At 62.8% G+C, this 46,553-nt stretch carries 53 protein-coding genes and 1 pseudogene; 8 read left to right on the forward strand and 46 right to left on the reverse strand.

The genetic code is table 11. The annotated features are described in order from the left end of the window. Window positions 1-41: 41 nt before the first annotated feature. Window positions 42-1,598: an ISL3 family transposase gene (locus A9D60_RS13835; protein ID WP_065268148.1), complete on the reverse strand. Its 1,557-nt coding sequence runs from the start codon at window positions 1,596-1,598 to the stop codon at window positions 42-44. A gap of 124 nt (window positions 1,599-1,722) precedes the next feature. Here A9D60_RS13835 and A9D60_RS13840 point away from each other — a divergent pair, with 124 nt between their 5' ends. From A9D60_RS13840 to A9D60_RS13850, 3 genes are all read left to right on the forward strand, one after another. After that, complete coding sequence (locus tag A9D60_RS13840; protein ID WP_065268149.1) at window positions 1,723-2,424, forward strand: ferredoxin; 702 nt, start codon at window positions 1,723-1,725, stop codon at window positions 2,422-2,424. Beyond that, the gene (locus tag A9D60_RS13845; protein WP_065268150.1) at window positions 2,421-2,918 is read left to right on the forward strand and encodes a SixA phosphatase family protein; all 498 of its coding nucleotides are present in this window, start codon (window positions 2,421-2,423) and stop codon (window positions 2,916-2,918) included. Before A9D60_RS13840 ends, A9D60_RS13845 begins: the two co-directional genes overlap by 4 nt. A 104-nt stretch (window positions 2,919-3,022) precedes the next feature. Further along, window positions 3,023-3,475, forward strand: coding sequence for a DUF411 domain-containing protein (locus A9D60_RS13850; RefSeq protein ID WP_065268151.1), 453 nt, complete (start codon window positions 3,023-3,025; stop codon window positions 3,473-3,475). Between the two features lie 66 nt (window positions 3,476-3,541). Here the strand turns inward: A9D60_RS13850 and A9D60_RS13855 are convergent, their stop codons facing one another. From A9D60_RS13855 to A9D60_RS14030, 36 genes are all read right to left on the reverse strand, one after another. Further along, on the reverse strand, window positions 3,542-4,333 hold the full coding sequence (locus tag A9D60_RS13855) for an amino acid ABC transporter ATP-binding protein (RefSeq protein WP_039173494.1): 792 nt from the start codon (window positions 4,331-4,333) through the stop codon (window positions 3,542-3,544). A 12-nt stretch (window positions 4,334-4,345) separates the two neighbouring features. Beyond that, on the reverse strand, window positions 4,346-5,644 hold the full coding sequence (locus A9D60_RS13860; RefSeq protein WP_065268152.1) for an amino acid ABC transporter permease: 1,299 nt from the start codon (window positions 5,642-5,644) through the stop codon (window positions 4,346-4,348). A 3-nt stretch (window positions 5,645-5,647) separates the two neighbouring features. Continuing rightward, a complete protein-coding gene (locus A9D60_RS13865) occupies window positions 5,648-6,880 on the reverse strand; it encodes an amino acid ABC transporter permease (RefSeq protein WP_065268153.1) in 1,233 nt (410 codons plus the stop codon). A gap of 127 nt (window positions 6,881-7,007) precedes the next feature. Further along, complete coding sequence (locus A9D60_RS13870) at window positions 7,008-8,024, reverse strand: amino acid ABC transporter substrate-binding protein (protein WP_065268180.1); 1,017 nt, start codon at window positions 8,022-8,024, stop codon at window positions 7,008-7,010. Window positions 8,025-8,255: 231 nt separating this feature from the next. After that, the gene (locus tag A9D60_RS13875; RefSeq protein WP_065268154.1) at window positions 8,256-8,960 is read right to left on the reverse strand and encodes an ATP12 family chaperone protein; all 705 of its coding nucleotides are present in this window, start codon (window positions 8,958-8,960) and stop codon (window positions 8,256-8,258) included. Window positions 8,961-8,963: 3 nt separating this feature from the next. Next, complete coding sequence (locus A9D60_RS13880; RefSeq protein ID WP_065268155.1) at window positions 8,964-9,632, reverse strand: HAD family hydrolase; 669 nt, start codon at window positions 9,630-9,632, stop codon at window positions 8,964-8,966. Beyond that, window positions 9,629-10,675, reverse strand: coding sequence for an RluA family pseudouridine synthase (locus A9D60_RS13885; RefSeq protein ID WP_065268156.1), 1,047 nt, complete (start codon window positions 10,673-10,675; stop codon window positions 9,629-9,631). Before A9D60_RS13885 ends, A9D60_RS13880 begins: the two co-directional genes overlap by 4 nt. Then, on the reverse strand, window positions 10,672-11,052 hold the full coding sequence (gene crcB, locus A9D60_RS13890; RefSeq protein ID WP_065268157.1) for a fluoride efflux transporter CrcB: 381 nt from the start codon (window positions 11,050-11,052) through the stop codon (window positions 10,672-10,674). The genes A9D60_RS13885 and crcB overlap by 4 nt, the downstream gene beginning before the upstream one ends. 144 nt (window positions 11,053-11,196) lie before the next feature. Continuing rightward, the gene (locus tag A9D60_RS13895) at window positions 11,197-12,519 is read right to left on the reverse strand and encodes a replication-associated recombination protein A (protein WP_065268158.1); all 1,323 of its coding nucleotides are present in this window, start codon (window positions 12,517-12,519) and stop codon (window positions 11,197-11,199) included. Further along, window positions 12,519-13,925, reverse strand: coding sequence for a trypsin-like peptidase domain-containing protein (locus tag A9D60_RS13900; protein ID WP_065268159.1), 1,407 nt, complete (start codon window positions 13,923-13,925; stop codon window positions 12,519-12,521). Before A9D60_RS13900 ends, A9D60_RS13895 begins: the two co-directional genes overlap by 1 nt. A 198-nt stretch (window positions 13,926-14,123) precedes the next feature. Beyond that, on the reverse strand, window positions 14,124-15,203 hold the full coding sequence (locus tag A9D60_RS13905) for a 3-deoxy-7-phosphoheptulonate synthase (protein ID WP_065268160.1): 1,080 nt from the start codon (window positions 15,201-15,203) through the stop codon (window positions 14,124-14,126). Between the two features lie 296 nt (window positions 15,204-15,499). Beyond that, window positions 15,500-17,923, reverse strand: coding sequence for a CHASE3 domain-containing protein (locus tag A9D60_RS13910; protein ID WP_065268161.1), 2,424 nt, complete (start codon window positions 17,921-17,923; stop codon window positions 15,500-15,502). Window positions 17,924-18,095: 172 nt separating this feature from the next. After that, on the reverse strand, window positions 18,096-18,524 hold the full coding sequence (rplQ, locus tag A9D60_RS13915) for a 50S ribosomal protein L17 (RefSeq protein ID WP_065268162.1): 429 nt from the start codon (window positions 18,522-18,524) through the stop codon (window positions 18,096-18,098). 136 nt (window positions 18,525-18,660) lie between these two features. Continuing rightward, on the reverse strand, window positions 18,661-19,677 hold the full coding sequence (locus A9D60_RS13920) for a DNA-directed RNA polymerase subunit alpha (protein WP_019298014.1): 1,017 nt from the start codon (window positions 19,675-19,677) through the stop codon (window positions 18,661-18,663). A gap of 113 nt (window positions 19,678-19,790) precedes the next feature. Beyond that, window positions 19,791-20,180, reverse strand: a complete 390-nt coding sequence (gene rpsK / locus A9D60_RS13925; RefSeq protein ID WP_065268163.1) for a 30S ribosomal protein S11 — start codon at window positions 20,178-20,180, stop codon at window positions 19,791-19,793. A 14-nt stretch (window positions 20,181-20,194) separates the two neighbouring features. After that, on the reverse strand, window positions 20,195-20,563 hold the full coding sequence (gene rpsM, locus A9D60_RS13930; RefSeq protein ID WP_019298012.1) for a 30S ribosomal protein S13: 369 nt from the start codon (window positions 20,561-20,563) through the stop codon (window positions 20,195-20,197). Between the two features lie 270 nt (window positions 20,564-20,833). Then, entirely contained in the window at window positions 20,834-21,481 is a 648-nt protein-coding gene (locus A9D60_RS13935) for an adenylate kinase (RefSeq protein WP_039151040.1), read from the reverse strand. Continuing rightward, window positions 21,478-22,842 (reverse strand): preprotein translocase subunit SecY, encoded by a 1,365-nt coding sequence (gene secY / locus A9D60_RS13940; protein WP_065268164.1) that lies wholly within the window; start codon window positions 22,840-22,842, stop codon window positions 21,478-21,480. The genes A9D60_RS13935 and secY overlap by 4 nt, the downstream gene beginning before the upstream one ends. Before the next feature lie 111 nt (window positions 22,843-22,953). Further along, window positions 22,954-23,424: a 50S ribosomal protein L15 gene (gene rplO, locus A9D60_RS13945; protein ID WP_065268165.1), complete on the reverse strand. Its 471-nt coding sequence runs from the start codon at window positions 23,422-23,424 to the stop codon at window positions 22,954-22,956. A 679-nt stretch (window positions 23,425-24,103) separates the two neighbouring features. Continuing rightward, window positions 24,104-24,319, reverse strand: a complete 216-nt coding sequence (locus tag A9D60_RS13950) for a DUF1127 domain-containing protein (RefSeq protein ID WP_039152139.1) — start codon at window positions 24,317-24,319, stop codon at window positions 24,104-24,106. 265 nt (window positions 24,320-24,584) lie between these two features. After that, window positions 24,585-24,797 (reverse strand): DUF1127 domain-containing protein, encoded by a 213-nt coding sequence (locus A9D60_RS13955; RefSeq protein WP_039183850.1) that lies wholly within the window; start codon window positions 24,795-24,797, stop codon window positions 24,585-24,587. A gap of 248 nt (window positions 24,798-25,045) precedes the next feature. After that, window positions 25,046-25,234, reverse strand: a complete 189-nt coding sequence (gene rpmD / locus A9D60_RS13960) for a 50S ribosomal protein L30 (RefSeq protein ID WP_008554849.1) — start codon at window positions 25,232-25,234, stop codon at window positions 25,046-25,048. A 13-nt stretch (window positions 25,235-25,247) separates the two neighbouring features. Continuing rightward, a complete protein-coding gene (rpsE, locus tag A9D60_RS13965; RefSeq protein ID WP_065268166.1) occupies window positions 25,248-25,817 on the reverse strand; it encodes a 30S ribosomal protein S5 in 570 nt (189 codons plus the stop codon). 116 nt (window positions 25,818-25,933) lie between these two features. Next, complete coding sequence (gene rplR / locus A9D60_RS13970; protein WP_019298000.1) at window positions 25,934-26,293, reverse strand: 50S ribosomal protein L18; 360 nt, start codon at window positions 26,291-26,293, stop codon at window positions 25,934-25,936. Window positions 26,294-26,304: 11 nt separating this feature from the next. Further along, window positions 26,305-26,838: a 50S ribosomal protein L6 gene (rplF, locus tag A9D60_RS13975; protein ID WP_039191295.1), complete on the reverse strand. Its 534-nt coding sequence runs from the start codon at window positions 26,836-26,838 to the stop codon at window positions 26,305-26,307. 12 nt (window positions 26,839-26,850) lie between these two features. After that, window positions 26,851-27,243 carry a 30S ribosomal protein S8 gene (gene rpsH / locus A9D60_RS13980; protein WP_008554600.1) on the reverse strand — a complete coding sequence of 131 codons (393 nt, stop codon included), beginning with the start codon at window positions 27,241-27,243 and terminating at the stop codon, window positions 26,851-26,853. 13 nt (window positions 27,244-27,256) lie between these two features. After that, window positions 27,257-27,562: a 30S ribosomal protein S14 gene (gene rpsN, locus A9D60_RS13985; RefSeq protein WP_019297997.1), complete on the reverse strand. Its 306-nt coding sequence runs from the start codon at window positions 27,560-27,562 to the stop codon at window positions 27,257-27,259. 20 nt (window positions 27,563-27,582) lie between these two features. Further along, window positions 27,583-28,146: a 50S ribosomal protein L5 gene (gene rplE / locus A9D60_RS13990; protein ID WP_065268167.1), complete on the reverse strand. Its 564-nt coding sequence runs from the start codon at window positions 28,144-28,146 to the stop codon at window positions 27,583-27,585. Beyond that, entirely contained in the window at window positions 28,146-28,451 is a 306-nt protein-coding gene (gene rplX, locus A9D60_RS13995) for a 50S ribosomal protein L24 (protein WP_019297995.1), read from the reverse strand. The genes rplE and rplX overlap by 1 nt, the downstream gene beginning before the upstream one ends. 2 nt (window positions 28,452-28,453) lie before the next feature. After that, a complete protein-coding gene (gene rplN / locus A9D60_RS14000; protein ID WP_005621870.1) occupies window positions 28,454-28,822 on the reverse strand; it encodes a 50S ribosomal protein L14 in 369 nt (122 codons plus the stop codon). Between the two features lie 100 nt (window positions 28,823-28,922). Continuing rightward, window positions 28,923-29,153, reverse strand: a complete 231-nt coding sequence (gene rpsQ, locus A9D60_RS14005; protein WP_005621877.1) for a 30S ribosomal protein S17 — start codon at window positions 29,151-29,153, stop codon at window positions 28,923-28,925. Window positions 29,154-29,164: 11 nt separating this feature from the next. After that, on the reverse strand, window positions 29,165-29,365 hold the full coding sequence (rpmC, locus tag A9D60_RS14010) for a 50S ribosomal protein L29 (protein WP_019297994.1): 201 nt from the start codon (window positions 29,363-29,365) through the stop codon (window positions 29,165-29,167). Window positions 29,366-29,577: 212 nt separating this feature from the next. Continuing rightward, on the reverse strand, window positions 29,578-30,621 hold the full coding sequence (locus A9D60_RS14015) for a succinylglutamate desuccinylase/aspartoacylase family protein (RefSeq protein WP_065268168.1): 1,044 nt from the start codon (window positions 30,619-30,621) through the stop codon (window positions 29,578-29,580). 130 nt (window positions 30,622-30,751) lie between these two features. Further along, window positions 30,752-31,072 carry a hypothetical protein gene (locus A9D60_RS14020; RefSeq protein ID WP_065268169.1) on the reverse strand — a complete coding sequence of 107 codons (321 nt, stop codon included), beginning with the start codon at window positions 31,070-31,072 and terminating at the stop codon, window positions 30,752-30,754. A gap of 59 nt (window positions 31,073-31,131) precedes the next feature. After that, entirely contained in the window at window positions 31,132-31,752 is a 621-nt protein-coding gene (locus tag A9D60_RS14025) for a 2OG-Fe(II) oxygenase family protein (RefSeq protein ID WP_065268170.1), read from the reverse strand. A 91-nt stretch (window positions 31,753-31,843) separates the two neighbouring features. Continuing rightward, entirely contained in the window at window positions 31,844-32,173 is a 330-nt protein-coding gene (locus A9D60_RS14030) for a hypothetical protein (protein ID WP_141117923.1), read from the reverse strand. A gap of 357 nt (window positions 32,174-32,530) precedes the next feature. Here A9D60_RS14030 and A9D60_RS14035 point away from each other — a divergent pair, with 357 nt between their 5' ends. From A9D60_RS14035 to A9D60_RS14045, 3 genes are all read left to right on the forward strand, one after another. After that, window positions 32,531-33,304 carry a hypothetical protein gene (locus A9D60_RS14035; protein WP_065268172.1) on the forward strand — a complete coding sequence of 258 codons (774 nt, stop codon included), beginning with the start codon at window positions 32,531-32,533 and terminating at the stop codon, window positions 33,302-33,304. 115 nt (window positions 33,305-33,419) lie between these two features. Then, window positions 33,420-33,719: a hypothetical protein gene (locus tag A9D60_RS14040; RefSeq protein WP_141117924.1), complete on the forward strand. Its 300-nt coding sequence runs from the start codon at window positions 33,420-33,422 to the stop codon at window positions 33,717-33,719. Beyond that, window positions 33,716-34,516: a DUF2145 domain-containing protein gene (locus A9D60_RS14045; protein WP_065268174.1), complete on the forward strand. Its 801-nt coding sequence runs from the start codon at window positions 33,716-33,718 to the stop codon at window positions 34,514-34,516. The genes A9D60_RS14040 and A9D60_RS14045 overlap by 4 nt, the downstream gene beginning before the upstream one ends. Window positions 34,517-34,595: 79 nt before the next feature. On the opposite strand, the gene rplP is transcribed toward A9D60_RS14045, so the two are convergent. The 7 genes from rplP to A9D60_RS14080 all read right to left on the reverse strand — a co-directional run bounded on the left by rplP (window position 34,596) and on the right by A9D60_RS14080 (window position 41,479). Further along, window positions 34,596-35,009: a 50S ribosomal protein L16 gene (gene rplP / locus A9D60_RS14050; RefSeq protein WP_019297988.1), complete on the reverse strand. Its 414-nt coding sequence runs from the start codon at window positions 35,007-35,009 to the stop codon at window positions 34,596-34,598. A gap of 12 nt (window positions 35,010-35,021) precedes the next feature. Beyond that, window positions 35,022-35,732, reverse strand: a complete 711-nt coding sequence (rpsC, locus tag A9D60_RS14055) for a 30S ribosomal protein S3 (protein ID WP_019297987.1) — start codon at window positions 35,730-35,732, stop codon at window positions 35,022-35,024. Next, on the reverse strand, window positions 35,732-36,112 hold the full coding sequence (gene rplV, locus A9D60_RS14060; protein WP_008557868.1) for a 50S ribosomal protein L22: 381 nt from the start codon (window positions 36,110-36,112) through the stop codon (window positions 35,732-35,734). The genes rpsC and rplV overlap by 1 nt, the downstream gene beginning before the upstream one ends. A 3-nt stretch (window positions 36,113-36,115) precedes the next feature. Continuing rightward, on the reverse strand, window positions 36,116-36,394 hold the full coding sequence (gene rpsS, locus A9D60_RS14065; RefSeq protein WP_008554066.1) for a 30S ribosomal protein S19: 279 nt from the start codon (window positions 36,392-36,394) through the stop codon (window positions 36,116-36,118). Between the two features lie 3 nt (window positions 36,395-36,397). Further along, complete coding sequence (gene rplB / locus A9D60_RS14070; protein ID WP_019297986.1) at window positions 36,398-37,240, reverse strand: 50S ribosomal protein L2; 843 nt, start codon at window positions 37,238-37,240, stop codon at window positions 36,398-36,400. A gap of 357 nt (window positions 37,241-37,597) precedes the next feature. Continuing rightward, on the reverse strand, window positions 37,598-40,312 hold the full coding sequence (locus A9D60_RS14075) for an EAL domain-containing protein (RefSeq protein WP_065268175.1): 2,715 nt from the start codon (window positions 40,310-40,312) through the stop codon (window positions 37,598-37,600). Between the two features lie 276 nt (window positions 40,313-40,588). Next, window positions 40,589-41,479, reverse strand: coding sequence for a LysR family transcriptional regulator (locus A9D60_RS14080; RefSeq protein WP_065268176.1), 891 nt, complete (start codon window positions 41,477-41,479; stop codon window positions 40,589-40,591). Between the two features lie 111 nt (window positions 41,480-41,590). Here A9D60_RS14080 and A9D60_RS14085 point away from each other — a divergent pair, with 111 nt between their 5' ends. Together A9D60_RS14085 and A9D60_RS14090 are read left to right on the forward strand one after the other, a co-directional pair. Continuing rightward, window positions 41,591-43,141: a proton-conducting transporter transmembrane domain-containing protein gene (locus A9D60_RS14085; RefSeq protein WP_065268177.1), complete on the forward strand. Its 1,551-nt coding sequence runs from the start codon at window positions 41,591-41,593 to the stop codon at window positions 43,139-43,141. 14 nt (window positions 43,142-43,155) lie between these two features. Then, the gene (locus A9D60_RS14090; protein WP_065268178.1) at window positions 43,156-45,564 is read left to right on the forward strand and encodes a YbcC family protein; all 2,409 of its coding nucleotides are present in this window, start codon (window positions 43,156-43,158) and stop codon (window positions 45,562-45,564) included. Window positions 45,565-46,029: 465 nt separating this feature from the next. Here A9D60_RS14090 and A9D60_RS14095 read toward each other — a convergent pair. Next, window positions 46,030-46,305: pseudogene (locus tag A9D60_RS14095) on the reverse strand (O-antigen ligase domain-containing protein); the annotation flags it as partial. A 40-nt stretch (window positions 46,306-46,345) separates the two neighbouring features. Next, window positions 46,346-46,553: transposase (locus A9D60_RS26120; RefSeq protein WP_141117925.1), on the reverse strand; the 208-nt coding region annotated here is incomplete at its 5' end.

Raw genomic sequence — 46,553 nt, forward strand, 5'->3', positions numbered from 1 at the left:
GGCTCTGACTCAGTTTTGGTGCAACTTCGGCCTCCCTCAGATCAGAGCGCTTGAACGAGCCGCGCTTTGAGCAGGTCGATGTTCGCCCTTCCATACATCTGGCGTTTGAGCGTCTTGAGGCGGTTAATCTGCCCTTCAGTCTGCCCGTTCGACCATGGTTCCCGAAGCGCCGCGGCGACGGCTGCCTGATCGCGCCGCAGCCCGCGGGCAAAGGCACCGAGCAGCCCGTCTTCCGCTTCATTCAGCCATCCTTCCAGCTCGTCTTCGCGAGCATTGCGTATCATGTCCGTAAACCGGTCGGTCAGCCTTCGGGCTGTGGCGAGAGCAGGCAAAGAAGCTTCGATCCTTGCGACCTGGATGGCATCCGCCTTGCACAGATGATCCCGGCCCAAGGTCAGGAGGCGGGCAATCTTGCGCGCGGGCGGCGATTTTTCTGTGCCCGGTGGCGCGGCCCGCTCGGCACGGCGCTGGCGCGTGGCCCATTCCCCTACGACACGGTGGCTGCCCTGGAAACCATCGGCCCGCAGCCGGCGCCAGAGTTCGGCGCCGTTCCGGCAGCCGCCCGCCCATTCCTGCTCCAGTCGCGGCAGCCAAGGGGTCAGACTGCTCTCACGGATGCGGAAAACATCCTCGCGTTCCCCACGCAAAATCTGCCGGACGAGCTGGCGGCTGAGCTCTGTCTGGCGAACGATCCGCCGGATCGGCACGCCATCATCAGCCATTTGGCGAACCATCCGGTTGGTTTGCTGGCGGCGCAGATAGCCTTCGTATTGCAGCTTTTCAGCGGCCGTCAGCAGCTTTGGATCCAGTGTCTTTGCTCCGATCGCTTTGCGGATGGCAGGCATGTTACGTTGTACGGCGGCCAGGAAAGCCGCGCTCGCGTTTTCTAACAGGTGCCAGCGGTCGGCAACCTGAACCGCTTTTGGCAAGGCCCGTGAGACGGCACCGCCATAGCCTCCGTTGCGGTCGCGGGCGACGACCTCAATCCCCGGACGGGCCTGCAGCCAGGCCTCGACCGTGGCCGGTTCCCGGTCTGGCAGGAGGTCAATAACCCGGCGCCGCTCCAGATCGCAGATCAAAGTGCCGTATCGCTGCCCCTTCCGCCAAGCCCAATCGTCAATGCCTATAACGCGGAGATCACTGCTTGAGGCCTCAGCCGTGTCCCGGATGCTGCGGAGGAAAGTATCCTTGCTGACTGGCAGCAGGAGCCGTGCGGCGAGCGCCTGTGCCGGACGCCCGCCGAGTGCCAGGCCGAGGTGCCGGACCAGTCCTTGCAGACGGGAGGTACGCCGCGCATGCGGCCGGGTCACGTCCGGTGGAAATCGCTCCGCAAATATCTTGGCTGGGCAACGCGGAGCACGGCAGCGAAAGCGGCGAACCAGCAGGACCAGTTCCACCTTCCGGCCATGCGCAGGAAGATCGGCAGGCCGCCGGCGGTACCTGCTGTGAACATGGCGTGAAGCCGTGCCGCAGCGCGGGCACGCCGCCGTGGCTTTGGCGGAACGCGAGTGGATCCGGACCGTGTTTCCAACAAGCTCAACCTGGTTGGCCTTGAGMCCTGCTGGCAGRAAATCCCGCCGTGAAAACTGTGACGCCATCGGCAACCTCCTGCAAAACCTACCGATATATAGCGCTTAGCTGGTTGGGCTGCACCAAATCTGCTTCAGATCCAGGCAGCGGGCGCTGCTAGGCTCGCCCCAAGCCAGCCGACAGGAGCCACGCATGACCCTGACAGACCAGCCTGCCCCCGCCCCCCGCGGCCTGCCGTCCTTCAGCGGCATCGAAACGGCCGCCGCTGCGGCCGGTCTGGAGGTCTGCGGAGCACTGCATCCGGCGCGCCAGCCGGTCCAGGCGCTGGAGGGCGGCACCCTGGTCCTGCTCGGCACCGGCAGCAGTTTCTGGCCGCTGTTCAAGGCCAGCCCTGAAAACCAGAACGGCCTAGCCGACCCGGTCGACAGCTGGTCCGAACGGGTGGTAGGCGCATTGGCAGAGGATCTGGGCGGCACCGCCTATTACCCTTTTGGCGGGCCGCCCTACACGCCCTTCATCAACTGGGCGCTGGGGACGGGGCGGTTTTTCACATCGCCGTCACAGATGCTGGTGCATGATAGCGTCGGCATGATGATTTCCTTGCGGGGGGCCCTTCATTTCGAACAGGAATTTGACATCCCCCCTGCACCTTTGGCACAGTCCCCCTGCGACAGCTGCCCCTCCCGTCCCTGCCTTGCCGCCTGCCCCGTCAGCGCCTTGGCCGACGGAGGCCCCTACGATCTGGCGGCCTGCCACGCGCATCTCGACACCAGCGCAGGCGCCGGCTGCATGTCCGGCGGCTGCCTTGCCCGGCTGGCCTGCCCGCTCAGCCGCACCGCCCGCCGCGACCCCGGTCAAACCGCACATCACATGAGGCATTTTCACCCGCAATGACCTGCACCCTGATCCTGACCCGCCACGCCAAATCCGCCTGGGACACCAATGTTCCCAGTGACCACGCCCGCCCCCTGAACAAGCGCGGGCGCCGCTCAGCCCCGGCCATTGCCGCCTGGATGCGCGAATGCGGCTACCTGCCGGACCAGGTGATCTCCTCCTCGTCGCAGCGCACCCGCGAGACCTGCGAACTGATGGACCTTGGGGTGCCTGCCCGCTTCACAGAGCGGCTGTACCACGCCAATTCCGACATGATTTTCAAGGTGCTGAGCGAAGCCGAGCAGAAGCGGGTCATGGTGATCGGCCACAATCCCGGTATTGCCGCCTTTGCCCATACCATCGTCTCCAGCCCGCCCGACCATGCGCGGTTCGACGATTACCCCACCGGCGCGACGCTGGTGGCGGAGTTCGATATCGGCAGCTGGCGCGAGCTGAGCTGGAGCAGCGGCAGGGTGATCGATTTTGCGGTGCCGCGGGAGCTTCTGGGCGAGTAAACCCTGCGGCAAGCTGGCGCATCCCGCGCGGGAGGGCTCTGGCTATGGCGCAGCACCATGCCTAAATTCCGGGCAATCAGACACTTGCCGGACTGGAGACCGTCATGCACCGCCGTTCCCTGCTGCTGGCCGCAGCCGCCCTGCCCCTCGCTTCCCTGCCCGGTTTCGCCGCGGCAGCGGAGACCATCCGTATCATGAAATCGCCCAGCTGCGGCTGCTGCACCGCCCGGGCCGATCATGTGGCCGCCGCCGGTTTCCAGACCGAGGTGCGCAATGTGGCAGACGAGGAGCTGTGGGCAATGAAGGAGCGGCTCGGCGTCAGCGGCGACCTGTCCTCCTGCCACACCGCGACGGCTGGGCCTTACGTGATCGAAGGCCATGTGCCAGCGGCAGACATCCAGCGGCTGCTGGCGGAACAGCCCGCGGCGTTGGGGCTCACCGTGCCGGGCATGCCGATCGGCTCGCCGGGGATGGAGATGGGCGGGGAGCGCGAAGCCTTTGACACCCTGCTGGTCCTGGCGGATGGCACGACTAAGGTTTTTGCCAGCCACTCCTGACTAAGTCTGCCAAACAAAAAAGGCCGGGCGCATTGCCCGGCCTTTTTGCTTGATAATGCGTCAGCCTCAGTGGCCCAGGATCTGGCTGAGGAACAGCTTGGTGCGGTCGCTCTTCGGGTTGTTGAAGAACTCTTCCGGCTCGTTCTGTTCGACGATCTGGCCTGCATCCATAAAGATCACCCGGTTCGCCACCTGACGGGCAAAGCCCATCTCGTGGGTCACGCACAGCATGGTCATACCTTCCTCGGCCAGTTCGATCATGGTGTCCAAGACTTCCTTGATCATCTCCGGGTCGAGCGCCGATGTCGGTTCGTCGAACAGCATGATGCGCGGCATCATGCACAAGCTGCGCGCGATGGCCACACGCTGCTGCTGGCCGCCCGACAGCATGCCCGGGTACTTGTGGGCCTGCTCCGGGATCTTCACCTTCTCCAGGAAGTGCATTGCCCGCTCTTCGGCTTCCTTCTTGGGCGTCTTGCGGACCCAGATCGGCGCCAGGGTGCAGTTTTCCAGGATGGTCAGATGCGGGAACAGGTTGAAGTGCTGGAACACCATGCCGACCTCGGACCGGATCTTGTCGATGTTCTTTAGGTCGTTGGACAGCTCGGTGCCATCCACCACGATCTTGCCCTGCTGGTGCTCTTCCAGCGCGTTCAGGCAGCGGATCAGGGTGGATTTGCCTGAGCCCGACGGGCCCGCGATCACAATCCGCTCGCCCTGGTTGACGGTCAGGTTGATGTCGCGCAGCACGTGGAAGGACCCGTACCACTTGTTCATGTTGGTGATTTCAATGGCAACCTCGTCGCTCACCTGCATTTTGGAGCGGTCGATTGCGCGGTCAGACATAAGTTCAGACATATGTTGAACTCCTTAACGGTGGTCGGTGGCGAGACGGCGCTCGAGCCACTGTGAGTATTGAGAAATGCCGTAGCAGACAACGAAGAACAGAAGCGCAGCAAAGCCCAGAAGCTCCCAGTAAACCCCGTTCCACTCGGTGGAGGCGAGGATCGGGCCGCGGATCATGCCAACCAGGTCGAACATCGAAATGACCGAAACCAGGGTGGTGTCCTTGAACAGGCCGACGGCCACGTTCACGATGCCCGGGATGGAGATCTTCAGCGCCTGCGGCAGGATGATCAGCCGCATCGCCTGGGGGTAATCCAGGCCAAGGCTGTCAGCCGCTTCGTACTGGCCCTTCGGCAGGGCTGCCAGGCCGCCGCGGATCACCTCGGCGATATAGGCTGCCGAGAACATGGTGATCATGATCACCACGCGCAGGAACAGGTCGACGGTGCTTTCCGGCGGGAAGAAGTAGGCCAGCATCACCGATGCCACAAACAGCAGGGTGATCAGCGGCACGCCGCGAACGAACTCGATGAAGACGACGCACATCCACTTGATCAGCGGCATGTCCGACTGACGGCCCAGCGCCAGCGCGATGCCCAGCGGCAGCGACAACGACACGCAGGTCACGCCCAGCATCAGGTTCAGCATGAAGCCGCCCAGATCGCGCGAAGGCACCGCCTTCAGCATGGCGTTCTCAGATGCTCCTTCCGGGATCAGCCAGCCGCCCAGGATCCAAACCGCAAAGGCGGCGGCAATCGCCCCGAAGAAGCCGACAGCAAAGCTGCTTTTGCCATAGGTCTGGAACACGAATGCGCCTGCAGCAAAACCCACCAGCGCCACGATGGGTGCCAGGATGGTGCCGCCCCAGATCAGCCAGAAGGCCAGGAACGGGTAGACCGCGGTGAAGGCCAGCAGCTTGCGCGGCAGGTCAAAGAACAGCACCGGCGCAATGGCAAACAGCAGCAGCACCAGGGCCAGGTTCGGGCGCCAGTACTGGTCCGACGGGTATTTGAAACCATACAGAAGCTGGTTCCAGCGTTCAGTCAGCACCGAGAAGCATGCACCGGTCTTGCCCTGCAGAACCTCGCGGCATTCCGCCAGCGAGTTGGTGGTCCACACGCCGTTCAGCAGCCACGGCAGGGTCTTGCTGAGCAGAATGTAGATGACCAGCAGCGATGCAATGGTCAGGGCAGAGTTCACAGCATTGGAGAACAGGTTTTCCCGCAGCCATTTGACCACGCCGGTTTCCCCGGCTGGTGGCGGCGACGGCGGGATTTCGGTATCGCGGACAAAGGCGATGGAGTGTGCGTGGGTATCGCTCATGTCTCAGCGCTCCTTCAACTTAACAGATGCGTTGTAGACGTTCATCACCATCGAGATGGTCAGCGAAGCGGTCAGGTAGAACAGCATCAGAAGCAGAACACATTCAATGGCGCGACCGGTCTGGTTCAGGGTGATCCCGCCCAGAGTCGCGGTGATATCCGCATAGCCCACGGCAATCGCCAGCGAGGAGTTCTTGGTAATGTTGAGGAAGTTGGAGATCAGCGGCGGGATGATCACCCGCAGCGCCTGCGGCAGAACCACCAGGTTCATCACCCGGCGCGGACGCAGGCCCAGGGCCGATGCGGCCTCGGTCTGGCCCTTGGACACCGCCTGGATGCCGGCCCGGACGTTTTCCGCAATGAAGGCGCCGGTATAGATCGACAGCGCGAACCACAGCGCAATCAGCGGGCCGCCGACCTTGATGCCACCGCTGAAGTTGAAGCCCTTCAGCTCAGGATATTCCCAGGTCAGCCCCATGATCAGCATCAGCGCCAGGAACGGCACCAGCCACGCGGCGAGGATCATTGCCGTGGTCTTGGGCCGGACGCCGGTGGCTTCCTGCTTTGTGTTGGCCCAGACGTTGATCTGGTGTGCCGCAAACCAGGAGGCAGCGAAACCGGCAAGCACCAGCAGCCAGTTCATCGCGGTGCTGGCAAAGATGCCGTTTTCGAACCAGGGCATCGGCGTGTAAATGCCGCGGTTGGTAAAGGCGAAGGCATCAAACAGCATGCTGGAGGTGGCATTGTCGCCTCGGAACGCCGCCGGGCCTGGCAGCACGGCTGTCATGATGGTGAAGATGATAATGATCCAGATAAGCACCGGAATGTTGCGGAAAATCTCAACATAGACCGCCATCAGCTTGGAGACGAGCCAGTTGTTGGACAGGCGCAGAACACCCGCGACCACGCCGAACACCGTCGCAGTGATACAGGCCAGGAAGGCCACCAGCAGCGTGTTCAGCAGCCCGACCAGAGCCGCCTTGGCGTGGCTCGACTGGCTGTCGTATTCAACCAGGCGCTGGTTGATGTCATAGCCGGACGGGTCGCCCAGGAAGGTGTAGGAAATGTTGAGCCCGGCAGCACGGAGGTTCTGGATCAGGTTGTTTCCAAGATACCAGATGCACAGGGCAAGGACGATAGCCGCGATCACCTGGAACGTCAGTGAACGGTAGCGGGTATCGTTGATGAGCATAGACAGCCGAAAGTTTTCGTTCGGCGGGTCAGTCAACGTTGACATGTATTGTGATCCCCTGACTCCGGCTTTCTGATCCTGGCGGGGTTGTCCCCGCTCCGCAGCTTGCCAGAGCTTTTTTCATGATAGGAAAAGGGCGCAGGAAATTCCTGCGCCCCATCCGATGGTGTGTTTAGCGGAACGGCGGAGCGTACAGCAGGCCGCCTTCGGTCCACTGAGCGTTCAGGCCGCGGGCCAGGCCGACCGGAGTGTCTTCGCCGATGTTCTTGGCAAAGATCTCGCCGTAGTTGCCCTGCGACGCGATTGCGTTCTTGGCCCAGTCAGCCGACAGGCCCAGCATTTCGCCCAGGGTGCCTTCGGTGCCCAGCAGGCGGTTGATTTCCGGGTTCTCGGTGCCGGCTGCCATTTCGCCCAGGTTGGCCGAGGTGATGCCCAGCTCTTCTGCCGCGATCAGCGCCATCAGGCTCCAGCGGACAACATCGCCCCACTCGTGGTCGCCATGGCGGACCAGCGGGCCCAGCGGCTCCTTGGAGATGATTTCCGGCAGGATCACGTGGCCGGCCGGATCGTCGAAGGTGGCACGGGTTGCGGCGAGGCCGGAAGCGTCCGTGGTGTAGACGTCACAGGCGCCTGCCAGGTACTGCTGCTGCGCTTCGGCGTTGGTTTCGATCGGAACCGGCTCATACGAGATGTTGTTGGAGCGGAAGAAGTCCGCCAGGTTCAGCTCGGTGGTGGTGCCGGTCTGGATGCAGACGGTTGCGCCGTCCAGTTCCTTGGCCGAGGACACGCCCAGCTCTTTCGGGACCATGAAGCCCTGGCCGTCATAGTAGTTGACGCCCACGAATTCGAACTTCAGGTCGACGTCGCGGCTGAAGGTCCAGGTGGTGTTGCGGGCCAGCATGTCGATCTCGCCGGACGCCAGCGCGGTAAAGCGGGTCTTGCCGGTGGTCGGCACGAATTCGACAGCGTTGGAGTCGCCCAGCACGGCTGCAGCCACAGCACGGCACACGGCAACGTCGAAGCCTTCCCATTCACCGTTCGCATTCGGGGCCGCAAAGCCGACCAGGCCGGTGGTGACGCCGCAGTTCAGCTTGCCGCGGGCCTTCACGTCGTCCAGCGTGCCGGCGGAAGCTGCGCCAGCCGCAAGACCGGCAAAGGTCATTGCGCCCAAAATAACGGATTTTTTCATATTTACCTCTTCCTGATAGCCCGCCATTCGGCGGTTCTTATTTTCCGGCGATCCCCCGCCGGATATGAGACTGAAGAAGGGTTTGCCCCTAATTCGTGGCTGAGTTTGGGCGCATTCATCAGCAAACGTCAAGGGCGGTATCAGGAATTTCGATGTACGAATTCCGCACGAACGGGGTCCGCGCGGAATTTTATTTCCGGTCAGGCTGTGGATAAGTAATTTCTTATCCGATCAGGAAAAATCGAAGAATCGCTTGGCGTGCAGGAATTCCTGCCGTTTCACCTCGGCTGCAGCCTGGGCTTCTTCGTCCTCGCCCCACTGCTCTTCCTGCCAGCGTTCATCCAGCCGCGACAGCTGCCAGATCTCGTCAGCACTGCGCCAGCCGTAAGCCGCCGCAAACCCAAGGATCAAAGAGCCTGAGATGCCTACCAGGTCGTGAAATGCCGCCAGCTGGAAGGGAGTCATCGCACGGGTTTTCTCTGCCAGAACCGCCAGGGCCGCGGCCTCCTGCGGCTGGTGCAGAACCCCGGTCCGGGGCTGCAGGCGCACCCCCAGCTCCTCTTCCGCCCAGTCCAGAACCGGGTCCCATTCGGCAGCCTGTCGGGCCGCCAGTTCAGCCGGAGAGTCCGCCCTGTAGCACAACAGATCACTGTCGCCGTATTCGGCCAGCATCGCTGCAACCTCGGTGTGCTGATGTGTCACCTTGTCGATTGCGGCATTTGCAGAGCGGGTGCAGGACATGGTTTTCGGGTCAACTGATTCGGTCTGGGCCTCCCATTCCGCAGCAATTGCCTCGCACATTTCCCGCGTCGGCACCGTTAGCGGCGCCTTGGCCGGCGTCTTGACCCGGCGCCCGTCCAGCTCCACCGCAAAACCGTCTCCGGCCTCTGCCACGGTGACCTCTTTCCAGAACCGTTTCTGTGCCCAGCCGCTCATATCCTAGCCCTTCCAGATTTCTGCCAGCAGCGGGCGCAGCTCCGCGAAATCGCGGATCAGGTAATCGGCGCCCAATGTCTCTGCCGGGTGATAGCCCCAGGGCACGGCGATGGTGGTGACCCCCGCTGCGCGCCCCATTTCAATGTCAAACCGCGTGTCGCCGATCATCACGGTGTGTTCGCGCGTCACACCCGTTTCCGCCATCGCTGTCAGCACCATCGACGGATGCGGCTTGGACGGGTGATGGTCGGCCACCTGCCGGGTCACGAAACAGCTCAGCCCATGCGCCGCGATCAGCGCATCCACCCCGCGCTGGGACTTGCCGGTGGCAACGCCCAGCAGGTATTCCGGCACCTCATTGAGCTCCGCCAGCATCTCCCGCGTGCCGGGATAGAGCGGTGAATGCGCCGCCCCCGCCGCCTCGCGCGCCAGCATGTACGAGGATTTGTAGCCCGCCACCAGCGCCTCCAGCGTGGCTGCATCCCGCTCCGGCGCCAGCTCCGCCATCGCCAGCGGCAGCGACAGCCCGACAATGGACAGGATCGCTTCCCGCGGCGGCACATCCAGCCCAACCCCTTGAAAAGCCTCTGCCATTGCGCCGGTGATCGCGCCCTGGCTGTCGACCAGGGTGCCATCCACATCAAACAGGATCAGCCGCAGGTCCGCGCTCACTTCAGATCCTCAAACGGGTCATCGGCGGCCAGGTCCTCGGTCCAGCCGAAGGTCTCCCAGCTTTCCTTCATGTGATCCGGCAGCGGCGCCACAACGGCGATTTCCTTGCGGGTCACGGGATGTTCAAACACCATCCGGCGCGCGTGCAGGTGAAGCTTCTTGGAAATCACACCGCCGATCGAGGCGCCCCAGCCGTCGCCCAGGTTTTCCTGGCCCGAGCCGCCGTATTTACCGTCGCCCGCAATCGGATGGCCCATGCCGGACATATGCGCCCGGAGCTGATGGGTGCGGCCCGTAATGGGCTCCATCGCCACCCAGGCGGCGCGGCTCGCAACGCGGTAGAGCGTGGCATACAGCGTATGCGCCCGCTTGGCGCCGGGGGTGTCGTCGATGTCGTGCGGATGCACGTTGATCATCTTCTCGCCCTCGCCGGATTTGCCATGACCCGGCGCCTTGACCAGCCCGTTCTTGATCTCGCCCAGGTACGGCGTCGGCACGCCGGCCACCAGGGCCCAGTAAATCTTGCGGGTGTTCTTGTGGCGGAAGGCGGCGGTCAGCGCCTGCGCCGCCTTGCGGTTGCGCGCCAGAACCAGCACGCCGGAGGTGTCCTTGTCGATCCGGTGCACCAGCTTGGGCTTGTCCTCCAGCCCGAACTTCAGCGCCTCGGCCAGCCCGTCCACATGTTTGGTGGTGCCGGAGCCGCCCTGCACCGCCAGCCCAGCGGGCTTGTTCAGCACGATCACATCGTCGTCGCGGTAAATCACGCAGGACTGGATCATCTTGGCATCGGCATCCGAGATTTTCATCTCGCGCGGCGCGGCAGGTTTCAGGTCGCTGTCCGCCAGCGGCGGCMCCCGCACCACCTGCCCCGCCTCGACGCGGGTATTGGCCTTGACCCGGCCGCCGTCCAGCCGCAGCTCGCCCTTGCGGCACATCTTCTCGATGCGGCCCTGGTTCACATGCGGAAACAGCCGCCGCAGCCAGCGGTCGATGCGCTGGCCGCCGTCGTCTTCGCTGACGGTAATCATCTGAACGCCGCTCATGCGAACACTCCCCTTGCGGCCATCAGGCCCAGAAACAATCCGCCGACTGACAGGCCCACGGACAAACATACGTACAGCGCCGCCTGCCCGAAGGCGCCGCGCTCGATCAGGTTGGCGGTCTCCAGCGAGAACGCCGAGAAAGTGGTGAATCCGCCCAGCAGGCCAGTCATCACCAAGGGGCTCAGATGCGTCAGCCCGCGCATCGCGGCAGCGACCACAAACACCCCCATCAGAAAGGAGCCGATCACGTTGACAGTGATCACTGCCACCGGGAAATCGTGATGCCCCAGCAGCCGGACAATGCCCAGCCCGGCCAGATAGCGGCACACCGCCCCGATTGCGCCGCCGAGGGCCACCATGGAAACCGAAGAAATCATCCCCGTCCTGTCGCCGGCACAGGCAGGGATGTCAAGTTTTGCCCGTGTTGCACGGCGCGCAGGGCTGCCTGTTACAGGCTTCCGCCCTTTCATCTTTCCCCAAATACTCCCGCCGGAGGCAGCGGCTTTGCCGGCAAAGCCGCTTTACTTGTTCCGCTTCAGCCTGAGGTTCGCGAAGTAATCCGTGCGCCGCTTCAGCTCGCGCTCAAACCCGCGCTCCACCGGCTGATACAGAACCGGGCGCTTCACCCCGTCGGGGAAGTAGTTCTGGCCGGAAAATCCGTCCTCTGCGTCATGGTCATAGGCATAGCCGTCGCCATAGCCCTGCTCCGCCATCAGCTTGGTCGGGGCGTTCAGGATATGCTTGGGCGGCGGCGCGCTGCCGGTTTGCTTGGCCAGCCGCCGGGCGGCCTTGATGCCGACATAAACCGCGTTGGATTTCGGCGCCAGCGCCAGGTAGACCGCGGCATTGGCCAGCGCCAGCTCGCCCTCCGGGCTGCCAAGCCGCTCATAAGTCTGCCAGGCATTGAGGCAAACCGTGTTGGCCTGCGGGTCGGCCATGCCGATATCCTCGGTCGACATCATCGTCAGGCGGCGGGCCAGAAACCGCGGGTCCTCGCCGCCCTCCAGCATCCGCGCCAGCCAGTAAAGCGCTGCATCCGGGTCAGAGCCGCGGATGGATTTGTGCAGGGCGGAAATCAGGTTGTAATGCTCGTCGCCGGACTTGTCGAACTTGGCCGCGCGGCGCATCAGCCGGGCTGACAGCGCCTCACGCCCCAAGGGCGCCTCCACCTTCCAGGCGGCAACCTGTTCGATCAGATTAAGCAGCGCCCGCCCGTCACCATCGGCCATCTCATGCAGCGCATCGCGGGCATCCCCGCCCAGCGGCAGGGCGCGGCCCAGCTCCTTTTCGGCGCGCTGGTTGAGGCGCTCGAGGTCCGCCAGCGACAGCCGCTCCAGCACCAGCACCTGCGAGCGTGACAGCACAGCGGCGTTGAGTTCAAACGACGGGTTCTCGGTGGTCGCCCCCACCAGCAGGATGGTGCCATCCTCCATATGCGGCAGGAAGCCGTCCTGCTGAGCCTTGTTGAAGCGGTGGATCTCATCCACGAACAGCAGCGTGCCCTGCCCGTTCTGACGGCGGATCTTGGCTGCCTCGAACACTTTGCGCAGCTCCGGCACGCCGGTGAAGATCGCCGAGATCTGCACGAAATGCAGGTCGGTCTCCTGCGCCAGCAGCCGCGCGATGGTGGTCTTGCCCACCCCCGGCGGCCCCCAGAAGATCAGCGACGACAAAGACCCCGAGGCCAGCATCACCCCCAAGGGCGCCTCCGGCCCCAGCACCTGTTCCTGCCCGATCACATCCGCCAAGGATTGCGGCCGCAGCCGGTCGGCCAGCGGCCGGTTTTTGCTGGCCTGCTGCGCCTCGCCCTTGGCAGGCTCAGGGCTGCCGAACAGATCCGCCATCAGGTGCGGAACCGCAGGGTGACGCGCTGGCCGCGGCGGTTCAGGTCCAGCTGAATCCAGCGGCCGCTGTTGGCGAGGATGGCATAGACGTCCTCAGTTCCGGTGACCGCCTGGCCGTTCACCGCCAAGAGCGCATCGCCGGGCTGCACCCCGCCGCGGCCCGCGTATGGGCCGGGATCGGTGACCACCACGCCCTCCGCCGACAAGGGCAGGCCAAGCCGGGCAATCACCTGCGGATTGATCTGGGCCACGGTCAGGCCGGGCAGCGCGGTCTTTTCGTCCAGCTGCACCGGGTTGGCGGGCGGCTGGTCCGGCGCGGTGATCATAGGCACCGCGACCACGTCGCGTTCCGCCCCGCGCAGGCGGGTGATCTCCGCGGTGCCGCCCAAGCCGGAGACCGACATGCGGAACACCATCTCGGACGGCGAATTCACCACCTCGCCGTCCACATGGGTGATCACGTCGCCCACCTTGAACCCCGCCTTGGCAAACGGGCTTTCCCGGTGCAGGTCGGACACCACCATGCCCTCCGGCACCTCCATGCCCATGGAGGCCGCGAGGTCCGCATCCACCGGCTGCCCGGCCATGCCGGCCCAGGGGCGCTGGAATTCCTCGGCACCGGTTTTCGCCTGTTCCACGAACTGTTTGACCAGATTGGCGGGAATGGCAAAGCCGATGCCGTTGGAGCCGCCGGAGCGCGACAGGATACGGGTGTTGATGCCGATCAGGTCGCCGTTGACGTCGATCAGCGCGCCGCCGGAATTGCCCGGGTTGATCGGCGCGTCGGTCTGGATGTAGTAGCCAAAGCCGTCGCCGGCCCCCATGCCGGTGCGCGCCAGGCCCGAGATGATGCCGCTGCTGACGGTCTGACCCACCCCGAACGGGTTGCCGATCGCCAGCGCCAGCTCACCCACCTGCACTTCGTCGCTGTTGCGCAAGTCCAGATGGGGCAGGTCCGCGGCCTCATCCAGCTGCAGGATCGCCAGGTCGCTGGCCTTGTCACCCAGGATCACCCGCGCATTGTATTCGCGCCGGTCATTGGTCACCACGCGGATTTCGGTGGCGCTGCCGACGACATGGTAGTTGGAGACCACGATGCCGTCGCCCGACAGGATCACCCCCGACCCCAGCGAGTTCTCCACCCGCGGCTGCGGCTTGGCGAATCCGCGGAAGAAATCATCGAAGAACGGATCGTTCATGAACGGCGAGCGGCGGCGCTGCTGCACTTGGCGCACCACCTTGGCATAGATGTTCACCACCGCCGGCGAGGCCTCCTTGACCAGCGGCGCAAACCCCAGCGCAATCTCCGCCTGGCTCTGCGGCACCTTGGTTTCAGCCGCCGCGGGCAAGGCCAGCGCAGGCAGGGCAAGACACAGGGCAAGGGCGGTCAGGGCTGGGCGGATCATGGGGGCTCCCGTTTGTTGCTGCGTGAAGGATATGCGGAGCGCGCGCCCGGATTGCAAGGCTGGAGGCAAGCCACATCGCTGCTGGGGCGGAGGGGCGCTGCCCCTCTTGGCCTGACGGCCAATTCACCCCGGGATATTTTCAGCCAGATGAAAAAAGGATCAGACCGCTACATTCAGCGGTCTGTCCTCTGGCGGGCCTCAGGCCTCCGCCAGTTCCGCCTGCGGGGCAGCCGCGCGGCGTTTGGCAACGGCTGCTGCCAGATGCTCCAGTTCTGCCACGGTGTCCTCCCAGCCGAGGCAGCCGTCGGTGATGGACTGGCCGTAGGTCAGCGCGCCCTTGCCCAGGTCCTGACGGCCCGCCACCAGATGGCTTTCCACCATCACGCCGGTGATGCGGCTGTCGCCGCCGGCGATCTGCGCCGCCACATTGCGCAGCACCGCGGGCTGCTGCATCGGGTCCTTGCCGCTGTTGGCGTGGCTGGCGTCGATCATCACATGGCCGCGGATGCCGTCCTTTTCCGCCAGCTTGCAGGCCGCATCGACCGAAGCTGCGTCATAGTTGGTGCCGCCGCCGCCGCGCAGGATCAGGTGGCAGTCCGGGTTGCCGCTGGTGGCCGCAATCGCCGCGCGGCCCGATTTGGCCAGCGCCATGAAATGATGCGGATGGGCGGCGGAGCGCACCGCGTCCACCGCGATCTGCACATTGCCGCGGGTGCCGTTCTTGAAACCGACCGGGCAGCTGAGGCCCGACGCCATCTCGCGGTGGATCTGGCTTTCAGTGGTGCGGGCGCCGATGGCGGCCCAAGCGACCAGGTCAGAGATGTACTGCGGCACCGCGGTATCCAGGAACTCGGTCCCGACCGGCAGGCCAAGCGCGTTGATGTCGAGGCACAGGCGGCGCGCCAGCCCCAGCCCCTCGTTGATGCGGAAGGAGTTGTCGAGGCCGGGATCGTTGATCAGCCCTTTCCAGCCGCTGATGGTGCGGGGTTTTTCGAAGTAGACCCGCATCACGATCTCCAGCTCTCCGGCAAGACGCGCGCGCAGCGGGGCCAGACGTTCGGCGTACTCCATCGCCGCCTTGGGGTCGTGGATCGAACAGGGGCCAACCACGGCCACAACGCGTCCGTCGCGGCCGTGCAGCACGTCCTGGATGGCAGTGCGGCTGGCCAGAACGGTATCCGTGGCCGCCGCTGTAGAGGGCATCTGGGCGGCGAGGTCCTCGGGGGAGATCAGTTCCTGCATGCCGGTAATGCGGAGGTTTTCTGTTTGGGGTGTCATGTTTCAGCTTCCTTGGCGGGAGGCCCTTGGCGTTGCGGCGGATACAAAAATACCGCCTGCGGGCTGCGGGCGGTTGGTGGTATCCTGGTGCGTTTCCTGTCTGTGTTCAGAACGCGCTGACCCCTCCGTCCGCCATGTGGCGCGGATAAAAGAAATACCAGAATGCGGCATAGCTACGGGTCATGGGCCGGACGCTAACGGAGATTCGCGGGGCTGTCACCCCGGAAATGCGCCAGCAGGACAGCAAAAGGCCCTCCCGTGCGGGAGGGCCCTTGGCATTTTCCTGGCGGCAGGGATCAGAAGTCCTGCCACAGATCGCGGGCGGCATTGCCGTCGCTGGCGGCGGCTGCAACCGGCGCCGGGCTGGGCTCGGCCGCCCAATCCTCATCGCCCCAATCATCATCGCCATGGGCGGAGGGCTGCGTCGCGGGCGCTTCCGCCGGGGCCGCAAGCGCCGCGCTGCTGCCGTCCACCTGGAAGCGCGTCACCAGGTCGGCAAGTTTCATCGCGTCGCTGTTCAGCATGTGGCCTGCGGCGGTGGCTTCCTCCACCATGGCGGCGTTCTGCTGGGTCACCTGATCCAGCTGGGTGACGCCGGTGTTGATCTCATGCAGGCCGGTCGACTGTTCCTCTGCGCCTTCGGCGATTTCGGAAACCAGCTGCGAGATATGGCTGACCCGTCCCACGATGGACTGCAGCGCCTGTCCTGCCCGGCCGACCAGATCGACACCCTGATCCACCTGGCGGGAGCTGTCGGAGATCAGCGTCTTGATTTCCATCGCCGCATCAGAGGATCGCTGCGCCAGCGCCCGCACCTCGGACGCAACCACGGCAAACCCGCGGCCCGCTTCGCCTGCACGGGCGGCCTCGACGCCTGCGTTCAGCGCCAGCAAGTTGGTCTGGAAGGAAATGTCGTCGATCACCCCGATGATCTGGCTGATCTTGTTGGAGCTTTCCTCAATCCCGCCCATGGCGGCAACCGCATCCTGCACAACCTCGCCGCTGGTCTCGGCCTCCTGGCGGGCCTCGCGGACGGTGTTTTCCACGTTGCGGGCACCCTCGGCTGCCGATTTGACGCTGGCCGTCAGTTCATCGATGGCAGCGGCGGTTTCTTCCAGCGTTGCCGCTTGGCTTTCGGTCCGGTGCGACAGGTCGTCAGAAGCCTGGCTGATCTCGGCAGCACCGCTGCGGATGCTTGTCGAAGCCTCGATCACCTGTTGGACGGTGGCGTTCAGATTGTCGATCGAACCGTTGAAATCGGCGCGCAGCTGTTCGTATTCCTCGGGGAATTCCTCAGCGATGCGAATAGTCAGATCGCCATGGGCCAGACGCGACAGACGTTCGCTCAGCTCGCGCACAACGCCCGCCAGTTCGGCGTCCTTGCTCTCTGCCTTCTGCGCCTCAGCCTCCTGCATCCGCACCAGCTCGTCGCGGAATTTCTCCAGCGCGCGGGCCATGTCGCCGACCTCATCGCCGCGGGTCTGGCCCTGGATCTCAACCGCGTTGTTGCCCTCTGCCAGGCCGCGCATCGACATCACGATGCGGCGGATGCCGGAAGCAATGCCGGAGGCGATCACAAGCGCCAGGAGACCGCCGATCAGGATGGCGCCACCGATGGCCGCGGGGATCATGGTGCGGGTCTGGGCGCCCAGTTCCTCGTTGGCGGCACGGCGTTCAGCCATGGCCGCGGTGCCGGCGGCCTGCAGGGTTTCCATGGTGGCGCGGAAGCTGTCAAAATATTCCTTGCCGCGGCCCTCAGCCACCATGTCGGCCATGTCGTCCATGGTGGCTGCGCTGCCGATCACCCGGCGCAGCTGCAGCATCGGCACCACCACCTCGCTGCGCCATTCGTCAATGATCCCCGCCACCTTGTTCAGGCGGTTTGACTGCATCAGGTTGTCTGCCAGCGCCAGACGGAGATCGGCCATCACTTCGTTGAAGCGGCCGTTGCCCTCCATGTAGGGATCCAGAAACTCCCGGTCGCCAGCCAGAAGGAAGCCGCGCATGCCCGTTTCCATATCCACCGCAGCAGCCAGCAGGTCCTTGGCCCGGCTGATGATCTTGTGGGTCTGCTCCACCGCCTGCAGTGAGGTGTTCAGGTAATCCGCATCAGCGATGCCCGCGTTGACCAGCGACATGAAGGTGTTGCGGCGGTTGTTGAGCTCGACTTCCTCCTCCTCGATGACATTGATCATCTCGGTGCGGAACTGCTCGAAATAGACCCGGCCCTTGGATTTCTTCACCTCGGCGGCCATGTCGTTCATGGTCATGGCGTCGCCGATTTCCTGGCGCAGCGCGATGGCGCCGGCAGCCACGTTTTCCTGCCAGCCCGCCAGGGTCTGTTCCGCCTCGTCCAGAGTGGCAAGAATCTCCGCGTCGCCTGCTGCCAGAGTGCGCAGGCTGGCGAGGGTTTCGGCGACCTGGCTCTTTCCCGCCTCGAACGGGACCAGGTATTCCTCCCGGCCTGCCAGGAGATAGCCGCGCAGGCCTGCCTCCATCTGCGAGGCGGCCTCAGCCAGGGTCTGTGAGCCGGTCAGGATTTCCTGGGTGTGATCCACGGCTTTGGCCGACTGGTCCATCCGGCCCAGGTTGAAGACGGCAAGCACCCCCACCCCAAGCACCAAAAGAAGCGGCAGTACCGCGACGGAAACGATTTTCACCTTGGTACTGAGATTTGCCAGTGAAAACCGCCTGGCCGCGGATGTCTTCTTCTTTGCCATCACATCTGTCCCGGAAATTTCGGATGGCAGAGTTAAGCCAGAAGAAAATTACGATTCCCTTTCACCTGAAAAGTGAATCTTAAACGCCCGGGAACTGCCGTGGCGTAAAGAAAAACCCCCGGTCCTGTTGGAGCGGGGGCCAGACAGTGAAACCTTAAAGGTTCAGCGCGTCTTATTCGTCTGCTTCAGCAGCTGCTTCTTCTGCTTCCAGGCGGGCCTTGTCGGCAGCGCCTTTGGCGGAAACGTCGCGGTCGACGAACTCGATGATGGCCATCGGAGCCATGTCGCCGTAACGGAAGCCGGCCTTCAGAACACGGACATAGCCGCCCTGACGGTCCTTGTAGCGCGGGCCCAGAACCTCGAACAGTTTCGCGACGTCCTTGTCCTCTTTCAGCTTGGCTGCAGCCTGACGGCGGGCGTGCAGGTCGCCGCGTTTCGCCAGGGTGATCAGTTTTTCAACGATCGGGCGCAGTTCTTTTGCCTTGGGCAGGGTGGTTTTGATCTGCTCGTGCTCGATCAGCGAGCCGGCCATGTTGGAGAACAGGGCCTTGCGGTGCTCATGAGTACGGTTCAGGCGGCGGTAACCACGTGCGTGACGCATTTTTCAATTCCTTATCTTGCGTTTTGCTTTGTCAGGCGGCTGATGCGTGTCAGCCGCTCACCTTGGGGCGGGTGCCCATGTTGTCCCCGGCAGTCCCGGGCATTGAAGAGGAGGGCCGGAGCCCTCCTCGAAACCTTTAGAAGCTGTCTTCGAACTTCTTGGCCAGATCTTCGATGTTGTCCGGCGGCCAGTCCTCGACGTCCATGCCGAGGTGCAGGCCCATGCCCGACAGCACTTCTTTGATCTCGTTCAGCGACTTGCGGCCGAAGTTCGGGGTGCGCAGCATCTCCGCTTCGGTCTTCTGGATCAGGTCGCCGATGTAGACGATGTTGTCGTTCTTCAGGCAGTTTGCCGAACGGACAGACAGTTCCAGCTCGTCCACTTTCTTGAGCAGAAGCGGGTTGAACTCCAGACCATCGTCCTCGTCCTGGCGGCCAGCCGATTCCGGCTCGTCGAAGTTTACGAAGATCGACAGCTGGTCCTGCAGGATGCGGGCGGCATAAGCCACGGCATCGTCAGGGGAGATGGAGCCGTCGGTTTCCACCTTCATGGTCAGCTTGTCATAGTCCAGAACCTGGCCCTCGCGGGTCGGCTGAACGTCATAGGAGACCTTCTTGACCGGCGAGTAGATCGCGTCGATCGGGATCAGGCCGATCGGTGCGTCTTCCGGCTTGTTCTTGTCTGCCGAGACATAGCCTTTGCCGGTGTTCACGGTCAGCTCCATGAACAGGTCGGCGCCGTCGTCCAGGTGGCAGATCACGTGGTCGCGGTTCAGAACCTCGATGCCTGCGGTCTCGGCAATGTCGCCAGCGGTGACAACTGCCGGGCCCTTGGCATTGATCGACAGGCGCTTGGGGCCTTCGACTTCCATGCGCAGGGACACGCCCTTGAGGTTCAGGATGATGTCGGTGACGTCTTCACGGACACCGGCCACGGACGAAAACTCGTGCAGGACGTTGTCGATCTGCACGCTGGTGATGGCCGCGCCTTGCAGCGAGCTCATCAGGACGCGGCGCAGCGCGTTGCCCAGGGTCAGGCCGAAACCGCGTTCCAGCGGCTCTGCGACGACAGTTGCCTGGCGTGCAGGATCGTTGCCCGGCTTCACTTCCAGCTGTGCCGGCTTGATCAGCTCTGCCCAGTTCTTATGGATCATGCGTTCCCTCCATTCCTGTCCCTGCCCCATGTCCGGAAGGCCAAGGACGCCCGAGGTTTAAATGACGCACTGGGGCCCTGCGAATCAAGCGGGGCCCCAGCAAAAAATGCGAATTAGACGCGGCGGCGCTTCGGCGGGCGGCAGCCGTTGTGCGCAATCGGGGTCACATCACGGATCGAGGTGATGTTGAAACCGATGGCGGCCAGTGCGCGCAGAGCCGATTCACGGCCAGAGCCGGGGCCCTGAACTTCGACTTCCAAGGTCTTCACACCGTGTTCCTGGGCTTTTTTGCCCGCGTCCTCAGCAGCCATCTGAGCCGCGTAAGGAGTGGATTTCCGGGAGCCTTTGAAGCCCATGGTGCCGGCGGACGACCAGGAGATCGCGTTGCCCTGCACGTCGGAGATCAGGATCTTGGTGTTGTTGAACGAAGAGTTCACGTGAGCAACGCCGGAGGCGATGTTCTTGCGCTCTTTACGCTTAATGCGGGTTTTATCGCGTGCCATTGATCAAGCCCCCCTTACTTCTTCTTGCCGGCGATCGGCTTCGCCGGGCCCTTGCGGGTGCGGGCGTTGGTGTGGGTACGCTGACCGCGGACCGGCAGGTTGCGGCGGTGGCGCAGGCCACGGTAGCAGCCCAGGTCCATCAGGCGCTTGATGTTCATGGTCACTTCACGGCGCAGGTCGCCTTCGACGGTGTAGTTGGCGTCGATGTGCTCGCGCACGGCCAGAACTTCAGCGTCGGACAGTTCGTTCACACGACGGGTTGCGTCGATGCCAACAGCCTCACAGATGGCTTTCGCCGAGGTGTTGCCGATACCGGTGATGTAGGTGAGGGCGATGGGAACCCGCTTTGCAGTCGGGATGTTAACGCCGGCAATACGTGCCACGTGTCACTTTCCTTTTCGTTGCGGTTCCGTAACGCCGGAACCTTTTTTCACAACACTTGACCGTGGCAGTGTGGCCAGAGGGTCCAGCATTTCGAGGTGGTAAGGCAGACAGACGAATCCATCCGCCGGGAATCATTCCCAGAAGGGATGGGGTTGCCTATGTGGAATTACCGCGGGGGTCAACCCGTGATCGCGCAAAAGCCGCCCCCGGAAATGAAAACGCCCCGCGGCTTGGCGCCTCGGGGCATTCCGGTCCGGCAGACAAGCGGGTTATTCGCCCATGATCCAGGCCATGCTCTTGCGGACGTCCTCAATCGAGGCGAGGCCGTCCAGGCGCTGCAGGTTGCCCTTGGCGTAGTAGTAGCCGATCAGCGGCGAGGTCTTCTTGTAGTATTCCATCAGGCGGGTCTTGAGGCTGTCCTCATTGTCGTCCGCCCGGCGCTGCACGTTGTCGCTGCCGCAGTTGGCGCATTTGCCGTCGGCCGGCCAGGGTTTGGTCTGGTCGTGGTAGACCTCGCCGCAGCCGCCGCAGGTGGAGCGGCCGGTGATGCGGGCGACCAGCGCGTCGTCATCCACCTGCATCTCAATCACGGCGTCAAGCTTGAGATCCATTTCATCGAGCAGCTTGGCCAGCGCATCGGCCTGGGCCAGGGTGCGCGGGAAGCCGTCGAAGATGAAGCCGCCCTCGGCTCCGCCCTGCAGCTTTTCGCGGATCAGGCCGATCACGATCTGGTCGGTGACCAGCTTGCCTTCGGCCATGATGGCGGCAACTTTCTTGCCCATTTCGGTGCCGGAGGTCTGGGCCTCCCGCAGCATGTCGCCGGTGCTGAGCTGCACCATGCCGCGGGATTCAACCAGGTAACGCGCTTGCGTACCTTTGCCCGCACCAGGCGGGCCAAGGAGAATAATGTTGGTCATCGGCGAGAGGGTCCCCGTTTTGTCCGTTTCTTGTTGCGCCCGCGCAGCTGGCTCTTCTCGATAAGGCCCTCATACTGATGCGCGAGGAGGTGGCTTTGCACCTGCTGAATGGTGTCCATGGTGACGGATACCACAATCAGAACGGACGTGCCGCCAAAATATACCGGGATGGCGAATTGGCCGCGGAGGACCTCCGGCAGGAGACAGACCAGGGCCAGGTAGCCGGAGCCCAGAACCAGGATGCGGTTGACCACATACTCGATATATTCCGCGGTCTTCTTGCCGGGGCGGATGCCGGGGACAAAGCCGTTCTGGTTCTTCAGGTTGTTCGCCACGTCGTCCGGCTTGAAGGAGACGTTGAAGGTGTAGAAGTAGGCAAAGAACACGATCATCGCGACGAAGAACAGCAGGTACAGCGGCTGGCCGGGGCCGAAGTTCGCCAGCAGCCACGACATCACCGGACCGGTGGCCGCGCCCGAGGAGAACGCCGAAATGGTGGTCGGCAGCAGCAGCAGCGAGGAGGCGAAGATCGCCGGGATCACGCCCGCCGGGTTCACCTTGACCGGCAGATGCGAGGAGCCGCCGTCATAGACCTTCATGCCGACCTGGCGGCGCGGGTACTGGATGTGGATCTTGCGCAGCGCGCGTTCCATGAACACCACGAACATGATCACCGCAATCACCATCAGGATCACACCGATGATCACGGCGGGGCTGATCGCGCCGGAGCGGCCGGAGGCGAAGAACTGGGCAATCGCGGCCGGAACCTCGGCGATGATGCCGACGAAGATGATCAGCGAGATGCCGTTGCCGATGCCGCGCTGGGTGATCTGTTCGCCCAGCCACATCAGGAACATGGTGCCGCCGACCAGGGTGATCATGCACGCCATCCGGAAATACATGCCCGGATCGGTCGCCAGATCGCCCTGCTCCAGCGACACGGCGAGGCCATAGGCCTGCGCGGTCGCCAGCGCCACGGTGCCGTAGCGGGTGTACTGGTTGATCTTCTTGCGGCCCTGCTCGCCCTCTTTCTTGAGCTGCTCAAGCGAAGGCACCATCGAGGTCAGAAGCTGAACGATAATGGAGGCGGAGATATAAGGCATGATGCCGAGGGCAAAGATCCCCATGCGGCCAAGAGCGCCGCCGGTGAACATCGACACCATGCCGCCGATGCCCTGGCCTGCCTGCTCCATGAACTGGCGCAGAGCGGCTGCGTCGATGCCGGGAACCGGAATGAAGGTGCCCAGGCGGTAGACGATCAAAAGGCCGATAGTAAACAGGATGCGGTTGCGCAGATCCGTAGCTTTGCCAAGGGCAGCCCAGCTGGTGTTTGCCGCCATTTGTTCTGCTGCTGATACCATGAAAAGGTCTCTTCTTTAGCGAAACGCCGCCCGGAACCGTTTTCCGGCTCGGGCGGCGTTCTAGGAAAACTCGGAGACTATGTAAGCGGCATTGGCGCCGCTCACAAGCCGTTACTCTGCGGCGGCGGGGGCTGCCACAGTCAGAGTGCCGCCAGCTTTTGCCACGGCATCAACAGCAGCAGCGGATGCGCCGGTGACTGCGATGGTTGCTTTGGCGGTGATTTCGCCTTTGGCCAGGATGCGGACGCCGTCCAGTTTGCGGCGGACCAGGCCGGAAGCAACCAGCGAATCCTCGGTGATGGAGGCTGCGTCCAGCTTGCCTGCCTCGATGAACTTCTGGATCAGGCCCAGGTTCACAACGGCGTATGCCTTGCGGTTCGGCTTGTTGAAGCCGCGCTTGGGCAGACGCTGGTACAAGGGCATCTGGCCGCCTTCGTAGCCATTGATCGAGACGCCCGAACGGGATTTCTGGCCTTTGATGCCGCGGCCGCCCATTTTGCCTTTGCCGGAACCCGGGCCACGGGCCACACGGGTGCGTTTCTTGGCGGCGCCAGCATTGTCGCGCAGTTCGTGAAGTTTCATGTCGCTTCTCCTTGCCGGATGTGGCCCCCGAAGCGTGATGGGCCAAACACGGCGTTTCTTGATTGGTGATTCCGTGGCGCGGAACGCCACCGGGTGCCTATAGACGGGATGGGGAGTGGGATCAAGCCCTGCAGGCTATGTCGGCAATGGGAATGCATTGGCGGCCGCCAAGGCCCCTGCCCTGCCGGTTGCGCATCCTGCCGTCTGTCTCTCTGTGTCCGTTCCGCCGCTGGCCGTCCGTTAATGGGTGGCGGCGCCGCCGGGGTGGAGATGGGATGGGGATGACCCCATGCGAAAACGCATTTCACGCGCTCCGGGTGCCAGACCGGAGCCCAGTTCCAGGTGCCGGGGGTGTCAGGCCCGGCGGGTGATCATGACCGGGGATGATTTTGACTTAGACGGGTTAAAACCCCGTAGGCGGTGCGTACGGTGGGTACGCAACGGGTGTTTTGCTTTTCGCCGCCCGGCTCAAGTCGCGGCGATCCCGGAGGGCGGCGCCCGGCCCGGCGGGGTGGGAAGCGAAGCGCCCGCCCCTTGGGGGCGGGACGGGCGCTGCCCGGCCTAACGGCCGGGCGCGGCGCTGAACCTGAAAATCAAAAACGCCCCCGCCTGGATGGCAGGGGCGTATTTGGGCCGGGCGTTCGGAGAGGGAGGAGGATCCGTCAGCCGGCCAGAGAGATCACTTGCCGTAGACGTGCTCGCGGGCGGCGCCGGGGATGGCGCAGCGGCTGAGACCGATGTCGGCCAGGTCGCGGGCCGAAAGCGCGCGCAGGGCGTGCACAGTCTGGCGGTATTCGCGGCGCAGCTGCCAGTTCCGGTAGAGGCCGGAGGCTACGCTCAGGAAACGGGTGAAAAGACCGGCGGAGACCGGTGCGGAAAGAGTTGAATAAGCCATTGTTCTTGTTCCTTCGCTGCGCTGCCGGAGCGTGCCTCCGGCGCGTCGCTTGATCTGTTCGTCTGAAGTGACAGGGAGATAAGGTTGGCCCGGCAAGCCCGCAACGGCTGCTTTGGTCTGGCGGCTATGCGGCGCACGCATAGCACAAATGCGTGAGATATCTTGAAGTCCCTCAATAGAAAACGCCCCCGCCCTGGAAGGGCAGAGGCGCTTTGGCCCGGGCATGAAGAGGAGGAGGAGAGGAGCGCCCGGGAAAAGGGAATTCTTAGCCGTAGACGTGCTGGCGCGCGATGTCGGCGATATCGCTGCGGCGGACGCCGATGTCGGACAGCTCGTGATCGGACAGCGCGTCCAGCTCGTTGTAAGTGCGCTGGAATTCGCGGGCTTTGGTCCAGGAGTCCACCAGGCCCTCAACAGTTGCGCGGATGCGGGCGGTCAGGCTGTGGCCGGTGTGTGCAGCGGAAATAACATGTGCCATCGTTCAGGTCCTTGTCTCTGATGCCGGGCCTATTCCCGGCGGTCCGTGTTTGGTCGTTTGCTGTGACACCGAGATAGGACCGGGGGATGAGTCGAACAACTGACGGAACGGACTGCCCGCTATGCACGCGCTGCAAGGGGATTGCTGCCGGGTTAACCGCCCCTGCAGCCACTAGAGTGCGCTCGGAAAGCGAAAAACGCCCCCGGCGGACCGGAGGCGTTTTCCAAAGTCAGTGCTCGAAAAGGGGCTTAGCCGCGCTCTTCGATGATCTGAACCAGGTGCGGGATCGATTCGACCATGCCGCGGACCGAAGGAGTATCCTCCAGCTCACGGGTCTTGTGCATCTTGTTCAGGCCCAGGCCAACCAGGGTTGCGCGCTGTTTGGCGGGGCGGCGGATCGGCGAGCCGATCTGCTTGACGACGATGGTTTTTGCCATGTCTCTCTACTCCTTACGCTTCAGCTTCGGCAGCTGCCGGTGCGTCGTCCCGCTTGGGCAGGATGTCAGCAACCTTTTTGCCGCGGCGCTGAGCCACCGAGCGCGGGCTCTGCTCTTTCTGCAGGCCGTTCAGGGTGGCGCGGATCATGTTGTAGGGGTTCTGCGAACCGATCGACTTGGAGACCACGTCCTTGATGCCCAGCATCTCGAACACGGCACGCATCGGGCCGCCCGCGATGATACCGGTACCTTCAGGTGCGGTCCGCATCACAACTTTTCCTGCGCCGTGACGGCCGGACATGTCGTGGTGCAGGGTGCGGCCTTCTTTCAGCGGCACGCGGATCATCTGGCGCTTCGCCTGCTCGGTCGCCTTGCGGATCGCCTCGGGCACTTCTTTCGCCTTGCCCTTGCCAAAGCCGACGCGGCCTTTCTGGTCGCCAACGACAACCAGGGCTGCGAAGCCAAAGCGCTTACCGCCTTTTACGGTTTTCGACACGCGGTTGATCGCGACCAGGCGATCTGCAAATTCCGGTGCTTCTTCACGCTCGCGGCGGGGGCCGCGGCGGTTTTCACGTTCTGCCATCAGGCATTCCTTTCTTAGGGCGCCAGGCGCCTGTTCTATCAATCCTTGGTGAGAACCGGCCCGGAGGCCGGTCTCCCGGATCATCGGGGCAGCCCCGAGAGGCTGCCCGCATGGGATTAGATCTTCAGGCCGCCTTCACGCGCAGCGTCGGCCAGAGCCTTCACTTTGCCGTGGAACAGGAAGCCGCCGCGGTCGAAGTAGGCTTCGGTCACGCCGGCCGCTTTTGCGCGCTCGGCGATCGCTGCACCAACTTTGGACGCTGCGTCGATGTTGTTCTTGCCGACAACACCGAGATCTTTTTCCAGGGTCGACGCTGCTGCCAGGGTCACACCGCGCAGGTCGTCGATCAGCTGAACAGAGATGTTCTTGTTCGAACGGTGCACGGACAGACGCGGACGGCCTGCGTTCACTTTGCGAAGCTTGTTCCGGACGCGCAGCCGGCGCTTCAGAAACAGGGTACGTTTGCTGTTTGCCATTTTGCTGGTCCTTACTTCTTCTTGCCTTCCTTGCGGAAGATGAACTCGCCCTTGTAGCGGATGCCCTTGCCTTTGTACGGCTCGGGACGGCGCCAGTCGCGGATTTTCGCCGCCACTTCGCCCACCTGCTGCTGGTCGATGCCTTCCACAACGATTTCAGTCTGCTTCGGTGCGGTGATGGTGATGCCATCGGGTGCAACGAAGTCGACGTCGTGGCTGTAGCCCAGGTTCAGCTTCAGGGTGTTGCCCTGCATCTGAGCCCGGTAACCCACACCCTGGATCTCCAGCTCTTTCTTGAAGCCCTGGGTCACGCCGGTCACGAGGTTGGCCACCTGAGTGCGGGACATGCCCCACTGCTGACGGGCACGCTTGGACTTGCCGCGCGGCTCGATGGTGACAACGTTGTCGTTCACGGAGAGGGTGACGTCGTCGGTTGCGGTGAAGGTGCGGGCGCCTTTCGGGCCTTTCACTTCGATGGTCTGGCCGGACACAGAGGCGGAAACGCCGCTGGGCAGTTCGACCGGTTTCTTACCAATACGGGACATTGCGAGGCCTCCTTAGAAGACGGTGCAAAGCACTTCGCCGCCAACGTTGGCTGCGCGTGCGTTTGCGTCCGACATCACACCCTTGGGGGTGGAGACAATCGACACGCCCAGGCCCTGGCGGACCGACGGGATGTCATTGACGCCCATGTAAACGCGGCGGCCGGGCTTGGAGACCCGCTTGAGCTCGCGAATGACAGGTTCGCCGTCGAAGTACTTGAGGCTGATTTCGATGGCCGGGTGGCCATTTTCACCAGTGGTTTTCTCATAACCGCGGATGTAGCCCTCGTCTGCCAGCACGTCCAGCACCCATGCCCGCAGCTTGGAAGCCGGGGTCATGACGGTGGATTTGCCGCGCATCTGAGAGTTACGGATACGGGTGAGCATATCGCCGATAGGATCGTTCATATCAGTCTCTCCCTTACCAGCTCGATTTCACCAGGCCGGGGATCTGACCAGCAGAGCCCAGCTCGCGCAGCGCAATACGGCTGACCTTCAGCTTACGGTAGTAAGCGTGCGGACGGCCGGTGAGCTGGCAGCGGTTGTGAAGACGGGTTGCCGACGAGTTGCGCGGCAGTTTCGCCAGTTTCAGACGCGCCTTGAAGCGCTCTTCCATCGGGCGAGATTCGTCGTTTGCGATTTCTTTCAGCTCGGCACGCTTTGCGGCGTATTTTGCCACCAGGCGCTCGCGCTTCTTCTCGCGTTCGATCATGCTTTTCTTAGCCATGGTCTCTATCCTTCCCGCGCTTAGCTGTTGAAGGGCATGTTGAAAGCTTTCAACAGCGCCTTTGCTTCCGCGTCGGTATTCGCGGTGGTGGCGATCACGATGTCCATGCCCCAGGCTTCATCGATCTTGTCAAAGTCGATTTCCGGGAACACGATGTGCTCTTTCAGGCCCATGGCATAGTTGCCGCGGCCGTCGAAGGAGGTGCCCGAAACGCCGCGGAAGTCGCGGATACGGGGCATCGCAATGGTGATCAGACGGTCGAGGAATTCGTACATCCGGTCACCGCGCAGGGTCACCTTGGCGCCCATCGGCATGCCTTCGCGAACGCGGAAGCCGGCGATGGAGTTCTTTGCCACGGTGGTCAGAGCCTTCTGGCCCGCAATCGCGGTCAGGTCGGCCTGGGCGGATTTGGCTTTCTTGCTGTCTTTGACAGCAGCGCGGCCGCAGCCAATGTTCAGAACGATCTTGTCCAGCTTGGGGATCATCATCTCGTTCTTGTAGGAGAACTCTTCCTTCAGGGCGCCACGGATGGTGTCCTTGTAGAGAGTTTTCAGGCGCGGGGTGTAGGTTGCAGCGTCAAGCATCAGACAGTCTCCCCGGTGGTCTTGGCGAAGCGCACCTTCTTGCCGTCTTCCTCACGGAAGCCGACGCGGGTTGCTTTGCCGTTGCTGTCCAGCAGTGCCAGGTTCGACAGGTCGATCGGCAGTGCCTTGGGCAGACGGCCGCCCTGGCTGTTTTGGGTCTGGCGGGTGTGGCGGATTGCCATGTTCACGCCTTCGACGACGGCTTTGCCGGCTTTCGGGTCAACGGAGGCGATGGTGCCTTCTTTGCCCTTGTCGCGGCCTGCCAGCACGACGACCTTGTCGCCTTTACGGAGTTTCGCAGCCATAATTACAGCACCTCCGGAGCCAGCGAGATGATCTTCATGAAGTTCTTCGCGCGCAGTTCACGAACAACCGGGCCAAAGATACGGGTACCAACCGGCTCGTTGTTGTTGTTCAGGATGACAGCTGCGTTCCGGTCAAAACGGATCGCGGTGCCGTCTTCGCGGCGGACTTCTTTGGCGGTGCGCACGACAACGGCCTTACGGACGTCGCCTTTTTTCACGCGGCCGCGCGGGATGGCTTCTTTAACCGAGACGACAATGATGTCGCCAACGGAAGCGTATTTACGCTTGGAGCCACCCAGAACCTTGATGCACTGAACTCGGCGGGCGCCGGAGTTGTCAGCAACATCCAGATTTGTTTGCATCTGGATCATGTGGTTTCTCCCGACCTATGGGGCAGCGATGCGTGCTGGTATCCCCCAGGGTTTCGACTGACTGTTAAGTCTAGCCGCCAGGAGTCTCGAGTTGAGACTCTTAGGCTTCCAGAACTTCCCAGCGTTTCGTTTTCGATTTCGGCGCGCATTCGATGATGCGTACGGAATCGCCGACCTTGAAAGCGTTCTTTTCATCGTGAGCCCGGTATTTCTTGGACTTACGGATGGTTTTCTTCAGAACCGGGTGCGTGAAGCGGCGTTCAACCGAGACGGTGACGGTCTGGGCGTTTGCGTCGCTGGTCACAACGCCTTGCAGGATACGTTTGGGCATTGTGTCGCTCCTTATTCGGCTGCTGCTGCAGCTTTTTCGTTCAGGATGGTCTTGACGCGGGCAGCGTTGCGGCGGGCCGCTTTGATGCCGGAGGTCGATTCCAACTGACCGGTTGCCTGCTGAAAGCGCAGGTTGAAGCTCTCTTTTTTCAGGGATGCGAGCATATCGCGGAGTTCATCCACGGTCTTCTCGCGCAGATCATTGGCGTTCATCGCCTTTGTTCCTTGTCCAAAGCACCAGAAGGCCCCGAGGGTCACCTTGTTACCTGGTGGGTTATGTCAACCGCCCGGATCGGGCAGCAAAAAAGAATCACCTGACCCGGATCCAAGATGGATTGGGTTCAAGCGATGGGTCCCTATAGAGGAGACGGGGGTGAGGGGCAAGGGAAAGATTGGAGCGCCCAAGGGCTGCCAGCCAAAGGCGGTCAGATGATCTCATCCTCATCGAACATCGCCGCCCCGTCCAGCTGGGCGTTCAGGCTTTCGATGCGGGTTTCGGCCTCCTCCGGGGCGGACACCTTGGCAATGTGGAACAGGGCGTCGCCTTCGTTGACGATGGGCATGTTGGCGCGGCCGATGATCAGGCCCGGCTGGCTGGCGGTCAGCTCTACCTCCTCCTCGCCGAAGGGGTCGGCGACGATGCCCAGCACGTCGCCCTCCTCTACCATCTCGCCGGTGGTCTTGTAAGCGCGCAACAGCCCTCCGGCAGGCGCACGCTCCCAGCTGCTGTCGCTGGCCTTGACCGGCACCGCCTCGGCCAGCGGCACGCCGTCGTCAGGGATCATGCCCAGCGCGTGCATCACCCGCAGGATGCCGGCCACGCCGACGCGGGCGGACTGCTCGTCGAACCGCAGCCCCTCCCCCGCCTCGTAGAGCAGGATATCAACGCCCGCCTTCTGCGCTTCCTTGCGCAGGGAGCCGTCGCGCAGGGAAGACCGGATCACCACCGGCGCGCCGAAGGCATCGGCGTATTCCAGCGTCTCCTTGGCCTTGGGCGACACCCGGATCTGCGGCATGTTGGTGCGGTGGATGGCGGCCGAATGAAGGTCGATGCCCAGGTCGCAGCGCGCCACCACCTCTGTCATGAACAAATGCGCCAGGCGGCTGGCCAGCGAGCCGCCCTCGCTGCCTGGAAATGAGCGGTTCAGGTCGCGCCGGTCCGGCAGGTAGCGGGAGTGGTTCAGGAAGCCGAAGGTGTTGACGATCGGCACCACGATCAGCGTGCCCTTGAGGCGCGAGAACTGGCGGCTGCGCAGCAGGCGGCGGGCGATTTCCACCCCGATCACCTCGTCGCCGTGAATGGCGGCGGAGACAAACAGCGCCGGCCCCTCCTCCGCGCCGTGGATCACATGGGCGGACATGGTGACCGGGGTGTGGTCCGACAGCACGCTCACAGGCATATCCACCGTGCGGCGGGTGCCGGGCGGAATGTGGAAACCGCCGATTTCAAAAGGGGAACGAAGCGCCATCTATACCTCCCGCAGAGCCGTTCCGGGAAACTAGGCGGCTTTTCAGGGTTTTACAATTGCGCCTGTTACCCTCGACGGCAAAGGAACCCAACTTGGGGGCGGCATATTGATGGCCAGGACTGGCAGAAACTCAACCGTCCTCAGATAGCTTTTTAACGTTGCGCTCCGGCCATTTCGTACAGAAGAAATACAGCGCCACTAGAACGCAGATAATTAGATAACCCCCAGGGAATACTAACTGTGAAACGTCTATATTGAGGTCGAGCTCACGTTCAAGAACAGTAAAAATTGCAACGATTGGCAAGAAAACGGCCATGGCGCACAATTGAACGATCAGACTCCACTTGAACAGCCAGACGAAAATGGTTTTGAAGTTTACCACAACATAGAGCAGCGGCACCACGACCCCGAGACCGCCCAATATTAGTGCTAAGTGATAAACTAGCTCCAAAACGCACCGCCCCCCCTACATGCTAAGACTTACTATCGTTCAACCGAACGCCAAAAGCCTTAATCCCACTTGTAGTTGAAGCTCACCGAAATCCGCTCATCCTCAGCCATGTTCATCGGCACCTCGTGGCGCAGCCAGCTTTCCCACAGCAGAACGTCGCCCACCTCAGGCTTCATGTAGATGAAGGGCTGCAGCTCGCGCCGGGCATCTTTGGTGCGGGTGGGCGCGGCCATCATCCGGGCAGAGCGCGGATCCTCCAGCTTGAGCGCGCTGGCGCCGTCTGGCATCGACACATAAGTGGTGCCGGAGATCACAGAATGGGGGTGCAGGTGGCTGGAATGGGTGCCGCCCTCGGGCAGGATATTGATCCAGAGATCCTCCAGCTTCAGCGCGCGCCCGTCCAGGTCGAACTCCAGATCCTTGGCAAACGCTGCGACGTGCTGGTCCAGCGATTTCACCAGGTCGGCAAAGATCGGGAAGCGCCAAGGCAGATCGGTCAGCGAGGCATAGGAGGTGTAGCCGGGATAGCCGTTCTCCTCGCACCAGTCCTGACCGGCATCGTCATCGCCGGCGATGACAAGGCAGGAGTTTTCCAGTTCCTGCGCGTCAACCGATGGTCCGTATTCGGACAGATGCGCGCGGTAGAGGCGGGTCACGAAGAGCGATTCAATCTGGGCCATGGCGCCGTCTTAGCGCAGCACCGGGCAAGAGGCGAGACACCTCCTGCACCAGGCCAAGGATTCCACTCCGCCCCCGGGGTTTTTGCCGGCCCTAACCGTCCACCACGGTAATCGGGCAGTCACGGTGCGCGTTTGGCATTCCTATGTGAAAGGGGTTTTGCACCAGGTACCAGACCGGCGCATATCCCGGAGCCTGGGTGCGGGAATACGTGCAGCCGTCAGGCGACGTCCAATGCGTGGCGTTGCCGTCGGGGGATACGGTTTCCTGGGAAACAAAACTGTTGGAGATCTGACGTGTCGCCACCGGATTCCGGTAGTTCGTCGCAGGGCCATACATATTGGACAAATCATTGCGGTCGAATTCCAACCCGCCGCAAGCGGACAGGCCAAAACACAGGGCTGCAGGAACGATCATTCGCATCTTGGGCTTCCCTTTCCTCGTTACTCACGCTGCTGCAAAACACCCAGGAGAGGCTGCATTGAAGGCAGCAATCAATCACAAGCAGAGTATGGGAACAAAAGCTGTACATATCGTTAACTGACGCTTGGACGCGGCACAGGCCTTAGCCTCAAGTCCCGGCGATGAACGGAACTGGAGCGCGGCACCAGTCATGCCAGCACTTAGCTGCCGTGCGGCGACCTGATCCTGCAAAACCAGCCGCAAGTGCGCCACTGCGGAACATGCAGGAAGCCAGGCTTTCCGCTCCCCAAACTTACCGCAATTTAACCCCCCCCGTGCAAGATCCATTGGGAACCGCAGAAGCGAAGGCATTGGGTCATGCACATTATTTATGAAGACGATACGTTGCGGCTGGAAACCCTGAAACCGGGCCCCGCTCCGGCAGGGGGAACCGTGCTGCTGTCCTTTCCCGGCATTGGTCAGGCGGTGGAGCTGATCGACGTCCAGCAACCTGAATTTGCCGGGTCGGGGCGCAATTGCAGCAATGTCATCTTTTGCTATGACAAGACCCGGTCCTGGGGGAACCGGCTGGACTGGGACGCGCTGACTAGGACCGTTCTGGAGGCGGCAGCGGGCTGCACCCTGTTTTCAATCGGCAACAGCATGGGCGGCTACCTGGCCATCGTTGCAAGCGCCTTCCTGCCAATTGCCAGATCGATCGCCTTTGTGCCGCAGTTCAGCGTTGACCCGGAAGCCGCGCCCGGTGACAGGCGGTGGCGGGTGTATTCCAAGAGCATCAAGAGCTTTCCGATGAAGCCTGCGGACCACTACTTTGTGCCGGAGACGGAATATTTTATCTTCTCCAGCGGCACGGGCATGGACGGCCAGCACGCCCAGCTGTTCCCCAAAGGCGCCAATATTCACCACTGGGTCTTTCCCGGCGCCGTCCATTCGCTGGCGGCGGACCTCAAGGAGCAGGGTGAACTGGACAACTGCATTCAGGCCAGCCTTGCCGGGGACACAAGTCTCAGCTTCTCGCAAGCCTGCGAACGGCTTAGCCCTGCCGCCGCCCCCAGCCATTTGGTTCCGCTGGCGGCCAGCCTGCCCCTGCCCGGCCTTGCCAGCAGCTCCGGCCTGACGGGCGCCGTCTAGCGGGGTGAGGCCACCGGGCCGGCCGAGAAATCGTGAACGTCGTTCAAAAAATGTTTGACAAAAACGCGCGGGGCGCGGCATGATCTGAACATCGTTCATGAACGGAGTTCATATCATGCTTATTTCCAAAACCCTGATGACAGCTGCAGCGGTTTGCGCCGCATCCCAGGCGGGGGCAGGCCCCAGCACCCAGCATTCGGCGCAAAGTCTTCAGCATTCCGGCTACAGCGCCGCCGCCAGCAGTGAAGCTGCTGCTACCACCGCTGTGGCAGTTGTTGCCATTCCCGTTCTGGCCGTTGGCGCCGGGCTTGTCGTGTCCGCAGGCGCGCTGGCCTCCCCCCATCCGCATGGCCATGCCCACAGCCACCCTGCCCCCGGTCAAAACCCGGGCATTGCTCAGGGGGGCAACCGATGATCCGCCGGATATTCATTGCGATGGCTGCTGCGGCAACTCTCCATGCCGCCCCTGCTGCTGCTGGCAGCAGCGAAACCGGCAAGACGCATTTGCCGGTGTCAGAAACCGCCGCCTTCTCAAATCAGGTGCAACTGGATCTGGCAGCCCGCGGCGCCGGTATCGCAATTGTCGCCCGGACCGGGCGGCCGCCGCACACGCTGCCGGAGGGGGTGAACTACACACATACCGCCCTGTGGGTGTATTCGACGATCAAAGCCCCGGATGGCAGCAGCGCCAAGGGTTACCGGGTGTACAATCTCTATCAGGACCAGGACGACCTGACCCGCAGCTCCCTGGTGCAAGAGGCGCCGGCAGATTTCTTCAGAAGCGCCCACACGCTGGATACGGGCATCATCATCCCCGCGCCGCACCTGCAGCGCAAATTGCTGAAGGCCATCGCCAGCCCGGCCTATCCCGCGCTGCACAACCCCAATTACTCGGTGCTGTCCAACCCCAACACAACGCAGTTCCAGAACTGCAACGAGCTGACCCTGGACCTGCTGATCTCAAGCATCTACGGCACGGCGGACAAAGCCCGGATCAAGGCCCGGATCGCCGCCGAGTTTCACCCCCAGCCGATCCGCATCAGCGGGCTGAAGCGGTTTCTGGCACCTGCCGCCTCTGCTGCGCTGACGACATCCGACCATGGCAAGGGCGTCGCAACCGTGACCTTCGGCGCCTTGGCACGCTATTTGCGGGCCAAGAACCTGGCCTCCGAGGTCTACCAGTTCACGCCTGACAGGGTGGTGCGGCTATAAACAGCCCCAGCCGAAAAACAAGAAAGCCCCCCGCTGATTGCTCAGCGGGGGGCTTTTAATTCTCCATGACCGGCAGAGTTTACCAGTCTTCGCGGACCACGACGCGGGTCTTGACCGGCAGCTTCATCGCGGCCAGGCGCAGGGCCTCGCGTGCGATTTCATCGCTGACGCCGTCGATCTCGAACATCACGCGGCCAGGCTTAACCTTGGCTGCCCAGTAGTCCACGGAGCCTTTACCTTTACCCATACGGACTTCGGTCGGCTTCGAGGTCACCGGAGTGTCCGGGAAGATACGGATCCAGACACGGCCCTGACGCTTCATGTGGCGGGTCATGGCACGGCGGGCAGCTTCGATCTGGCGTGCAGTCACACGCTCAGGCTGGGTCGCCTTCAGGCCATAGGTGCCGAAGTTCAGGTCGGAACCGCCTTTTGCCAGGCCGTGGATCCGGCCCTTGTGCATTTTGCGGAATTTAGTGCGCTTTGGCTGAAGCATCTCAAATCCTCCTTAGCGACGGCCGCCACCAGCACCACGGGGTGCAGGGCCGTCCTGGATTTCTTGTGCTTTACGGTCACGCGCCGAAGGATCGTGCTCCATGATCTCGCCTTTGAAGATCCAGACCTTGATCCCGATGATCCCGTAGGGGGTCATCGCTTCGGAGTGTGCGTAATCGATGTCGGCACGCAGGGTGTGCAGCGGCACGCGGCCCTCACGGTACCATTCGGTACGCGCGATTTCCGCACCGCCCAGACGGCCAGCGACGTTCACCCGGATACCCAGGGCGCCCATGCGCATGGCGTTCTGCACGGCCCGTTTCATGGCACGGCGGAAGGACACACGGCGCTCCAGCTGCTGGGCGATGGACTCGCCGACCAGCTGAGCGTCCAGTTCCGGCTTGCGCACTTCAACGATGTTGAGGTGCAGCTCGGAGTCGGTCATCTTGGCGATTTTCTTGCGCAGGACTTCGATGTCCGCGCCTTTCTTGCCGATGATGACGCCCGGACGGGCGGTGTGAATGGTCACGCGGCATTTCTTGTGCGGGCGTTCGATGATGACGCGCGCAATGCCAGCCTGCTTGCATTCTTCCTTGATGAACTCGCGGATTTTCAGGTCCTCGAGCAGCAGATCACCGTAGTCTTTGGTGTCGGCGTACCAGCGGCTGTCCCAGGTGCGGTTGACCTGAAGGCGCATGCCGATCGGATTGACTTTCTGACCCATTAGGCTTGCTCCTCAACTTGACGCACCTTGATGGTGATCTCCGCGAACGGCTTCAGGATTTTGCCGAACCGGCCACGGGCACGCGGACGGCCGCGCTTCATGGTCAGGTTCTTGCCAACCCATGCCTCGGCGACGATCAGTTCATCGACGTCCAGGTTGTGGTTGTTTTCAGCATTCGCGATGGCGGACTGAAGGCATTTCTTCACGTCCTGCGCGATCCGCTTGTTGGAGAAAGTCAGGTCGGTCAGGGCCTTCTCGACTTTCTTGCCGCGGATCATCTGCGCCACCAGGTTCAGTTTCTGCGGGGAGGTACGGAGCATGCGCAGTTTTGCCATTGCTTCGTTGTCTGCCACGCGGCGGGGGTTCTTTTCCTTGCCCATGACTTACTTCCGCTTCGCTTTTTTGTCTGCGGCGTGGCCATAATAGGTGCGGGTCGGCGAGTATTCACCGAACTTCTGACCGATCATGTCTTCCGAGACGTTGACGGGGATATGCTTCTGGCCGTTGTACACACCAAAGGTCAGGCCGACGAACTGCGGCAGGATGGTGGAACGGCGCGACCAGATCTTGATCACTTCATTGCGGCCCGATTCACGCGCTGCTTCGGCCTTCTTCAGGACGTAAGCATCAACGAAGGGGCCCTTCCATACGGAACGTGCCATGGATTAGCGGCCTTTCTTCTTGGCGTGGCGCGAGCGGACGATGAGCTTCTGCGACGCCTTGTTTTTGTTGCGGGTCCGTTTGCCCTTGGTCGGTTTGCCCCAGGGGGTCACCGGGTGGCGGCCACCGGAGGTCCGGCCTTCACCACCGCCGTGGGGGTGGTCGATCGGGTTCATGACGACACCACGCACGGAAGGACGCTTGCCCTTGTGGCGCATACGGCCGGCTTTACCGAAGTTCTGGTTCGAGTTGTCCGGGTTCGACACGGCACCGACGGTGGCCATGCATTCCTGACGGACCAGGCGCAGTTCGCCCGAGGACAGGCGGATCTGAGCGTAACCGCCGTCACGGCCAACGAACTGAGCATAGGTACCGGCTGCACGGGCGATCTGGCCGCCTTTGCCGGGCTTCATTTCGATGTTGTGAACGATGGTACCGATCGGCATGCCCGAGAACGGCATTGCGTTGCCCGGCTTGATGTCGGCTTTTGCAGACGCGACAACCTTGTCGCCAACAGCCAGACGCTGCGGCGCCAGGATGTAGGCTTGCTCGCCGTCTTCGTATTTGATCAGCGCGATGAATGCGGTCCGGTTCGGGTCGTATTCGATCCGCTCAACGGTGGCCGCAACATCAAATTTGTTCCGTTTGAAGTCAACGATCCGGTAGAGGCGCTTTGCGCCGCCGCCACGGCGGCGTGCAGTGATCCGTCCGGTGTTGTTCCGGCCGCCCGATTTGGTCAGGCCCTCAGTGAGGGATTTGACCGGACGCCCTTTCCAAAGCTCCGAACGGTCGATCAGAACCAGCCCACGCTGGCCCGGCGTCGTCGGTTTATACGACTTGAGTGCCATGCTTTCTGTCTTCCGTTTAGCGTGCCAGGCCTTAGGTTCTTGTCTTTGGCCCAGCTATGTTGAAGGCCCCCGTAGGTGCCTGAGTTATAGGGCCCCGAAGGTCCCCGAGTTCGTGTGTCCTGACAAACATAACGACCCCGGAAACGAATCCGGGGCCTTCAGGATGGATGGCGTTTAGCAGAGTCGCCGGAAGGTGGCAATGACAGACTTCCGGCTTTTCGCGGTTTGGCCGCAGTGCGGCCTGGGACCTGTGCCAGCCAATGTAACTGCTATGCCTGTCCGGTACCACAGCACAACGCGGCCCTGCACCGCCGCCGCCCGGTGCCAAGCAGCCGCGAAGCCTGCCAGCCCCCTTGCCTACCCGGCTTGAAGCGGTCTGTGTTCAGCCTGCCATTCACGGGCCCATGCCAGGAACCTTGTGCTGTTCATCGGGCGCCCGAAGGCATAGCCCTGCAGGATGGCAGCGCCAAGCCCGGACAGGACTTCCGCCTCACCGGCGGTTTCGACACCTTCCACCACCGCCGCGGCGCCAGCACTGGCGGCCATTTCGATCAGTCCCCGCATCAGGTCGCGGCGGGCCGGCTTCTTGTCGATCCCGGTGGTGAACATGCGGTCGATCTTGAGCCTGTCCGGCTTCAGCGCCAGCACGCCCGCGATACTGGCGTGGCCGGTGCCGAAGTCATCAATCTCGATACCGATGCCCATTGCCTTGATCGCGTCGATCTGCTTGGCGTAATCGTCATTCACATGGTCCAGGAAGACAGTCTCCAGAAGCTCAAACGCCAGTCCGCTGGGCGGGATGTCAGTCCGCTGCCGCAGCTCTTCGATCAGACCCGGATGCCCCAGCCGCTCTGCTGAGACATTCACCGAGATGCTGGGCAGGGCAATCCCCTGGCGCGCAAACTCCCAATAGGCCGACAGGGCAATGTCCAGAACCCGCCGGTCCAGGTCCGCCAGCATGTTCACCTCCTTGGCGATCGGCACAAAGACGTCCGGGCCGACAATGCCGCGGCGGGGATGGTGCCAGCGTGCCAGCGCCTCGCATCCCGCCAGCGCCCCTGTTTCACCGTCAATCTGGGGCTGGAAGGTGACTTCAATCTCGTTTCTCTCGAACGCCTGCTTGAAATCACGGATCAGGTCCATCTTCTCGTCATGAGCGGAACCGATGGAGTCGGAATAGGCATTCACGCAGGAGCGCCCGTCCGCCTTGGAGGCATAAAGCGCCAGATCGGCGCGGCGCAGTGCTGACTGCAGGGGTTCTTCCGGCGCGCAAAGCGCAAACCCGATGGAGGCGCCGACCTGAAGGCCGGCATCCTTGTAAGTGACCGGCTGAAGCAGCGCGAACAACAGATCAGAACAGAATTCACAGGCCTCTGCCTCGCTGCCGGAAAACTCCATCAGCACGGCGAACTCGTCGCCGCCGATACGGAAGGCAAAATCCCGTCCGTTCTTGATATGGGATGAAATCCGCTTGGCAGCATGTTCGAGAACCAGATCTCCGGCCTCGTGGCCATAGGTGTCGTTGATTTCCTTGAACCGGTCCAGATCCAGTGCAACGACCAGCGTGCCGGATTGCTGCCCTGCCGCAGGCGCCGCCGCGATTTCCTCAAGGTGCTTGCGGTTGCCAAGCCCGGTGAGCTTGTCGTGCCGTGCTGACCAAGCGCTCTCCTCCTGGGCTTCGCGCATGGCTTCAAACGCTTCCTCCGCCAGCTCCCGGCTCATCCGCTCCTTGCGGATCGAGTCCACGCGCAGGCTGATCTCATCCTCCACCCGGTCGAGTACCCGGTTGTAGCGGAACGCCAGCGCGCCCAGCTCCGACGACCGTTCAACGCGCACGCGGCTGCTGAAGGATCCGGACCGCTGGTGCCGCTTCATTTCTTCAAGCAGTTCCAGCAATGCATTTCGCTGGTTGTTTTCCGCGAGGTTCAGCCCCCGCACCTCGTCCCTGGGGCGCGCCCGCAGCAGCCCCACCGCCTTGAGGAAAATTGCCAGCGGTACCGTGCAGCAAATAACCCAGGCGGCAACGGCAGCAGCGCCCATCGCCTGCACCCCCAGCTGGCCCAGCCTGCTGCCTGCCGGCAACAGGTCCAGCGGGACCGTGAACGCCACTGTCAATGTCCCCACCAGCCCCGCGGCCAGATGCACCGGAACCGCGCCCACCACGTCATCGATCTTCAGTGCATCGAGAATGTCCCGGGCAACGATCACAGTGACCGATCCCGCGATCCCGATCACAAAGGCCATCGGCCCCGTCACCAGATGAATCCCGGCAGTGCCCGCCACCAGCCCGCCCAGAAAGCCGTTGACCAGAATCTCGGCCCGGACACAGCGGAACAGCCCGAGGCCGATGGCAATACTGGCGATGCCCGCCCCGGCGGCCGACAGCATGGTGCGGGCAATCACTGGCCCGACATCCGCGCTGAAGGCAAGGGCAGATCCGCCGTTGAAGGCGCCCCAGCCGACCCACAGCAGCAGCCCGCCCAGGGTCACAAGGGAAATGGAGTTCTCCTCGAAGAACCGTTTTTTCGGGCCGTAGCGGCCCAGCCGCGGCCCCAAGAAGACCACAGCCACCAGCGCGGTCCAGCCGCCGACGCTGTGCACCACCGTCGCGCCGGCAAAATCGATAAAGCCGGCCTGCCGCAGCCAGCCCGCCTCATTCCAGACCCAATGGCCCGCAACCGGGTAGATGAAAGCCCCCAGCATGACCGACATGACCATGTAGCCGAGGAACCTTTCGCGCTCGGCCACGGCGCCGGACACAATTGTGGCTGCGGTGGAGGCAAAAGCCATCTGAAACAGGAAAACCGCGGCCGAATGGCCGGCGGAATTGTCGAGCCGCGGCCAAAAACCGCCGGCACCGAACAGCCCGCCGAAACTGGGACCAAACATCAGACCGAAACCGGTCAGCCAGAAGGCTGTGCTGACGACACAGACATCCGACAGGTTCTTGAGGGCAACATTGGCAGCATTCTTGGCCCGTACAGTACCGGATTCCAGGCAAAGGAACCCGGATTGCAAAACAAGCACCAGCAGCGCAGAGAGCAGGATCCAGATGGCATCAGCTTCAGACATTCAACAACCCTCATAAGGAGCGAAAACTCATCATGTACGCCACCTTAGGTTGTGATTGTCAAAATTTCCTTTCCACTCCCTGATCGTTGCCTGTACGCGGCCGGACTTTTGCCAGCTCAGCCGGGGCCATCTCTGCTGCCCGGCCATCAAGGCAACGCACAAGGTCCTGCGTCCTCCTTCACAGCGGATGTGACAGCCTGGCAACCCCTGGCGCATTTACCGGATCAGCCATGGCTTGCCCTGCTTCCAGCGCCGGGACGCGTTTCAGGGCAGGCGTCAGGACAGGAACGCCGACGCGGCATGCCGTTCGAGCAGCTCCTGGACCAGAGGGTTCGGGAACCGGCGGCGGAGCGTGACCGCATAGAAGGTTTCCTGAATCCGGGGATGCTCGCTGGCTTCCCTGAGCCTGCCGGAGTTCAACTCGTCCGTCACAACAATGGGCGCAACGAGAGCCAGCCCGATATCTTCCCGCGCCAGAAGCCGCATCATGGCCATGTCATCCACCTCGGCGGCGATTTGCGGGCGGACCGACAACCGGCTGGCCAGGGCATCAAAAGCCGTACGCACGCTGCTGCCGGCGGTGGGCAGGATGAAGGGCTGCTCAAGGAGAAGTTCCCTCAGAGGGCGGTCCGGCTCCAGCCGCGCAGGGCTGCCGACAATGCTGACGTCCTGCTCGCCGATCTTGTGCGTCTCATAGGGGGTCAGGCTGTCATCAGGCGGCGGCCGGTTCATCAGAACCAGGTCAACGTTGAGCGTCCCCAGGCCTTCGAGCAATTCCGCCGGGCTGCCTGAGCGCAGGACAACCTCAACATCGCTGCGGGACAGGATCGGCCTCAGAAACCCGATCTGAAAATTGCGGGACAGGGTTGCGAGCGCGCCGACGCGCAGGGCTTTCCGGCTTTGGACCGTCCCCGACAGAGTGGCGACAAGCTCCTGCCCGGCCGAGAAAATCGCATCCGCGTGGCCCAGCGCGATACGCCCGGCCTCAGTCAGATGAAGCTGCCGTCCGCGGCGTTCGAACAGGTCGTGGCCCAGGCGTTCCTCCAATTGCTTGATCTGAACCGATAGCGCCGACTGCGACAGGTTCAGCCGCTGCGCCGTGCGGGTCAGGTTGCCGTCGTGCGCAACTGCCCAGAAGTACCGGAGGTGATGATAGTTCAATGGCATTCATTCCATTTATTAGAACGAATTCTCCAAAACAATGAATTTTTACAAAGTGAAGCTCTGTCTTATGCATTTCCAAATGTCTCTGACTGAGAAAACTGAAGGGTTCCGATCATGACCTATCTTCTTTTACCCCTCCTTAGCCCGCTGGCCCTGCTGGCGGCGGCTTTCTATGCGTTGCGCCATCCCGGCAAACGCCCGGGGCGGGTGCCTGAGCTGGCCGAGGCCGCTGCCTTTACCGCCTTTGCCTTCGCGGCGGCGGCTGCCGCGCTGCTGATTTTGAATGGCTCCGGCACTTCGGTATTGATCGGGCTTTTCGGGGCCGGGCTATCGGTACGGCTGGACGCGGTGAGCGCGGTGATGCTGGTTCTGGTCAGCTTCATCGGCTGGATCGTTCTGCGCTTTTCCAAGACCTACCTGGACGGCGAAGACCGGCAGGGCGCCTTCACGGGATGGGTGAGCACCGCACTGGCCGCCGTACTGCTGCTGGTGATGTCCGGCAACCTTGTTCAGCTCATTGCGGCTTGGACATTGACCAGCCTGGCGCTGAACCAGCTGCTTCTGTTCTACCCCGAACGCGCGACAGCCCGGCGGGCCGCCCGCAAGAAGGCCGTTGTGGCACGGCTGAGCGAGGGCGCCCTGGCCGGTGCAGGTGTTCTGCTGATCGCCGCAACCGGTACGACGGACATCGAAACGATCCTGTCCGCGGCCGGAGCAGGCTGGCTGACGGCTGCAGCCGCCCTGCTGATCGCCGCGGCGGCGGTGCTGGCCTCGGCGCAGTTCCCGCTGCACGGCTGGCTGACCGAGGTGATGGAAGCGCCCACTCCTGTGTCCGCCCTGCTGCATGCAGGTGTGATCAACGCGGGCGGGTTCCTGCTGGTCCGCTTTGCCGACGTGATGCTGCTGGCGCCGGGTGTGATGGCGCTGCTGGTCATGCTCGGCGGGTTCACGGCGCTGTTCGGAGGCCTGGTGATGCTGACTCAGCCTGCAGTCAAGACATCGCTGGCCTGGTCGACCATCGCGCAGATGGCCTTCATGATCATGCAATGCGGCCTGGCACTGTTCCCGCTTGCCCTGCTGCACATCGTGGCGCACTCGCTTTATAAGGCACATGCTTTCCTCAGCTCTGGCGAAGCGGTGCGCAATGTCGCCGCGATCCGCCGTCCCGGTCCGGTAGCGGTGCCAAGCGCGCGCAACGTGCTGCAGGCGTTTGCCATCGCAATCGTGATCTACTGCGGCGTGGGTGCGGTTCTAGGATTCGACGGCAAGTCGGTCCAGGCCATTGCCCTGGGTGTGATCCTGATCTTCGGTGTCGCCTATCTGCTGGCGCAGGGCTTTGCCGATGCGGCACCGCGGGCACTGATGCAACGGACCGCAGCCTATGCCCTGGCAGCCTCGGTCAGCTACTTTGCTCTGCAGGTCATTGCCCAGCATCTGACCGCCGGCAGCCTGCCGCCACCCCCCAACCCCGGCCCGCTGGAATGGGCGCTCATCCTCCTTGCCCTCGCAAGTTTCGGCCTGGTGGCCGTGGCGCAAGCAACCTTCCCGCTCTGGGCCTCTCACCCGGCGGCCGCCGGGCTGCGCGTCCACCTGACCAACGGGCTCTACGCCAATGCGATCTTCGACAAGCTGCTGGACGGATGGTCCAAGCGCGCTGCTGCCTGAAAGGAAACACACTGATGTTTGCGAAACTCGAGTCCTACCCCGCCGCCCTGCTGGAACTTGTTGCCGAAGCCAACACTGCTGCAAAAGCGATCCCGCCGCTCTTCCCGCTTTCTGCCAATGTTGCGGTGAACCCGTTCCTTGGCCAGACGGGCGAGCCTCTGGCCGTCACTGCAGCGCGCCTTGAGCGCGCAGGAGGCGCCCGGATTACACCGCCGCGCGCGTATTGGCGGCAGAAGCTGGAGGCAGGCAGCATTACCGAAGCCGACCTGCAGGACGCTCTGGCTGCGGTCGAAGGCCGCTTCAATGCGCCAAACCTGCAAGACATCAAAGCCGCCCTGGCCAATGAGACCGCTGAACCCAAAGCCCTTCCCACTGTGGCCGAACTGGCAGCAGAGGTTTCGGGCATCGACTGGCCCGGACTGGTCGAAGGCCGCATCAGCATATGGGCCGCCAGTCATTTCGATCAGGGGCAAGCCCTGTGGCAGCAGGACGGAACCGGCGGCGCTTTCAGTGCCTGGCGGGACTTTGCCGCGCGTGATCTGACGCCTGAAATCCATGGCCTGACAGGTTTCTGCGCCTTCGTGACGGACACCAACCGGTCGCATTGGCGTGCCATCGGCCGGGCGTCGGAAACCCTCGGCGTGACCTCCAGCGCCGCGGCAACTGCATTCCACCGCTGGCTGATGACGCTGGGCGGCTGGGCCCAGTACAGCCGCTATCTCCTGTGGCAGGCGGAACTGGAGGGCAAGCAGGACAGTACGGTGACGGAGCTTCTGGCCATCCGCATGGTCTTTGATGAAGCCCTGTTCGAATTGTACAAAGAACAGATCTCTGCGCATTGGGCAGAGGTTGTTGCAGCCCATCAGGCCCCGATTACCCCGTCGCCGGATCAGGTCATCGACGTCGTTCTGCAGGACGCCGCAGAACGGGCCGGTCAACGCGCCCTGGAGGCCAGGTTGCTGCAGGGTAAACCGCAGGAAACTGAAGGGCGCCCGGAGGTGCAGGCAGCCTTCTGCATCGACGTGCGGTCCGAAGTTTTCCGCCGCGCCCTGGAAGCGCAAAGCAACAGCATCCAAACCATCGGTTTTGCGGGTTTCTTCGGCCTTGCTAGCGCCCATAAGGCAGCAGGCTCGGATGTAAACGAAATGCGCAACCCGGTGCTGCTGCAGCCCGGCCTGGCCTCTAAGGCAGGCGAACCCGAGCAAGCCGACCTCAACCGCCGTTACTCGGCACGGGCCAAACGCGCCTGGGGCCGGTTCAAGCTCGCCGCTGTTTCGTCCTTTGCCTTTGTGGAGGCTGCAGGCCCGATCTATGTGGGCAAGCTGCTCCGGGATGCACTGGGCCTGACCAGCCACCCGGCCGCCGATCCCGCACCGGTGCTGGGCCCGGCAATCGATCTGACGGCCCGCGTGGGCATGGCCAAGTCGGTGCTGTCGGCCATGTCGCTGACGGAGAATTTCGCGCGGATCGTGCTGCTGGCAGGCCACGGCGCCCGGGTGACCAACAATCCGCACGAAAGCGCGCTGCATTGCGGTGCCTGCGGCGGTTACGCCGGCGATGTGAATGCCCGCCTGCTGGCCGGTCTTCTGAACGATCCCCGGGTGCAGGCCGGCTTGAGGGACAAGGGGATTTGCATCCCGTCCGATACGGTCTTCGTGCCGGCCCTGCACCATACCACAACCGATGAGCTGGTCTTGTTTGAGCAGGACCTGCCGGAAGAGAAGCCGGAGCAAGACCTGAAGCAGCTGAAGAAATGGCTCGCCGCAGCAGGCAGCTTGGCGCGTGCCGAACGCGCATTGCGCCTGCCGCGCGCGGACCGCGCCGCTGAGATCGCCCGCCGGGCACGGGATTGGGCTGAGACACGCCCGGAATGGGGTCTGGCCGGGTGCCGCGCCTTTGTCGCAGCGCCGCGCCACCGTACCGGCGGCGCAGACCTTGCCGGCCAGGCTTTCCTGCACAATTACGACTGGCAGCGGGACGAAGGGTTCGGAGTGCTTGAACTGATCATGACGGCCCCGGTGGTTGTCGCAAGCTGGATCAGCCTCCAGTACTACGGCTCTACCGTGGCACCGTCCCTGTTTGGCGGCGGCAACAAGCTGCTTCACAACGTCGTTGGCGGCATCGGCGTCCTCGAAGGCAACACCGGTGCGCCGCGCCCGGGGCTGCCATGGCAATCCGTCCACGACGGCACAAGCCTGCAGCACGATCCGCTGCGCCTGACCGTGGTCATCGAAGCCCCGCGCGAAGCAATGTCGGAAATCCTGAAACGACACCCCGGAGTACGCGAGCTGTTTGACAACGGCTGGCTGCACCTGATCGCAATGGACGGCGAAGGTAATATGGCCTGGCGCTACCGCCCCGGCCTGAAATGGGTACGCTTCAACGAGCGCTCCGAGCTCCCGCGCGCGATGGCTGCGGAGTGACCCGCCGTTCCCGGACTTGGAAAGACGGCAAACGGGCGGCACTGGTCTGGACATTGCGGCAAAGGAAGCAGCGGAGGCTGAAAATTCAAGCTGGACCAGGCCGCCCCGGCAACAGAAGCCGAAGAGCTCGCAAGTGACATTAACGCGATCCTCTATGAGCTCGCGTTTATTAGTTCGCTCTGTTCATGGGCCGGTCCTCTACCGGCCGTTGGTGATACTCCCACAGACAGGCTGGGCTCACTTCTAGCGCTTACGAAAGACATAGCCGCCCCATAGCAGCCGAATGGTATGGGCGGCTATGCAGCGCGTCAAACCAGCCGTTCGCCTCAGCGCAATTTCCCCAGCAGCCCGAAATCACACTATGCGGGACAAATCCGTATTTCGCCGCAGACGCGCGATCGATGCTGAAGTTGCGACGGCATCAGCGGGCCGGGCGACTTCTTCCGGCAGGAATCCGCTACTGGACTAAGCCGCCCCGGCTTCGCGAAGATGCACGCCCAGCAGGATCAGGCCTGGCCAAAGCATATAGGCTTCGATTTCAATATTCTCCCCGAAAGAGAGCAGCACCATTGTCATCAATATTCCCAGCGGCAGGCGGCCCCGCATGTGTTTTGCTGCATCCGCCATGACAAAGCCGATGTGCCAAACCAGCGGAATGAGCAGTGCGGCAAAACCGGCAGCACCTTTGACGAACAGCAGCCCGTACCAGGTGTGATGGCTGCCGATTGGCATGTATTCAAGGCTCTGACTCAGTTTTGGTGCAACTTCGGCCTCCCTCAGATCAGAGCGCTTGAACGAGCCGCGCTTTGAGCAGGTCGATGTTCGCCCTTCCATACATCTGGCGTTTGAGCGTCTTGAGGCGGTTAATCTGCCCTTCAGTCTGCCCGTTCGACCATGGTTCCCGAAGCGCCGCGGCGACGGCTGCCTGATCGCGCCGCAGCCCGCGGGCAAAGGCACCGAGCAGCCCGTCTTCCGCTTCATTCAGCCAT

The sequence above is a fragment of the Leisingera sp. JC1 genome (genome assembly GCF_001679925.1).
Classification (GTDB): domain Bacteria; phylum Pseudomonadota; class Alphaproteobacteria; order Rhodobacterales; family Rhodobacteraceae; genus Leisingera.

Coding starts and splice junctions, on each gene's coding strand:
- A9D60_RS13840 (WP_065268149.1), top strand. CDS start 1,723: ATGACCCTGACAGACCAGCCTGCCCCCGCCCCCCGCGGCCTGCCGTCC.
- A9D60_RS13845 (WP_065268150.1), top strand. CDS start 2,421: ATGACCTGCACCCTGATCCTGACCCGCCACGCCAAATCCGCCTGGGAC.
- A9D60_RS13850 (WP_065268151.1), top strand. CDS start 3,023: ATGCACCGCCGTTCCCTGCTGCTGGCCGCAGCCGCCCTGCCCCTCGCT.
- A9D60_RS13855 (WP_039173494.1), bottom strand. CDS start 4,333: ATGTCTGAACTTATGTCTGACCGCGCAATCGACCGCTCCAAAATGCAG.
- A9D60_RS13860 (WP_065268152.1), bottom strand. CDS start 5,644: ATGAGCGATACCCACGCACACTCCATCGCCTTTGTCCGCGATACCGAA.
- A9D60_RS13865 (WP_065268153.1), bottom strand. CDS start 6,880: ATGTCAACGTTGACTGACCCGCCGAACGAAAACTTTCGGCTGTCTATG.
- A9D60_RS13870 (WP_065268180.1), bottom strand. CDS start 8,024: ATGAAAAAATCCGTTATTTTGGGCGCAATGACCTTTGCCGGTCTTGCG.
- A9D60_RS13875 (WP_065268154.1), bottom strand. CDS start 8,960: ATGAGCGGCTGGGCACAGAAACGGTTCTGGAAAGAGGTCACCGTGGCA.
- crcB (WP_065268157.1), bottom strand. CDS start 11,052: ATGATTTCTTCGGTTTCCATGGTGGCCCTCGGCGGCGCAATCGGGGCG.
- A9D60_RS13895 (WP_065268158.1), bottom strand. CDS start 12,519: ATGGCGGATCTGTTCGGCAGCCCTGAGCCTGCCAAGGGCGAGGCGCAG.
- A9D60_RS13900 (WP_065268159.1), bottom strand. CDS start 13,925: ATGATCCGCCCAGCCCTGACCGCCCTTGCCCTGTGTCTTGCCCTGCCT.
- A9D60_RS13905 (WP_065268160.1), bottom strand. CDS start 15,203: ATGACACCCCAAACAGAAAACCTCCGCATTACCGGCATGCAGGAACTG.
- A9D60_RS13910 (WP_065268161.1), bottom strand. CDS start 17,923: ATGGCAAAGAAGAAGACATCCGCGGCCAGGCGGTTTTCACTGGCAAAT.
- rplQ (WP_065268162.1), bottom strand. CDS start 18,524: ATGCGTCACGCACGTGGTTACCGCCGCCTGAACCGTACTCATGAGCAC.
- A9D60_RS13920 (WP_019298014.1), bottom strand. CDS start 19,677: ATGATCCATAAGAACTGGGCAGAGCTGATCAAGCCGGCACAGCTGGAA.
- rpsK (WP_065268163.1), bottom strand. CDS start 20,180: ATGGCACGCGATAAAACCCGCATTAAGCGTAAAGAGCGCAAGAACATC.
- A9D60_RS13935 (WP_039151040.1), bottom strand. CDS start 21,481: ATGACCAACATTATTCTCCTTGGCCCGCCTGGTGCGGGCAAAGGTACG.
- secY (WP_065268164.1), bottom strand. CDS start 22,842: ATGGTATCAGCAGCAGAACAAATGGCGGCAAACACCAGCTGGGCTGCC.
- rplO (WP_065268165.1), bottom strand. CDS start 23,424: ATGAAACTTCACGAACTGCGCGACAATGCTGGCGCCGCCAAGAAACGC.
- A9D60_RS13950 (WP_039152139.1), bottom strand. CDS start 24,319: ATGGCTTATTCAACTCTTTCCGCACCGGTCTCCGCCGGTCTTTTCACC.
- A9D60_RS13955 (WP_039183850.1), bottom strand. CDS start 24,797: ATGGCACATGTTATTTCCGCTGCACACACCGGCCACAGCCTGACCGCC.
- rpmD (WP_008554849.1), bottom strand. CDS start 25,234: ATGGCAAAAACCATCGTCGTCAAGCAGATCGGCTCGCCGATCCGCCGC.
- rpsE (WP_065268166.1), bottom strand. CDS start 25,817: ATGGCAGAACGTGAAAACCGCCGCGGCCCCCGCCGCGAGCGTGAAGAA.
- rplR (WP_019298000.1), bottom strand. CDS start 26,293: ATGGCAAACAGCAAACGTACCCTGTTTCTGAAGCGCCGGCTGCGCGTC.
- rplF (WP_039191295.1), bottom strand. CDS start 26,838: ATGTCCCGTATTGGTAAGAAACCGGTCGAACTGCCCAGCGGCGTTTCC.
- rpsH (WP_008554600.1), bottom strand. CDS start 27,243: ATGAACGATCCTATCGGCGATATGCTCACCCGTATCCGTAACTCTCAG.
- rpsN (WP_019297997.1), bottom strand. CDS start 27,562: ATGGCTAAGAAAAGCATGATCGAACGCGAGAAGAAGCGCGAGCGCCTG.
- rplE (WP_065268167.1), bottom strand. CDS start 28,146: ATGCTTGACGCTGCAACCTACACCCCGCGCCTGAAAACTCTCTACAAG.
- rplX (WP_019297995.1), bottom strand. CDS start 28,451: ATGGCTGCGAAACTCCGTAAAGGCGACAAGGTCGTCGTGCTGGCAGGC.
- rplN (WP_005621870.1), bottom strand. CDS start 28,822: ATGATCCAGATGCAAACAAATCTGGATGTTGCTGACAACTCCGGCGCC.
- rpsQ (WP_005621877.1), bottom strand. CDS start 29,153: ATGCCCAAACGTATCCTGCAAGGCGTTGTGACCAGCGACGCAAACGCC.
- rpmC (WP_019297994.1), bottom strand. CDS start 29,365: ATGAACGCCAATGATCTGCGCGAGAAGACCGTGGATGAACTCCGCGAT.
- A9D60_RS14015 (WP_065268168.1), bottom strand. CDS start 30,621: ATGGCGCTTCGTTCCCCTTTTGAAATCGGCGGTTTCCACATTCCGCCC.
- A9D60_RS14025 (WP_065268170.1), bottom strand. CDS start 31,752: ATGGCCCAGATTGAATCGCTCTTCGTGACCCGCCTCTACCGCGCGCAT.
- A9D60_RS14030 (WP_141117923.1), bottom strand. CDS start 32,173: ATGCGAATGATCGTTCCTGCAGCCCTGTGTTTTGGCCTGTCCGCTTGC.
- A9D60_RS14035 (WP_065268172.1), top strand. CDS start 32,531: ATGCACATTATTTATGAAGACGATACGTTGCGGCTGGAAACCCTGAAA.
- A9D60_RS14040 (WP_141117924.1), top strand. CDS start 33,420: ATGCTTATTTCCAAAACCCTGATGACAGCTGCAGCGGTTTGCGCCGCA.
- A9D60_RS14045 (WP_065268174.1), top strand. CDS start 33,716: ATGATCCGCCGGATATTCATTGCGATGGCTGCTGCGGCAACTCTCCAT.
- rplP (WP_019297988.1), bottom strand. CDS start 35,009: ATGCTTCAGCCAAAGCGCACTAAATTCCGCAAAATGCACAAGGGCCGG.
- rpsC (WP_019297987.1), bottom strand. CDS start 35,732: ATGGGTCAGAAAGTCAATCCGATCGGCATGCGCCTTCAGGTCAACCGC.
- rplV (WP_008557868.1), bottom strand. CDS start 36,112: ATGGGCAAGGAAAAGAACCCCCGCCGCGTGGCAGACAACGAAGCAATG.
- rpsS (WP_008554066.1), bottom strand. CDS start 36,394: ATGGCACGTTCCGTATGGAAGGGCCCCTTCGTTGATGCTTACGTCCTG.
- rplB (WP_019297986.1), bottom strand. CDS start 37,240: ATGGCACTCAAGTCGTATAAACCGACGACGCCGGGCCAGCGTGGGCTG.
- A9D60_RS14075 (WP_065268175.1), bottom strand. CDS start 40,312: ATGTCTGAAGCTGATGCCATCTGGATCCTGCTCTCTGCGCTGCTGGTG.
- A9D60_RS14080 (WP_065268176.1), bottom strand. CDS start 41,479: ATGCCATTGAACTATCATCACCTCCGGTACTTCTGGGCAGTTGCGCAC.
- A9D60_RS14085 (WP_065268177.1), top strand. CDS start 41,591: ATGACCTATCTTCTTTTACCCCTCCTTAGCCCGCTGGCCCTGCTGGCG.
- A9D60_RS14090 (WP_065268178.1), top strand. CDS start 43,156: ATGTTTGCGAAACTCGAGTCCTACCCCGCCGCCCTGCTGGAACTTGTT.